Genomic DNA, 55,794 nt, shown 5'->3' with positions numbered 1-55,794 from the left:
AGGTTAAGCTTAGCCGCAATGTCGAGCAGCGCTTCGGCCTTTGCGGCGCGGCCGAGGATCGGCTCGGCCACCATGCCGGTGAACTTGCCGTCTTGCTCGATCAGGCGGTTGGCCCGGTTTTCCTGGAAACCCAGCATGGCGGCGACGCGGCTGGTGAAGACGTCGAAGCCGCCCGAGACCAGTGCCGTCCAGGCGCCGTTGGCGCGCATCGTCCGCACCAAAGCGCGGCCGCCGGCGGCGAGCGTCAGCCGGTTGGCGATGATGCGGTCGGCCACCGCGGTGTCGAGGCCTTTCAGCAAGGCGACGCGCTCGCGCAAGGCGGGCTCGAAGGCGATCTCGCCATTCATCGAGCGCGCGGTGATCGCCGCGACGTGGTCCTTGACGCCGATTTCGTCGGCAAGCTCGTCGATGCACTCCTGGTCGATCATCGTCGAATCCATGTCGGCGAGCAGGATCTTCTTGCGCCTGCCTTCGGCGGGCTGGACGATCACGTCGACCGGTTCCGAGGCCAGTGCGGCGCGCAGATTGGCGGTCATTTCGCCGATATCCGGCGTCCGCGGCAAAACGAGATCGCAGGCGACGTCTTCAGCCAGCCAATGAACGGCGCTTGCGCCGGCGGCCCGCAAGGCCATATTCGCAAGCGAGGCCGGCACGGCGCGGGCTTCTGGACGGGACACTAAAGTGGCAATCAGCGGCATCGAACATTCCGGCAGGCAGGCGGGCGAAGGCCGCGTCAAGAATGCGATCCTGATAGCCGGGCCGACAGCCAGCGGCAAGTCGGCGCTGGCGCTCGATCTCGCCGAACGCGGTGACGGCGTCATCGTCAACACCGATTCCATGCAGGGCTATTCGGTCCTCGATGTCCTGACGGCACGGCCGAGCGCCGCCGAAATGGCACGCGCACCCCACTTCCTTTACGGCCATGTTCATCCCTCCACGGCCTATTCCACCGGCGCCTGGTTGCGCGACGTGACGAAGCTAATCGACCACGGCGTCCTGTCGGGCCGCCCGGTCGTTTTCGTCGGCGGCACCGGGCTCTATTTCCGCGCGCTGGCCGAAGGCATCTCGGACATGCCGGACATTCCACCGTCCGTTCGCGAGCGATGGCGCTACGAACTCAAGGAACAGGGGGCCGAAAGGCTGCATCGCCTGCTGATGCATGAGGATTCGGCTGTAGCCATGCAGCTCAGGCCGACTGACGGCCAGCGTATCGTGCGGGCGCTCGAAGTGCTCGACGCTTCGGGGCGCTCGATCCTTGCATGGCAGGCGACGCGCGGCCGTCCGCTGATCGATCGCGACAGCGCGCGCTTTCTGGTCATCGAGCCGGACCGGGAGCAACTGATCCGGCGCATAGAAGCGCGTTTCGACCAGATGCTCGACAGGGGCGCTGCTGACGAAGTGCGGCAACTCATCGCGCTCGGCCTCGACCCGGACCTGCCGGCAATGAAAGCGATCGGGGTGCGCGAGCTGCAGGCTGCGATGGCCGGACAGTCGGGTTTTCCCGAAGCAATCGAACGCGCCAAGATCGCGACCCGGCAGTACGCCAAGCGTCAGTCGACCTGGTTCAGGCACCAGCTGGGCGCGGAGTGGCGCAGGCTGCAGCCGGGCGATGAGTTGCCTGTTCAGGAGTGACTAAAACCTTTTTCAATCAGGGCCTTAAAATCCTCGGCTCTAATTCCCGCCTAGGTTGTTCCAGTTAACGGTCCGTAAGGTCCGCCATGCCATAACCGAAGGGGTTGCAGTGCCGCGGGGAGTTGATGCGTTTCCACAAGGCGGAATCCGCATTTTTCGTCTTTATTTTCGTGATCCTGGCCGCGGGCCTGGTGACCTTCCATGCCTATGGCCAGTTGCAGGCCATCGCCACCGACCTCGACGCGACATCGCGCGTCGACAAAATCATCTATCTGAACAAGTTGCTGTTCGTCACCGGGGCGCTGCTGGCGACCGCGCTGTTCTTCGGCACCTTCTTCATCTACCCGCTGATCCGCGGCCAGGTGCGGGAAGAGGGCAAGCTCAGGGCCATGACGGTTTCGCTCAGCGCTCGTTCGCAGACGTTCGAGCAGGCGGCGCTCACCGACGGTCTGACCGGCATGCAGAACCGTCGCTATTTCGACGATGCGCTGCGCGAATATCTCCAGGAGTTTCGCCGCATCGACAGGCCGGTCGGCCTGATGATCCTTGATCTCGATCATTTCAAAGAGGTCAACGACACGCATGGCCATGACGTCGGCGACGAGGTGCTGAGGGCCGTCGCCACCTGCCTGAGGGGCATGACCCGCTATCACGACGTCGTGGCGCGGCTGGGCGGCGAGGAGTTTGCCGTGGTCACGCCCAACATGGATGTCGAGCTACTTGCCCGGTTCGCCGAGCGCATCCGCAAGGCGATCGCCGGCATGTCGATCCTGTCGGGGAATGTGCGGCTGAAGGTCACCACCAGCGTCGGCCTTGCCGTCTGGGATCACAAGGAGAGCGCGGAGGATTTCTACCGCCGCGCCGACCGCCAGCTCTATGAGGCGAAGAAGCAGGGCCGCAACCGCGTCTGCGCCTAAAATTCCGACATGAATTCATGAGACCGGTCGACTAACGCGCCTTTCTCGACTTCCGGTGCTCGCGGACTGAATGTCCGCTCCGCTCCGGCTTCTCGAAAGCCACGTTATTCGATCCGGCCTGATGAATTCCTGTTCGGAATTTGGCTGTGCTTGCTAGGTTGGCCGTCAATCATTCAGCTGGCGCATGCCGAAGGTTGAGGGCTTCAGGCCGTAGCGTGTGTCGAAGTCGTCGTCCGGCTGCGCGCGCGCCGCTCCGGCCGGCTTCTTGTAATCCGGGTCGCCGGCCTGGCGGGAGGAGTCCACTACCTCGGCGAAGGCCATAGCCTGCTGCGGTTTCGGCACGTTGCGAAGCCGCTCGACAATCATGGCCAGATCGACATCGTTGCCATCCACGGAGGGCTCGACCTGCTCGCCTTTCGCGGTGCCGGGGATGAATTCCTGCGCCAGCTTCTCGAACTTCAGACGCATGGTCGTCGCCACGCCTTCGCCGAAGGCGATGGCTTCGCGCTGCCCCATCGAGGACAGGAAGGCCAGTGTCGAGGCCGAGGAGTCGGCGATCGCCGAGCGGATGATCGCCTGGTCCTGCTCGTTGGCAAGCCGCATGGCGAAGAAGGTCGAGCACTGCGACAGGATGGTCGGGTCGAGCTCGCCCGGGCGCTGGGTAACGACGCCCAGATAGCAGCCATACTTGCGGCCTTCCTTGGCAATACGCGACAGCGCGTGCCTAGTCGGCGCGAAGCCGAGGCGCGGATCCGCCGGCATGTAGCGGTGCGCTTCTTCGCAGAGCAGCAGCAGCTTCAGCCGGCCCTCGCTCCACAGGGCCAGATCGAAGGCCAGGCGCGCCAGCACCGAGCAGACCGAGTTGACGACTTCCGAAGGCATGCCCGCCATCTCGAAGCAGGTTACCGGACGGCCATGGTTGGGGACGCGGAAGATGTTGCCGATGGTTTCGTGGATCGTGTCCTCGATCAGGCGCGAATTGAACATGAAGCGATAGCGCGGATCCGCAGCCGCCGATTCGATACGCGACTTCAGCGACTTCAGCGTCGGGCGGTCGTTCTTGCTTTCAAGCATGCCCATACGCTCGTCGATCTGCTTGATGAGATCGGCGATGCGATATGGCACTGGCGTGTCCGCCGTCAGCGCATCGCTGCCGCGCCTGACATAGGTGCCGGAACTCGGGTTGCGGTAGAGGTTCTTGGCGGCCGGGATCAGGTCGCGCAGGACATCCACTTCCTCGGGGACCGTCTCGCGGCCGCGAAACAGCACTTCAGCGAACTCTTCCAGCCTGAACATCCAGAACGGAAGGTCCAGCGTCTTGGAATCGACCTTGACGCAATATTCCGGCAGCGAGGCGGCGAACTCGTTATGCGGGTCGAGGATGAGCACGCGCAGGTCCGGCCGCGCCTCGATCGACTTGCGCAACAGCAGCGAGACCGCCGTGGATTTGCCGACGCCGGTGGTGCCGACGATGGCGAAATGGCGCGCCAGCGTGTCTTCGATGGCGATGTTGGCGTCGATCGATTCATCCTGCGACAGCGTGCCGATGGTGACCGAATGACGCCCGGCCAGATCGTACACCGCCTGCAAGTCGCGAGTGCGGATGCGATGGGCGATGGCGCCGATATGCGGATAGGCGGTGATGCCGCGGTCGAAGACCGGCTTGGCGCCCGGCTCGGCGCCGTCGCGTACTTCGCCGATCAGCTCGATGCTGACCTCGATCGGGTTCTGGCCTTCGTTGCTCCAGGCGCGATCCGATTTGCCGATCTCGTAGACAAGGCCGACCGTGCGCGTTTCGCCGAGATTGATGGAGATCATCTTGCCGACCGTCCACTGGCCGGTGACCGTGCCGTCCGCATCCTCGGCATAGGCGCTGATGGTGGCGCGTGCGCCGTCGCATTGCACTACATTGCCGAGAATGCGCTTGTCGGTCTGCAGGGCATTGCGGCGCTCCTGCGAGGTCGGTTCGCCAACGGAGGCTTCGCGTTCGACAAACATGGCTGATCTTGTCCCATTCCCCTCGAGCGTCGACCCTATCCAATCGGGGTTAAAGTCGGGTGAGGTCGAATGGTGTAGGCGGCGTTAAGTCGGCCGCGGCAATTCGATCGAATAGCCTCTTCTCAGCTTGCGGAATTCCGATATATTGGACGAATGGACGATATATCGAATGACATTACCGCCACGATCGGCAGGCGGATACACTCCGAAAGGACGGAGAGGGGCTGGTCGCTGGCTGAGCTTGCCGAGCGCTCGGACGTCTCGAAGGCAATGCTGAGCGCCATCGAACGCGGCACGGCCAGTCCGACCGCGGCGCTCTTGGTGCGCATCGCGGCGGCCTTTGGCATGACGCTGTCGACGCTGATCGCGCGAGCCGAGATGCAAGGCGGCGGCGTTTCGCGCAAGGACGAGCAGCCGGTCTGGCAGGATCCGGCAACCGGTTACATCAGGCGGCATCTGTCGCCAGCATCGCAGATGCCGCTCGAGCTGATCAGGGTCAGCCTGCCGGCAGGCGCCAAGGTCAGTCTTCCGGCGGCATCCTATGTGTTCATCAAGCAGCAGATATGGCTGATCGACGGAAGGCTGGACTTCACCGAGGGCGATGTGGTGCATAGGCTCGAGCCCGGCGACTGCCTTGCGCTGGGAGCGCCTTCGGACTGCGTCTTTCATGCTCCCGGGCCGGATGCGGCGGAGTATCTCGTGGCGCTGGTCAGGGGCTGATTGCGATGTCTCGCCGGCCAAAACGCTCGCACAATGGCGGGCCGCCGCTCGACGACTATGACGGCCCGCCCTGGGGCAAGGGCGATGCCTATATTTTCCTCGCCTGGCGAGCCGCCCACGACAAGGCCTGGAAGGCGCCAAGCCACGCCGTGATGCTGATGCGGCTGGAAAGGGCCGGGCGGCTCGGGCTGACCTATGAGGAATATACGCTCGAGATCCTGGAGCGCGGCCGCCATCTCAGCGAGGACGACGCCGAGCGTATCGCCGAAATCAGACGGGCGCGGCGGCGCAGGCCGACCAGCCATTTCGAATGACCTCCCCGATGCCTCATCACCTGGAGCGCACCACCATGAACTCCCTTGAAATCCGGGCGTTGAGCGACGACGCGGCAACTATCGAACTGCTGGCCGATCTTTTGATCGACACGGTCGGCGCCGGCGGATCGGTGAGCTTCATGCATCCATTGGCGGCGGAAGCAGCGCGGGACTTCTGGCGCAAGTCGCTTGCCGCGGCCGCGCGAGGCGAAAGGGCGGTGCTGGGCGCGTGGGATGGCGAGGTGCTTGCCGGCACGGTCACGCTGCTCTTCGACTTTCCGCCCAATCAACCGCACCGCGCCGAGATCGCCAAGCTGATGACCGGCCGGGACCGCCGCGGCAAAGGCGTCGCGGCCCGTCTGATGCGCGCAGCGGAGGAACTCGCCGTCGGGAAAGGGCGCACGCTGCTGGTGCTGGACACGGCAAGCGAAGAGGGCGCGGCCGGGCTTTATGAGAAACTTGGTTTCACCTTGACCGGCGAGATCCCGGACTTCGCGCTGAAGCCGCATGGCGGGCTGACCGGCACCCTCATCTACTGGAAGCGGATAGGAACAGCGGCTCTCTCGCTATCCTGACCCTGCCGTCACCCTGCAGTCTTGGCGATGTGCGACAGAAGCCAGCGGCGAAAATCCTGTTCGGCGCCGGATAGCCGCGACGATGACGGTCTTGTCAGGAAATGGCCCGATGGGCTCGAAAGCTCGAAATCCGAAAGCCTGACGAGAACATTGTCCCTGAGCGCGGTGTCGACCAGCGGCCGAGAGCCCAGCAGCGCTCCGGCACCGGCCTTCGCCGCTTCCATGGCGGCGACGAAACTGTCGAACCGATGTGAGCGCCTGGAATGACCGGCAAGCCCCGCGGCGGCAAACCATTCCGCCCACATCTCGCGCGCGCCGGCCACCTGGAGCAGCGGCAACGATGTCCAATCACCATTACGGGCGAGCGTCGGAGCCGCGACCGGGACAAGCCGCTCGACGGTCAGCCGGTCGGCATCGCGGCCGGGAAAGGATCCGTTGCCGAAGCGTATATCGAGCGCCGAGCCCGGCTGATCGTAGTCGGTCGGCCGATGGATGGTCACCAGATCGAGCTGGATCTGCGGCAGCGCCTTTGCCAGGTCGGGCAGGGCGGGGACCAGCACCAGAAGGGCAAATGAGATCGGAACCCGGACCGAGACGGTCTGCACCGCGCGCGGCTCGAACAGCTCGTTCGTGCTGTTGCCGATGGTCGCAAATGCCGACTGGATGTGCGGAAGATAGGCCGCGCCTTCCGGCGACAGCGCCACGCCGCGCGCCAGGCGCGTGAACAATCGCGTCCTAAGGCGCTCTTCCAGGAAACGGATGTGCTGGCTGACGGCGGCCTGCGTCAGGCCGAGTTCGGCGGCTGCGGCGGTAAAATTCGACAGGCGCGCGGCAGCCTCGAAACTGCGCAGCCAGTCCAGGGGAGGCATCGGATCGAAAGCTTTTCCAGCCATTACAATTTCAGCGTCATTGCCCGCAAAACGATAATTTGAATTATGCCTTCGGTGAAGCCAGCATGCAATCCATGCTCGCAGCGGCGGGTAGAAGATGGGAGCTTCCGGGACATGCTGATGACGGCAACGCTGGGCGACGAGGGACGAACGATCGAGCTTGGCTGGCAGGATGGAACGCGCAGCCGCTTCCACGCCATGTGGCTGCGCGACAATGCGCTGGATGACAAGACGCGCAGCGCCGGCAACGGCCAGCGGCTGATCACCATCCTCGACATTCCGGCCGAGACGCGGATCGGCGCGGCCTCGATCGAGGGCGGGGCGCTCGAAGTCACGTTCGTTCCCGAAGGCAAGACCGTCGGCTTTCCCGCCGGCTGGCTTCGCAGCCATGCTTACGATCGCCAGGAGGCTCGCGAGCCCGGCTGGACGGGAAGTGAAATACAGCGCTGGACGAAAGCCTCGATGCAGAGTTCGGTGCCGCGCGCGGCCTATGCCGAGGCCAGCCGTGACAGCAACATGCTGCGGCACTGGTTGGCCGCGGTGCGCAGCTACGGCTTTGCCGTCATGGACGGCCTGCCCGCCGAATCCGGCGCGCTGTGCAAGGTGGCCGACCTCTTCGGCTATATCCGAGAGACCAATTACGGGCGCTGGTTCGAGGTGCGCGCCGAGGTCAATCCCAACAATCTCGCTTACACCAATCTCGGCCTACAGGCTCATACCGACAATCCCTACCGCGATCCCGTGCCGACGCTGCAGATCCTCGCCTGCGTCGAGAACACGGTCGAAGGCGGCGAATCCAGCGTCGTCGACGGGTTTGCCGTGGCGGCAGCACTTCAGGCGGAAAACCCCGACGGTTTCCTGCTACTCTCTTCCTATCCGGCGCGCTTCGAATATGCCGGCTCGTCGGGCGTGCGGCTGCAGTCGAAGCGGCCGATGATCGAGCTCGGACCCGATGGCGAGCTCATCTGCATCCGCTTCAACAACCGTTCGCTGTCGCCGGTCGTCGATGTGCCGTTCGCCGAGATGGAGAAGTACTACGCGGCCTACCGCCGGTTCGCCGAACTGATCGAGGTTCCTGCCTTCGAGGTGACGTTCAAGCTCGAGGCGGGGCAGTCCTTCATCGTCGACAACACCCGCGTCATGCATGCGCGCAGGGCGTTTTCAGGCAGTGGCAAGCGCTGGCTGCAGGGCTGCTACGCCGACAAGGACGGCCTGCTGTCGACGCTGGCGGCGATCGAACACGATTTCAAGGAGGCGGCCGAATGAACCCGAACGAATTGAACGCGGGCAACATCGTCGAATTCATCGCCGATATCTTCGAGCGCCGGGGCGCCGAATCCTACCTCGGCGAGCCGGTCACTATGTCGGAACATATGCTGCAGGGCGCGTGGCTGGCCGAGCAGGACGGCGCGCCGGAGGAGCTTGTGGCAGCAGCGCTGCTGCACGATATCGGCCACTACACCAGCGAGTTCGGCACCTATTCTCCCGATGACGTCGAGGACAAGCATCATGACGAGGCTGGCGGCGAGGTGCTTGCGCCTTTCTTCCCACCGGTCATCGTCGAATGCGTCAGGCTGCATGTCTCGGCCAAGCGCTATCTCTGCGCCACCGACCCGACCTATTTCAGCAAGCTGTCGCCGGCCTCGGTCCACACGCTGTCGCTGCAAGGCGGACCGATGAGCGCTGAAGAGGTGGCGGAGTTCTGCCGCAATCCGTTTCACGAGGAAGCGGTGCGCGTGCGCATCTGGGACGAGGGCGGCAAAGTCGCCGACATGAAGACGCGCGCCTTCCGCGATTACGTGCCCTTGCTGGAGCGCGTGGTGAGGAAATTCGCCGCTGGAAAGGCTGCTTAGCCGGTGGCACGGCCGGGAGGGGAAAGCCAATGCGTTTCTGCTTCGACGGCCAACGCGCACTGGTGGCATATCAGCCGGATGGATGCAGCGAGTTCCAACCTGTGGGAGCGCGCCAGCACCTCGCGGCGGCCGTAGGCGGTACCTCATCCAGCAACGGCGCTAGGCCTGCGCCGTTGCCGGATTGCGGTTCGCAAACCGGTCTATCCCTTATGGTGCACCTCCTGCAGCCCATAGACCGGAGTGGGCAAGCCGACCTGCCTGGCTTTGAGCTGCAGTGACAGATATTGCGAGTAGTGGCGCGACTGGTGGAGGTTGCCGCCGTGGAACCAGAGCGCTTCCTGCTGCGTCGGCTTCCACATGTTGCGCTGCTCGCCTTCCCAGGGGCCCGGATCCTTGGTGGTGGCCGAGCCGAGACCCCAGACCTTGCCGACCTTGTCGGCCACTTCCTGTGAGATCAGGTCCGCGGCCCATCCATTCATCGAGCCGTAGCCGGTGGCATAGATCACCAGATCGGCCGGCAATTCGGTGCCGTCGACGAATTTCACGCCGGTTTCGGTCAGCTCCTGCACCGCAGCACCTGGGCCGCTTTTCAGCTTGATCGAGCCGTCGATGACTAGGTCGCAGGCGCCGACGTCGATGTAATAGCCGGAGCCGCGGCGCAGATACTTCATGAACAGACCTGAGCCGTCGTCGCCCCAGTCGAGCATGAAGCCGGCCTTTTCCAGGTCCTCGTAGAATTTCGCGTCGCGCTCCTTCATCTGCTCGTAAAGCGGGATCTGGAACTCGTGCAGGATACGGTAGGGGAGCGAAGCGAAGATCATGTCCGCCTTGCGCGTCGTCATGCCGTTCTCGACCGCCTGCTCCGAATAGAGGGCGCCGAGACCGATATCCATCAGCGTGTCCGACTTGACGATGTGCGTGGATGAGCGCTGCACCATGGTTACGTCGGCGCCGCCTTCCCAAAGCGCCGCGCAGATATCGTGAGCCGAGTTGTTGGAACCGATGACCACCACCTTCTTGCCACGGTACTTGTCCGGGCCGGGATGGGTCGAGGAGTGCTGCTGCTCGCCCTTGAAGATGTCCTGGCCTTTGTATTTCGGCCAGTTCGCCTTGCCCGACATGCCGGTCGCCAGCACCAGCTGCTTGGGCTTGAGCACGATCTCCTTGCCGTCGCGCTCGAGGACGACTGTCCACTCCTTGGCCTTCTCGTCATATTTGGCGGATTTCGCTGATGTGGAGGACCAGTAGTTCAGCTCCATCACCTTGGTGTACATCTCCAGCCAGTCGCCGATCTTGTCCTTCGGCGCGAAAACCGGCCAGTTCTTCGGAAAGTCGATATAGGGCAGGTGATCGTACCAGACCGGGTCGTGCAGGCAGAGCGACTTGTAGCGCCGGCGCCAGGAATCGCCCGGACGCTCGTTCTTCTCGACGATGATGGCAGGCACGCCGAGTTGTTTCAGCCGAGCACCAAGCGCGATGCCGCCCTGGCCGCCGCCGATGATGACGACATAGGGCTGCCGGGAATGGCCGAGCTCGGCCATTTCGTCGTCGCGCTCCTCGCGCCATGTTTTGCGGCCCTTGCCGTGGCCGTGCTTGGCGCCGAGCGGGCGGGTGAAGCCCGCCTTCTCCTCATGGCCTTTCAGCTCCGCCATCGTTGTCAGCAGGGTCCAGATCAGGTCGCCCTTGAACCGCACAAGGCCAAAGCCGCGCGCCACACCTGTCTCGAAGGTGATCCAGGCGGTGATGATGCCGCCGTCCTCGCTCGCTTCCTCGCCTTTGGCCACCGCCCAGCCGGTCGGCTTGGTGTCGGCCAGCGTCGCCTGCAGCAGGTCGCGGATCTGGTCGCGGCCTTCCATCGTCTTCAGGTTCCAGGTGAAGGTCACGAGGTCGCGCCAGTAGCAATCGGCCTGGAAGCAGTTGACGGCGCTGTCGATGTCGCCGGCTTCCAGCGCCTTGCCGAACCTGTCGAGCAGCGCCTGCGCCTTGGTGGTGGGTGTTCTCTCGAGCATCAGTTTCCTCCGGGTTTGGGATCGCTTCTTGGGTGAGCGCGCCGCCGGATTGGGCTTCCGGCATCCGTAAAGTATTTCGGTAAAACCTGCGAGGCGTCACGCCCTCCAATAGTTTGGCGCGTTTTCAATGGCTTGAGCCGGCAAGGGGCGCAAAGGCGTCATTTTTGCCGTTGACAGGCTGCCGTACCCGCCTCTAGTGTCCGCGACCATGAAAACGGCACTCATTCTCGTAGGAAAGCGCGTGGGCAAGGCGGTGTAACCGCCGGGCGAAAACCTCCCATGCGCATCACACAGGCTCCCTCGGGGGCCTTTTTTGTTGCCTGAAATCCAACTAAACGACCAGCAATCGCCAGACGGCGGACAAGTACGGGACCAGACCGATGAGCAACGGACAGAACGAGCGGCGCGAAATGACGGGTGCCGAAATGGTGGTGCAGGCGCTGAAGGACAATGGCGTCAAGCATGTCTTCGGCTATCCGGGCGGCGCGGTTCTCCCAATTTACGATGAGATTTTTCAACAAGACGATGTCGAGCACATTCTGGTCCGGCACGAGCAGGGCGCGGGCCACGCCGCGGAAGGCTATGCGCGCTCGACCGGCAAGGCCGGCGTCATGCTGGTGACCTCCGGCCCCGGCGCCACCAACGCGGTGACGCCGTTGCAGGACGCGCTGATGGATTCCATCCCGCTGGTCTGCCTCACCGGCCAGGTGCCGACATCGCTGATCGGCTCCGACGCCTTCCAGGAATGCGACACGGTCGGCATCACGAGGCCCTGCACCAAGCACAACTGGCTGGTGAAGGATGTCAATGAGCTCGCCGCCACCATCCATGAGGCGTTCCATGTCGCGACGACCGGCCGTCCCGGCCCGGTGGTGGTCGATATCCCAAAGGACGTGCAGTTCGCCAAGGGCGTCTACGTGCCGCCGCAGACGGCGCCGCGCACCAGCTACCAGCCCAAGGTCCAGGGCGACCTGGAGAAGGTCAAGGCTGCCGTCGAGCTGATGGCCGGCGCGAAGAAGCCGATCATCTATAGCGGCGGCGGCGTCATCAATTCCGGCCCGGAAGCCAGCCATCTGCTGCGCGAGCTGGTCGACCTCACCGGCTTTCCGATCACCTCGACGCTGATGGGTCTCGGCGCCTATCCGGCGTCGGGCAAGAACTGGCTCGGCATGCTCGGCATGCACGGCACCTACGAAGCCAACATGGCGATGCACGATTGCGACGTGATGATCTGCATCGGCGCGCGCTTCGACGATCGCATCACCGGCCGGCTGAATGCCTTTTCGCCGAACTCGAAGAAGATCCACATCGACATCGACCCGTCCTCGATCAACAAGAACGTCCACACCGATGTGCCGATCATCGGCGATGTCGGCCGCGTGCTGGAGGATCTGGTGCGGCTGTGGCGGGCGACCGCCAAGACCGACAAGAAAGCGCTCTATCCGTGGTGGGAGCAGATCGCGAAGTGGCGGGCGCGGGATTCGCTCGCCTACAGGATGAACAGCGACGTCATCATGCCGCAATACGCGATCCAGCGGCTCTACGAACTGACCAAGGACATGGACACCTACATCACCACCGAGGTCGGCCAGCACCAGATGTGGGCGGCGCAACACTACCACTTCGACAAGCCGAACCGCTGGATGACCTCAGGCGGACTTGGCACGATGGGCTACGGCCTGCCGGCCGCGCTCGGCGTGCAGATCGCGCATCCCGATGCGCTGGTCATCGACATCGCCGGTGACGCTTCCGTGCAAATGACGATGCAGGAGATGAGCTCGGCGGTGCAGTACGAGGCGCCGATCAAGATCTTCATCTTGAACAACCAGTATATGGGCATGGTGCGCCAATGGCAGCAGCTGCTGCACGGCAACCGGCTGTCGCATTCCTACACCGAGGCGATGCCAGACTTCGTCAAGCTGGCGGAAGCCTATGGCGGTCACGGCATCCGCTGCGACAAGCCGGACGAGCTCGACGACGCGATCAAGGAGATGATCTCGGTCAAGAAGCCGGTGCTGTTCGATTGCCGAGTGGCGACTTTGGCCAACTGCTTCCCGATGATCCCGTCCGGCAAGGCGCATAACGAGATGCTCCTGCCCGACGAGGCGACCGACGAAGCGGTGGCGAACGCCATCGACGCCAAGGGCAGGGAACTGGTTTAGCCAGCCGTCATGGCAGGGCTGTCGCGAGAAGCCGTGCGCAAACAGAGAATTAGCTCAAAAGTCTGAAATCGAGATTCACCTCATGAACGCACAGCACCTTCAACCGACCGGTTCCGCCTACTTCATCGCCAAGGAAACCGAGAAGCCGGAAACGCACACGCTTTCCGTGCTGGTCGATAACGAGCCGGGCGTGCTTGCCCGCGTTATCGGCCTGTTCTCGGGCCGTGGCTACAACATCGAAAGCCTTACCGTTTCCGAGACCGAGCATGAGAAGCATCTGTCGCGCATCACCATCGTGACGCGCGGCACGCCGCATGTGATGGAGCAGATAAAGCACCAGCTCGAGCGCATCGTGCCGGTGCACCGGGTCGTCGACCTGACCGTCCGCTCGCACGAGCTTGGGCAGGAGCGGCCGCTGGAACGCGAGCTCGCGCTGGTCAAGGTCGCCGGCACGGGCGATGCCCGTGTCGAGGCGCTTCGCCTTGCGGATGCTTTCCGCGCCTCGGTCATCGACGCCAACACCGAGCATTTCATCTTCGAGATCACCGGCAAGGGCTCAAAGCTCGACCAGTTCATCGCCATCATGAAGCCGCTTGGCCTGGTCGAGATCTGCCGCACCGGCGTGGCCGCGATGAATCGCGGTCCGCAGGGAATGTGATCGGGACGATCGGCACCGGCAGTTTTCAACTTTTGGCCCGGCGGTTGCCTGCTTCTGGCTTTTGCGCGTTTGCTAACAGGACAGTAAGCCTGACATATCTGGGAGGATACCATGTCGGTTGACGCATTCCTCGCCCTGTTGGTCTACGCCTTGGTGACTTCGATCACGCCGGGGCCGAACAACCTGATGCTGCTGGCTTCCGGCGTCAATTTCGGTATCGCCAGGACGGTTCCGCACATGCTCGGCATCAGCATCGGCTTTCTGGTCCTGCTGCTGGCCGTCGGCTTGGGTCTGGGCGCGGTGCTGACGGCCGTCCCGGCGCTGCATACGGCGCTGAAAATCGCGGGCGCCGCCTACCTGCTCTACCTCGCCTGGAAGATCGCCATGTCGCGCTCGATGAGCGATGGAAAAGGGGCGGAAGGGCAGCCAATGCGCTTCATCGATGCCGCGGCCTTCCAGTGGGTCAACCCCAAGGCGTGGGTGATGGCGATCACCGCCATGGCCGTCTACACCAATCCCGATCACCCGTTCGTCTCGGTGGCGCTGATCTCGATCGCTTTTACCATCGTCAACCTGCCCAGCGTGTCCATCTGGGCCGGCTTCGGCACGGCGCTGCGCGGCTTCCTGTCGGATCCGGTGCGGCTGAAATGGTTCAATATCGCCATGGGTGTGCTGCTCGCCGCGACGCTGTGGCCGATGCTCCGCTGAGCTCATTTTCGGACCGATGAGCGACCCGGTTGCGGCACGTTAGCCGGCTGCCCAGCGATTGTGCACTGCACATTAAATCTTCGTAATGCCGCGGTTTGGCCCTTTTCCGCCAAAGCCTTGTCCTATCTATTCGGCGAAATTCGCGGCACGGGCCGTGAAATGAGCTAGAATAGACCACCGGGATCGGCGTGTCGGTTAGAGGCTAGGTGTCGATGCGCGGAAAAATCGCCTTTGCAGTTGTAGCGGTCGCCTGTCTGGCGGGCGCCGGCCTCTACTTTTCGCCCACGACGTTGGCCAAGGTCCAGCAGCTGGTTTCGGGCAAACAAGCTGACGCGGCCAGCACGGACAAGACGGCGAGCGGCGACAAGACGGGCAACGCCTCGGATAATGCGAAAGGCGGCGGCGCGCGCTCCGCCTCGATCGTCTCCGCCACCGCAACGACCGCCGATTTCCCGATCCGTCGCTACGCCATCGGCTTCGTCTCTTCCCCGGCGGTGGTGAGCATCAATGCCCGGGTTTCCAGCCAGATCGTGTCGATCGCGGTCAAGGACGGGCAGATGGTCAAGGCGGGCGATGTCCTGCTTTCGCTCGACGATCGCGCGCTGAAGGCGCAACTGGCCAAGGATCAGGCGGCGCTGGCCAAAGACCAGGCGATGCTGGTGAGCGCCCAGGCCGATCTGCAGCGTGCCAAGGATCTTGTCGCCAAGCAGGCCGGCACGCAGCAGACCTACGACCAGGCGCTGGCGGCGCAAAAGTCCGCGGTCGCGACCATCGATGCCGACAAGGCCACGATCGATGCCGACACCGTGCAGTTGAGCTACGCGACCATCTTGGCGCCGATCTCGGGCCGGCTGGGCGCCGTCAACGTCTCCGTCGGCGATCTCGTCACCACCAGCAACGGCAACTCGAGCAGCACGACGCCGCTTGTCACCATCACGCAGATGGATCCGCTGCAGGTGAATTTCACTCTGCCGGAAAGTGACCTTGCCTTGCTGCACAAGGCGCTCGCCGACCCGCAGCAAGGAGGCGTGACGCTGACCAAGGACGGCGATCCGACGCCGATCGGCAAGGGTGCGCTCGACTTCGTCGATTCCAGCGTCGATACGGCCTCCGGCACCATCGCCACGCGGGCAAGCATACCGAACGCGGATCTTTCGCTGTGGCCAGGCCAGTATGTGAACGTCGTGCTCGACGCCGGCACGATGCCGCAGATGACCTCGGTTCCGACGGTTGCGGTGCAGCCCAGTCAGAAGGGGCCGTTCGTCTATGTCGTCAAGCCGGACAACACCGTCGAGATGCGTCCGGTACAGGTGGCGCTGACGGACGGCGCGAACAGCGCCATCAGCGGCGGCCTGAAGAGCGGCGAGAAGGTCGTCGTCGAGGGCCAGACCAGATTGAAGAACGGCGCGCCGGTGCATGAAGGCAACGCAGCCGGATCCGGTGACAAGGCATCGCCCAAGGTTGCGGAGGCCGACAAGGCCGGCGGGGCTGCCCAATGATCTCCGAATTCTGCATCCGCAAGCCTGTCGCCACCCTCCTGATGTCGTTCGCCCTCGTGCTGGGCGGAATCTTTGCCTACAAGTTCCTGCCGGTCGCGGCGCTGCCGAGCGCCGAGTTTCCGGTGGTCAACGTCTCGGCTCAGTTGCCCGGCGCTTCGCCGGAGACGATGGCGACTTCCGTGGCGACGCCGCTGATCAAGCAGTTCTCCACCATCGCCGGCATCGATTCGATCTCGACCACCAACTCGCTCGGCCAGACCTCGATCGCCATCCAGTTCGTGCTCAACCGAGACATCGACGCTGCGGCCGCGGACGTGCAGGCCGCGATCGCGCGCACGCAAAGATCGCTGCCGCCCGAGATGACCGCGCCACCGAGCTATCGCAAGGTCAATCCGGCCGACGCACCGATCCTTTTGATGTCGCTGGTCAGCGACACGGTTCCGCTCACCGATCTCGACGCCTTCGCCGAGAACGTTATCTCGCCGTCGCTGTCGACCATCGACGGCGTGGCGCAGGTCTCGATCTTCGGCCAGCAGAAATATGCGGTGCGCATCCAGATCGATCCGACTGCGCTCGCCGCGCGCGGCATCTCGATCGATCAGTTGCAGGCGGCGGTCGCCTCGGCCAACAGCAACACGCCGCTCGGCGTGCTGCAGAACGACAAGCAGCAGCTCACCATCACCGCCAACACCCTGCTCGACAATGCCGCCGGGTTCTCCAACCTGATCATCGCCACCAAGAACGGCCACCCGGTGCGGCTGGGCGAGGTGACCCGTGTCGTCGATTCGGTGCAGACCACGACGACCGCAAGTTGGTACGACGGTACCCGCGCGATCATCATGGCCGTGCAGCGCCAGCCCGACGCCAATACCGTCGACGTCGTCGACAAGGTCAAGGCGATGCTGCCTACCTTCCAGGACCAGATGCCGGCCGCCGCCCAGATCAAGCTGCTCAATGACCGCTCAACCTCGATCCGCCAGGCCGTCGACGACGTTCAGTTCACGCTGCTTTTGACGATCGCGCTAGTGGTGATGGTGATCTTCGTGTTCCTGCGCAGGGTAACGGCGACGATCATCCCGGCAGTGGCGGTGCCGATCTCGCTGATCGCCACGCTTGGGGCGATGTTCTTGTTCGGCTTCTCGATCGACAATATCTCGCTGATGGGCCTGACGCTCGCGGTCGGCCTCGTCGTCGACGACGCCATCGTCATGCTCGAAAACATCTTCCGCCATATGGAGGAGGACGGGCTGTCGGCCTTCGACGCATCGTTGAAGGGCGCGCGCGAGATCGGCTTCACCATCATCTCGATCTCGATCTCGCTTGTGGCGGTGTTCATCCCGGTGCTTCTGATGGGCGGCGTCATCGGCCGTATCTTCAACGAATTCGCGGTCGTTGTGACCGTCGCCATCCTGGCCTCCATGTTCGTATCGCTGACGCTGACGCCGATGCTGTGCTCGCGGCTGTTGTCGGTGACCAAGGCCGATCGCGAGGCGCATGGCGCGGGCCACAGGCACGACATCGTCACCCGCATTTATGACTGGCTGCTGAGCTTCTGCCTGCGTCACACCTTCCTGATCTTCCTGGTCTTCATCGCGACGGCCGCGGCGTCGGTGTGGGTGATCCAGGTCTCGCCGAAGGGCTTCTTCCCGCAGGAAGATATCGGCCAGATATCGGTGACCACCATTGCGCGCCAGGACATCTCATTCGACGCCATGGCAAAGCTGCAGGGGCAGGTGGCAAATGTGTTCTCGAGGTCGCCCTATGTCGACCACGTGGCCTGGTCGGCGGGCAGCGGCAACAACGCGCTCAACCAGGGCCAGCTCTTCGTCCAGCTCAAGGGCAAGGATCAGCGTCCCAACATCGAGAAGGTGCTTTCGGATCTGAGGCGCCAACTCGGCGGCGTGGCGGGCATCGAGACCTATATGCAGCCGGTTCAGAACCTGAGGCTGGGTTCGCGCTCGTCCGCCAGCGCCTACCAGCTTGTGGTTCAGGGGCTCGATACCGGGCAGACCGATATCTGGGCACAGAAGCTCAATGACGCGATGGCGGCGGACCACACGAATTTCATCGACGTCACCAGCGACCTGCAGAACAATGCCCTGCAGGCGAGCCTGGTGGTCGACCGCGACAAGGCCGCGCAGCTTGGCGTCGACACCAGCACTCTGCGGTCGGCCCTCTATGGCGGCTTCGGCACCGACCAGGTTTCGACCATCTTCGGTTCGGCCGACAGCTATGAGGTCATCACCGAGCTCGATCCGAAGATCGCGTGGTCGCCGGAGCGGATGCTGGCCATCCAGGTGAGGACGGCGAGCGGCAGCCTGGTGCCGCTCGGCGCCTTCGCGCATGTCGATCGCACGGCAGGCGCGCTGACCTTGAACCAGCTCGGCCAGCTGCCGGCGGTGACGATCTCCTACAATCTGCCGCAGGGTGTCTCGCTCGGCGACACGGTGACCCGCATCGAGCAGTTGAAAGAGCAGATCGGCATGCCGACGGCGATCTCGACGACCTTCGCCGGCACCGCCAAGACCTTCCAGGATTCGCTGGCCAACCAGGGCCTGTTGATCGGCGGCGCCATCCTGACGATCTACATCGTGCTCGGCATACTCTATGAGAGCTTCATCCACCCGCTCACCATCCTTACCGGCCTGCCGTCGGCGGTGCTGGGGGCAGTGGTGGCGCTGCGCTTCGCCGGCATGGATCTCTCGGTGATCGCGGTGATCGGCATCCTGATGCTGATCGGCATCGTCAAGAAGAACGGCATCATGATGGTCGACGTCGCGCTGGAACTCAGGCGACAAGGCATGTCGGCCAAGGAGTCCATCCACAAGGCCTGCCTGATGCGCTTCCGGCCGATCATGATGACGACGCTGGCGGCGTTGATGGGCACGTTCCCGATCGCGCTCGGCACCGGCGCCAGCGCCGAATTGCGCCAGCCGCTGGGCGTTGCCGTGGTCGGCGGCCTGCTCGCCTCGCAGGCGCTGACGCTGTTCGTCACGCCGGTGATCTATGTCTATTTCGAGAATTTCTCCGGCTGGCTGCTCAGCTTCTCGTCGAGGAAGAGCCGGCCCGCGTTGCACGCGGTCGAAAGCAGCGAGCAGGGTTCGCTGTTCGATGCCGAGGAAGAAGCTGAACCGAAAAAGATTGCGGCCGAATAGGCAACTGCTTCTGGCCTAAGGCGCGGCGCTTGCGAGGGCAGGCCGGCAATCGTAATCTTGCGCCATGTCGCACGATCACGACCACGACAACGAGCTCGACCCGTTCGCGGCGCGCGTGCGCGCGCTGGAGACGATCCTGACCCAAAAGGGCCTGATCGATCCAGCGGCCATCGACATCATCGTCGATACCTACGAGACGAAAATCGGTCCGCGCAATGGCGCACGTGTGGTGGCGAAGGCGTGGGGCGATCCAGCTTACGCCGACTGGCTGAAGCGCGATGCGACGGCGGCGATCGAATCGCTGTCCTATACCGGCCGCCAGGGCGAGCACATGCAGGCCGTGTTCAACACTGAGGAGACCCACAACCTCGTCGTCTGCACGCTCTGCTCCTGCTATCCGTGGTCGGTGCTCGGCCTGCCGCCGGTCTGGTACAAGGCGCCGCCTTACCGTTCGCGGGCGGTGATCGATCCGCGCGGCGTGCTGGAGGAATTCGGGCTGACGTTGCCGAGGACCAAGAAGATCCGCGTCTGGGATTCGACCGCGGAGCTTCGCTACCTTGTGGTGCCGATGCAGCCGAAGGGCACCGAAGGTTGGAGCGAGGAGCAGCTCGCAGGGCTGGTCAGCCGCGATGCGATGATCGGCACGGCATTGGCCAAGGAGCCAACATGAACGGGCCGCAGGATCTTGGCGGGCAGATGGGTTTCGGGCCGGTCGCGCCCGAGAAGGACGAGCCTTATTTCCATGCTGCATGGGAGAGGCGAGCGCTCGGGGTGACGCTCACCGCCGGCGGGATGGGGGCCTGGAATATCGACGAGAGCCGGCATGCGCGGGAATCGCTGCATCCTGCCGATTACTATTCGTCGAGCTACTACCAGATCTGGATCAAGGCGCTGGAAACGCTCCTGAAACGCCATGGCTTCGTCACCGAGCTGGACCTTGCCGCCGGCAAGGCGGTCGATGCCGCCGCGACGCCGAGACGGGTGCTGAAAGCGGCGGACGTGCCGGCCGTGCTCGCTAAGGGCGGTCTGTGCGACCGTCCCGTCGCCACCCCGGCGCGGTTTCGCGCGGGCGACCGCGTGCGGACGAAGAACTTCAACCCGACCGGGCATACGCGGCTGCCGCGCTACGCGCGCGGCAGGAACGGGAGGATCGAGGCCGTTCGCGGCGGCTTCGTCTTTCCGGACAGCAACGCGCATGGCAGGGGCGAGAACCCGCAATGGGTCTACACGGTGGTGTTCGACGGGGCCGAAATCTGGGGCGAGGGCGCGGATCCGACGCTCAGCGTCTCGATCGATGCCTGGGAGAGTTATCTTGAGCCGGCATGAAGGCGCATTGCCTGCAGGTTTCGATGAGCCGGTCTTCGCCGAGCCGTGGCAGGCCGAAGCCTTCGCCCTGACCGTGGCGCTGCACGACAAGGGCCTGTTCTCGTGGAGCGAATGGGCCGAGGCGTTGTCCGCCGAGGTGAAGAAGCCTGGCGTGGCAAGCGACGGCCACGATTATTATGAGCACTGGCTGACGGCGCTGGAAAAGCTTTTGTCCAGGAAGGGTGTCGCCCGCAGGGGCGAGGTCGATGAACTCGCCGCCGCCTGGGAACGCGCCGCGCATGCCACGCCGCACGGCAAGCCGATCCTGCTGGAGAACGATCCAGGGCCTGCAACGTAGCCTAAAGTCAAAACAGGCTTGTTCCCTTTACGTTCTTGTGTTCGCCTGATAGTTTAAGCCGTCGGAAGCGCTATGTTCGCCACCGGCGGCGGCCGATATGGTGGGGCTGTCTTGTCTTTCGCTTGCGAATCCGGTCTCTCGCGCTGATGGAATTCTCTCCCCAACAGGACGAGGCTTTGAAAGCGGTCGCCCGCTGGCTCAAGGAGGGCCGGCCGCAGGTCTTCCGCCTGTTCGGCTATGCCGGCACCGGCAAGACGACGCTGGCGCGCTATTTTGCCGAGCATGTCGACGGACAGGTGCAGTTCGCCGCCTTCACCGGCAAGGCGGCGCAGGTGCTGCGCTCGAAGGGCGCGGTCAACGCCCGTACCATCCATTCGCTGATCTACCGGCCAAAGGGCGAGGAATCGGTTGCCGACGAGGTCACCGGCAAGACCTCTATGTCGCCGACCTTTTCGCTCAACCGGCAAAGCCCGATCGCGCGCGCCAAGCTCGTCGTCATCGACGAGTGCTCGATGGTCGATGAGCAGCTTGGCCGCGACCTCCAGAGTTTCGGCACGCCGATCCTGGTGCTTGGCGATCCGGCGCAGTTGCCGCCGATCTCGGGCGGCGGCTTCTTCACCGAGCACGAGCCTGATGTGCTGCTCACCGAGATCCACCGGCAGGCGCGCGACAATCCGATCATCCGGCTGGCGCTCGATGTGCGTGAGGGCCGCGAGTTCATGCGCGGCGACTACGGCACGGCGCAGGTGATCGGCAGGGAAGACGTCAACCAGGAGCTGGTGCTCAAGGCCGACCAGGTGCTGGTCGGCACCAACCGCACGCGCCGGCGCTACAATCAAAGGCTGCGTGAACTGAAGGGGTTCAATGCCGATTTTCCGCAGGCCGGCGACAAGCTGGTCTGCCTGCGCAACGACCCGGCCAAGGGGCTGCTCAACGGTTCGCTGTGGAAGGTGATGACCTCGTCGCGCGAGACGGTGAAGCCCGGCATCAACCTTCTGGTCTCGCCGGAAGAGGACGACCCCGACCGCGGCGTCGCCAAGATCAAGCTGCTCAAGGCGGCGTTCGAGGATCCGGATGCCGAGATCCCCTGGCAGCAGAAGAAGCGTTTCGACGATTTCGACTATGGCTATGCGCTGACCGTGCACAAGGCGCAGGGCTCGCAGTGGAACGACGTGGTGCTGTTCGACGAGAGCTGGGCCTTCAAGGAGACCAGGCAGCGCTGGCTCTATACCGCCATTACCCGCGCGGCCGAACGGCTGACGGTGGTGCGCTAGGGTTGTTGGGATTCAGGTGAGGCCGGCCTCCAAATGGCGGTTTCCTGCGCTTCCGGTGCTCACGTACTTTAAGTACGCTCCACTCCGGTTCTCGGAAACCACCATTTTCGACTCGGCCTGACCTGAATCTCAACGACCCTAGTCCGTCGGCCTCGCGCCAAGCCACTGCCAGGCGGCTTCCTCATCGTCCACGCCAAAGCGTCTGAATTCGAAAGGCAGCGTTTTCGGAAAGATGCCGGCGACGATAGAAGTCCATCCCGGTTCTCCAATGACTGCGCAACGAACGACATGTTGCAGCGCGTCGGCGACGCCTTGGCGAAGCGTGTCTTTCGAAATATTGGCCCAGTCCACGCTTTCCTCGTCGGTCAGCCGCACCAGGACGTCGATCCTGGGATGGAGCGCGTAGGCGGCCTCGAGCAGGCCGAACAGGTTTTCCGCATCGGCCGGCGTGACATCGCCGACGACGTCGATGGCGAAAAGCGCGTCGCGATTGGTCTCGATGCGGCGGATCGCCGGCACGGCTTCGAGGAAATTCAGTGGCAAATCCTTACGTTAGCCTCCATCTATCCCCTGGAACACCCGAAACCCTCTATCTGTTCCCTGCAAAGGCGGTATAGATGCCCGCCGATCCACTGGACCCCCAGTTCATGCCCGCCAAGCTTTCGGTCAATCTCAACGCCGTCGCCATGCTGCGCAACCGCCGCGACCTGCCATGGCCGAGCGTCACCGGGCTTGGCCGCATCGCCCTTGCCGCCGGCGCGCACGGGCTGACGGTGCATCCCAGGCCTGACGAACGGCACACAAGGCATTCGGACCTGCCCGAGATCAGGGCGCTGATCGACGATGAGTTTCCCAAGGCGGAATTCAACATCGAGGGCTATCCGACCGAGGATTTCCTGGCGCTTGTCGAGGAGAACCAGCCCGAGCAGGTGACGCTGGTGCCGGACGACCCGGCGCAAGCGACATCGGACCATGGCTGGAACTTCGTCGCCCAGGCGGCGTTCCTGACACCGATCGTCAAGCGGTTGAAGAAGGACGGGTTCCGCGTCTCGCTGTTTTCCGACGCGGATCCTGGGGGTGTGAATGCGGCTCGCGATACCGGCGCCGATCGCATCGAGCTCTATACCGGCCCGTATGGCGGCTTCCATTCCGATTCCGCAAAGGCGGCGAAAGAACTGGAAAGACTGGGAAAAGCCGCTGACGCCGCATTCGCGGCCGGGCTTGGCGTCAATGCCGGCCACGACCTGACCGTCGACAACCTGCCGGCGCTGGCCAAACGCATCCCGGCATTGGCCGAAGTATCGATTGGACATGGGTTGACAGCGGATGCGCTGGAGTATGGCATGGCCGGCACGGTTGGGCGGTTCTTGAAGGCCTGCGGATGGTAGGGTGCCTTGCGTAGCTCCGGCTGTTTCGGCGGATCCCGCGCGTTGCGGCGACCTCGGAGCGTGGCGAATCTGATAAAATGGGGTTCATGGTGCTAGCCAACGCCAGCGAAACAGAATCCCTCGAACGCTCGAGCCATGCCGAGACCGAGCGGCAGCACAGCACCAAGGTGCTCATGCTTGGCGCGCTGGGCGTCGTCTACGGCGACATCGGCACGAGCCCGATCTACGCCTTCCGCGAGGCGCTGCATGCGTCGTCGAGTTCGGTCGCCCGCCACGATGTGCTCGGCGTGCTGTCGCTGATCGTCTGGGCGCTCACCATCATCGTCACGATCAAATATGTCGCCTTCGTGCTCAGGGCCGACAACAAAGGCGAAGGCGGCACGCTGTCGCTGATGGCGCTAGCGCGCAGCGCCTACCCTCCAGGCTCCAAACTCATCCTGGTGATCGGCCTTTGCGGCGCGGCATTGTTCTTCGGCGATTCGATCATCACGCCGGCGATCTCCGTGCTGTCGGCGGTTGAAGGCCTGAAGGTCGTCACACCGGCGCTCGATGCCTTTGTGGTTCCCATCACGCTGGTCATCCTGGCGGTGCTTTTCGCCGTGCAGCGCTTCGGCACGGGCAAGGTGGCGGCGGTGTTCGGACCGATTACGGCGATATGGTTCGTGGCGATCGGCGCCGCCGGCCTCTACCACATCGTCGACGATCCATCGGTTTTCCTGGCGATCAATCCGTATTACGCGATCTATTATCTGGCCACCACGCCAACCGGTGCCTTCGTCACCGTCGGCGCCGTTTTCCTGGCGGTCACCGGCGCCGAGGCGCTCTATGTCGACCTTGGTCATTTCGGTCGCAAGCCGATCGTGATGGCGTGGTTTGCAATCGTTTTCCCATGCCTGCTGCTGAATTATTTCGGGCAGGGCGCCTTCGTGCTCTCGCATGGCGGCAAGCCCACCAATCCGTTCTTCCAGATGCTGCCCGAATGGGCGCTGATGCCGATGGTCGGCTTGGCGACGGCAGCCACCGTCATCGCCAGCCAGGCGGTGATCTCAGGCGCCTTCTCGCTGACTAGGCAGGCTGTGCAGCTCAATCTTCTGCCCCGCATCGAGGTGCAGCACACATCCGAGATGCAGAGCGGCCAGATCTATATGCCGAGGGTCAATCTGCTGGTCGCGCTCGGCGTGATGCTTCTGGTCGTCGGTTTCGGCAGCTCGAGCGCGCTTGCCGCCGCCTACGGAATTTCCGTCACCGGCGAGATGCTGATGACGACGATCCTGTTGTTCGTCGTCATGCGCTGGCTCTGGAAATGGCAGCTGGCGCCGGCACTGGCGCTGGCGATGCTGTTCGGCGTCATCGATCTCGGCTTCTTCTCGGCCAATGTCGTCAAGATCGTCGAGGGCGGCTGGGTGTCGATCACCGTTGCTTGCTTGATGGGTCTGATCATGTGGACCTGGATCCGCGGCACCCGCTATCTGTTCGACAAGACCCGCCGCAACGAGATCCCGCTCGACTTCCTGGCGACGAATCTCCTGAAGAAGAAGCCGCAGCTCGTATCGGGCACGGCCGTGTTCCTGACCAGCGATCCGCTCAGCGCGCCGACCGCGCTCATGCACAGCCTGAAGCACTACAAGGTGCTGCACGAAAAGAACGTCATTCTCTCCGTGGTGACGGCGCCGCAGCCAGTGGTGCCCGACAGCGAGCGCGTCAAGATGGAGACGGTCAACGAGCTGTTCATGCGGGTGACGCTGACCTTCGGCTATATGGAGCAGCCCAACATTCCGCGGGCTTTGGCGATATGCCGCAAGCAGGGCTGGAAGTTCGACATCATGACGACGTCCTTCTTCCTGTCGCGGCGCTCGCTGAAGGCTTCGCCCAATTCCGGCATGCCGGTCTGGCAGGACCGGCTGTTCATCGGCCTGGCGCGCTCGGCGGCCGATGCGACGGAATATTTCCAGATCCCCACCGGACGCGTGGTAGAGATCGGCACACAGGTCGCCATCTGACGAACCCGATTTGCGCCGGATGAAGAGGCCGGCTGTTCCGTGCACGGAAAGCCGTGCGTCGGCGACATGGGAGCCCTCACGTTAGGGCACTTGATATTGCACTGCAGCAAGCGTAGAGCACCGCGCGTTTATCGGAGTGTCGTCCATGGCCCTTGCCAATGGCGCTGAGGCAGAACCCGTCGACCAATCGAGCCACCCGGAAATAAAGCAACACAGCACCAAGGTGCTGATGCTGGGCGCGCTGGGCGTCGTCTATGGCGATATCGGCACCAGTCCTATTTACGCGTTTCGCGAGGCCCTGCATGCCTCGTCCGGCGGGGATGTGGCCAATCGCGCCGACATCCTCGGCGTTTTGTCGCTGATCATCTGGTCGCTGACGATCACGGTTACCGTCAAATACATCATGTTCGTGCTGCGCGCCGACAACCGTGGCGAGGGCGGCGTGCTGTCGCTGATGGCGCTGGCGCGAGGCAGTTTTTCGACGCGCTCGGCGATCATCCTTGGCATCGGCATCATCGGCGCGTCGCTGTTTTTCGGCGATGCCGTCATCACGCCCGCGATCTCCGTGCTATCGGCGGTCGAAGGCATGAACGTCGTCACACCTGCCTTCCAGCCCTATGTCGTGCCGCTGACATTGGTCATTCTGGCCATGGTGTTTGCCGTGCAGAGGTTTGGCACCGGCGGTGTCGGCCTGGTGTTCGGCCCAGTGACGGCGGTCTGGTTTCTCGCCATCGGCCTGTCCGGGCTCAAGCACATCATCAATGACCCCGAAATCCTCTTGGCAATCAGCCCGCATTATATCGTCGCCTTCCTGATCAATTCGCCCGACGTGTCCTTTGTAACCATCGGTGCCGTCTTCCTGGCCGTCACCGGCGCCGAGGCACTCTATGCCGACCTCGGCCATTTCGGCCGCAAGCCGATCGTGCTGGCATGGCTGGCGATCGTGTTTCCCTGCCTGCTTTTGAACTATGCGGGGCAGGGCGCCTATGTGCTGGCCAAGGGCGGCACGGTCGGCCATCCCTTCTTCGAAATGAACGAGGGCTGGGCGCTCATCCCCATGGTGGTGCTGGCGACGGCAGCGACCGTGATCGCCAGCCAGGCTGTCATCTCCGGCGCCTATTCGCTGACCAGGCAGGCGGTGCAGCTCAACATGCTGCCTCGGCTCGAAATCCTGCATACGTCGGAAAGGCAGTCCGGGCAGGTTTACATGCCGCGCGTCAACATGCTGTTGGCGCTGGTGGTGATGCTGCTGGTGGTCGGCTTCGGCGAGTCCAGCAGGCTTGCTTCGGCCTATGGCATCTCGGTCACCGGCAATATGCTGGTGACGACGGCGCTGTTGTTCGTCATCATGACCCGGATCTGGAAATGGCCGCTGTGGCGCGCTGTGGCGCTGACGGTGCTGTTTGCCTTCATCGACATCGGCTTTTTTGCTTCCAACATCGTCAAGGTGTTCGAGGGCGGCTGGGCTTCGCTGGCGGTGGCCTTTGCTATCATCCTCGGCATGTGGACCTGGGTGCGCGGCAGCCGCTATCTGTTCGACAAGACCCGCCGCAACGAGATCCCGCTCGATTTCCTGGCGGCGAATCTCTTGAAGAAGAAACCGCAAGTGGTGTCGGGCACCGCCGTGTTCCTGACCAGCGATCCGCTGAGCGCGCCGACGGCGCTGATGCACAGCCTCAAGCACTACAAGGTGCTGCACGAAAAGAATGTCATTCTGTCGGTGGTGACGGCGCCGCAGCCGGTCGTGCCCGACAGCGAGCGCGTCAAGCTGGAGACGGTCAACGAGCTTTTCATGCGCGTGACGCTGACCTTCGGCTACATGGAGCAGCCGAACATTCCGCGGGCTTTGGCCATCTGCCGCAAGCAGGGCTGGAAGTTCGACATCATGACGACGTCGTTCTTCCTGTCGCGGCGTTCGCTCAAGGCTTCGCCCAATTCCGGTATGCCGATCTGGCAGGACAGGCTGTTCATCGGCCTGGCGAAAACGGCGTCGGACGCGACGGAGTATTTCCAGATCCCCACCGGCCGCGTGGTGGAGATTGGCACGCAGGTCGCGATCTGAAAGACTGCACTGCATAGGGCATTTCAGCGTTACGCAATCCCGGACGGAAAGTGTTGCAAGCTTTTCCCGGATTGCCCTGGACGGAGGCGGGCATGAGCGGCGAATTGGTGCTTGTCACCGGCGGGTCTGGCTTCCTCGGCGCTCACTGCATCCTGGCGTTGCTCCAAGGCGGCTATCGCGTGCGCACCACCGTCCGCTCCGCCAATCGCGAGGCCGATGTCCTTGCGATGTTGAAGGTTGGCGGCGTCGAGGCGGGCGATGCGCTTTCATTCGCCCATGCCGATCTGATGACCGACAAGGGATGGCCGGAAGCGGTGGCCGGATGCCGGTACGTGCTTCACGTCGCCTCGCCGTTCCCGCCCGGTGTCCCCAAACATGAGGACGATCTGATCGCTCCTGCACGGGAGGGTGCGCTGCGCGTGCTGCGGGCCGCGCGCGATGCCGGTGTCGAACGTGTCGTGCTCACCTCGTCCTTCGCCGCCATCGGCTATGGCCAGACGCCGGTTGCCGGCCATCCGTTCACGGAAGAGAACTGGACCAATCTGTCGCAGAAGGTAAGCGCCTACGTGAAGTCGAAGACGCTTGCCGAGCGGGCGGCTTGGAACTTCATCGCCAGCCAGGACGGCGCGCCGGAACTGGCGGTCGTCAATCCGGTCGGTATCTTCGGAACGGTCCTGGGGCCGGATCATTCGACGTCCACCGAAATCATCAGGCGCTTGATGGATGGCGAGATGCCGGGCCTGCCGCGCATGGTGTTCGGTGTGGTCGATGCGCGCGACGTCGCGGATCTGCATCTGCGCGCCATGACCAATCCCGCCGCCAAGGGCGAGCGGTTCCTGGCCATCAGCGGCGATTTCATGACGATGCTGGAGATCGCGCGGACGCTGAAAGAGCGGCTGGGCAATGCGGCGTCACGGGTTACGACCAGGGTGCTGCCGGACTGGCTGGTCCGGATCGTCGGGCTGTTCGACGGGCAGGCAGCCCAGATCGTGACGGAATTGGGCAAGCCGAGGAATGCGACGAGCGCCAAGGCGATGCACATCCTTGGCTGGACGCCACGATCGCGCGAGGATGCGCTGGTTGCCACAGGCGAGAGCCTGATCCGGCTTGGGCTGCTGAAAAAGTCGAGATAGCGCGCCCCGGACGAGATGCCCAAGGCGCGCTGATTTTAGCCGGCCAATGCGGCCTTGTTCGCCTCGAGGAACTGCTTCAGCGTCTTTGGCGTCCTGCCTGAAAGCGTCTCGATGGCGTCGGTCACCATGGCGATGCGGCCGGAGCGCGTGTTGGCGTCGAAGGACACGACGACCTCGGCGAAATCCTCGGGAACGCCTGATGCCTTCACTCCTTCCGTCAAAGCTTCGTCCGGAACCTGAACGACATCGAGCGGCTTGCCGGTGACCTCGCTCACCAGGGCGGCGATTTCGGCCGTGGTGTAGGCGTGCGGACCGGTCAAGGTGTAGGTCTTGCTCTCGTTTGAGGCGCCAGCGAGACCGGCGGCGATCGCCGCTGCCATGTCATCGCGTGCGCCGTGCGCAATGCGGCCTTCGCCGGCGGACGTATACCAGCGTCCCGAGGCGATCGCGTGCGGCAGCGCCAGGAACAGGTTCTCCTGGTACCAGCCGTTGCGGAAGATCGTGTAGGGGATGCCGCTCGCCTTGATTGCCTGCTCGGTGCTGTAGTGGTCATCGGCAAACAGCACCGGGGAGCCGGGCTCCGGATTGGGCATCGAGGTGTAGAGCAGATGGGAAATGCCGGCGTTTTTGGCTGCGGCGACGGCATTTTCGTGCTGCTTCAGGCGCCTGCCGCTTTTGAGATCGAGATCGCCGGTCGAAATGATCAGCACATTGTCGGCACCGTTGAATGCGGTTTCCAGCGAGGCCGAGTCGTTGAAGTCGGCGGACCTGACAATGACGCCGCGCAGCGCCAGATCGGCCACGCTTTCTGGATTGCGTGTGGTGGCGATGATCTTTGCCGGCGGTACTTTGTGCGTGTCCAGGAGATGGTTGATGACGCCGCGGCCGAGCTGGCCGGAGGCGCCGGTAACGAGGAGGGTTTCGGTCATGGGGGATCCTGACATTGCGCCGCAAAAGCGGTCGAGTGGTAGTCTCAGAAAGAGACCAGCACTAAAATAGGAATTGACCCGGTGCCGTAAAGAAGGCAGTTTTTCGGGAGGTAGGCACAGGCAGGGAACCAGCCATGGACGGCAAGGTCATCAATCTGAAATCGAAGATGGAGACCTACAAAGCGATAAGCGGCGGCGGCAACATTGCCAATTGTCCGGTTCGTGAAGTTATCCAGGGCGTCAGCGGCAAATGGAGATCGCTGCTGATGATGGCGCTGGCTGAGAGACCCTATCGCTTCGGCGAGTTGAGGCGCCTTGTGCCCGACATTTCGCAGCGTATGCTGACCCAGACGCTGTACGATCTCCAGCGCGATGGCTATGTGCATCGTGAGGTGTTCCCGACCAAACCACCGAGCGTCGAATACAGCCTGACCGATCTCGGGCGCTCGATGTTCGGCGCCTTTCATCAATTGATTCTATGGGCCGAACTCAACCATGATGCGGTGCGCGCGGCGCGCGCCGATTTTGATGCCGCCCAGGCGTAAGCCTCCGGACGGCGCCGCGACTTGATTTCACCCGGCGGCTGAAGGATTGTCCCGGCCGGTTCGGCTTGGGGGCATCGGCATTTCCTACGATATCGCAATTGCAGGCGCGGGTCCGGCGGGGCTCGCCATGGCGCTCTATCTCAAGCGTGCCGGGCACAGGGTCACCATCTTCGAGCGCTTCGAAGAGCCCAAGCCCGTCGGCTCCGGGCTGATCCTGCAGCCGACCGGGTTGACGGTTCTGGCCGATCTCGGCCTGCTCGACGACATGGTTGCGCTCGGCGCCCGCATCGATCGCCTGCATGGCGCCGATGCCTCGACCGGCCGCACCGTGCTCGAAGTCCGATACGACGCGCGGCGCGGCCGCCGCTTCGGGCTCGCGGTGCACCGGGCGGCATTGTTCGGCGTGCTCTTTCGCGCCGTCCGGCGCGAGGCGATCGCCATCGAGACCGGCGTCGAGATCGAAACCGTGGAGGCCGGCGAACGGGCGACGGTGATTTTTGGCGAGGGACGAAGGGCAGGACCGTTCGATCTGGTCATCGACGCCAGCGGTTCGCGCTCGAAGCTGCGGCAATGCGCGGGCAATGCAGGCGTACCACGACCGCTCGCCTATGGCGCGTTCTGGGCCTCGCTCGGCTGGCGCGAAGGTTTTGACGAGCACGCGCTCCTACAGCGCTACGACCGAGCCAGCGTGATGATCGGCGTGCTGCCGATCGGCCGGCCGGATGCCGGTGCCGGAAAGATGGCAGCCTTCTTCTGGAGCCTGAAGCCGGCCGATGCCGACGCGGTGCGCAGCCTTGGCCTTGATGCCTGGAAGGAGAAGGTGGTCCGCCTATGGCCGCGGAGCGAGGCATTCACCAGTCAGATCGACAGTTTCGAGCAGCTTTCGCTGGCACGCTATGGCCATCACACGATGAAGCTTCCGATGGGCCGCAGGCTGGCCGTCATTGGCGATGCCGCCCATTCGACCAGCCCGCAGCTCGGGCAAGGGGCCAACATGGCACTGCTCGACGCGGCGGCGCTCAGCCATGCACTGGCGCGGGCGGATAGTGTCGAGGCAGCGCTTGAAACCTATGCCAAGGCGCGTCGCTGGCATGTGCGTGTCTTCCAGGCGCTGTCGCTGTCGCTGACACCGTTCTACCAATCGGACTCCCTAACCTTGCCCTTCGTCCGCGACCGTATGGTGGCGGCGCTGGCGAGAATTCCGCCGGGGCCGCAATTCCTCGCCGCCATGGTCGCCGGAACGGTGGTCGACCCGTTCAAGCGGATCGGGCTTGCGGAGTTGCAATGGCCTGAAGTCGGATGATCTCGGACAGATAAGAGCTTTTTGCCCGAAGGAAGGCATGCAGCCGCCGGGGATAATCCGGGCTGACGGCTTCGTTCACCGAACGGCGTTCGCTCAAGGCCCCGCGCCAGGCCTGGACGAGCGGCTTGCCGTCCAGAATGCCGAAATCGCCGATGCGGTCGAAAATGTCGAAGTAGCGGAAGATCGGCCCGTAGACGGCGTCGACCAGCGAGAAGCGCTCGCCGGCGAACCACGGACCACTTCGCCTTGCCGACAGTTCGGCCTCAAGGCGCGCGAACATCTCGGACAGAGCTTGGCTTTCCTTGAAGAACGCAGCTTCATCAGCAGCGGAATAGAAGCGGCCGATGGCGTTGAGGATGGCCGAGCCGAATTCGATCCAGGCGCGATGCCTGGCCCGCTCCAGCGTATCGGCGGGGTGCAGCGGATTGGCCTCCGTCTCCTCGAGGAATTCGAGAATGACGGCGGATTCGAAAATGACCTCTTCACCACCATCGCGTCGAACGCGGAGCAACGGCACTTTGCCGAGCGGCGAGATCGCCTTGAACCAGTCGGGCTTGCTGGAAAGATCGACATCGACCCGCTCGAACGCCACGCCTTTCTCGGCAAGCGAGATCGCCGCGCGCTGGACGTAGGGGCAGAGGCGATGGCTGACGAGGGTGAGCTTTGCGAGGGTGAACTTGGCGGTCATCTCACTCTCCCCAGACATAATTGAGCGCGTCGTCCTCGACCCGAGTCGACAGGAACATCAGGCGCGAGCCCTTCGGCGCCGGGCCTTCGAGGCGCTCACCGTTTTCCATATTGAAGCGGGCGCCGTGCCACTGACAGACGAAGGTGCCGTCCTTGCAGTCCAGCGGTCCGCCGAAATGCAGGCAGACATTGGCCGCGGCACGGATGCGCTCGCCGCTGCGCCAGACATGGACCTCGCGCCCGAAGAAGGGTGCGACCAGGCTGCCGGTTTGCGGGATATCGGCGATCTTGCAGATTTCGTGTTTCATCGGGCTACTCCGTATAAATGCATTTGCATCTATATAGATGCGCTTGCATCGATCGTCAAGCTTGATGCAATTGCATCTATCGCTTAGACTGCCCTGATGACGAAAACATCACCCGAAGCCGTCACCGCCTGGGCGCGCCTGATGCGCGTGTCACGCCAACTGGTCGAAAGGACCGAGGATGCGCTGAAGGCAAACGGCCTGCCGTCGCTTGCCTGGTACGACGTGCTGCACGAGCTCGCCGAAGCGGGCGAGGGCGGCTTGCGTCCCTTCGAGCTGATCGATCGCGTTCTGCTCGCGCAGTACAGCGTCTCCCGGTTGTTGGCCCGCCTCGAGGCCGACGGCCTGATCGAGAAGCTGCCCGTCTCGGATGACGGCCGCGGCCAGACCGTGCGCATCACGCCAGGTGGCCGGGAGATGCGCCGCCGCATCTGGGCGATCTATGGAGCCTCGATCGCCGAACTGATGGGGGACAGGCTTTCAGCCCAGGAACTGAAGACATTGGCCGGCCTGCTTGGGCGGCTGCGCGCGCCGCCGGCCAACGATTAGCTGGCGAGCCTTTCGCTGTTCCGCCGGGTCATTTTTCGCCGCAGCCCCTTGCGCCGGAAACCGAAATACGCAATAAACCGAACCGTAACGTACGGTACGCCTCCGAGCGACCGGGAAAACAGGACAGAGCGTGCTGCAGGCTGGCGCCGACATCGACACAAGCGAAACGCTCACCGAGCGCCAGCAGGCCGTGCTGGATGCGGCACTTCGCCTGCTGGTGGAGGAGGGCGACAACCTGACCATGACAGCGGTGGCGCGGCGGGCAAGCTGCTCGAAGGAAACGCTCTACAAATGGTTCGGCGACCGCGACGGCCTGCTGACGGCGACAGTGCAGTGGCAGGCTTCCAAGGTGCGTGTTGCGCCGGTCGATCGCAAGGGGCTCGACCTTGCTTCGCTGACGGCGAGCCTTGAACGCTTTGCATCCGACTGGCTGAAAGTGATTTCCAGCGATACGTCGATCGCGCTCAACCGCGTCGCCGTCGGCCATGCCGGGTCCGGGAAGGACGATCTCGGCGCGGTCGTACTGCAGAATGGCCGCTTCGCCCTTGCCAGGCGCCTGAAGCCGGTGTTGGAAGCTGGCCGGCAGGCCGGGCTGCTCGATTTCGAGGACGCCGAAACGGCGTTCCGGACCTTTTTCGGCCTGGTCGGACGCGACGTGCAGATCCGTCTGCTGCTCGGCGACCGGGTGGAATTGACTGAGGCGACGATCGGCGGCGACGCCGTGCGCGCGACGCAACAGTTTCTCGCTCTTTTCGGAGCAAAAACCGGCCGCAGGGCCACTGATCTATAAACGGGAAGGAAGACAAAATGCGTGTCTATTACGATCGTGACGCCGATCTCAATCTGATCAAGGGCAAAAAGGTCGCCATCATCGGCTATGGCAGCCAGGGCCGGGCGCATGCGCTCAACCTCAAGGAATCCGGCGTCAAGGAGATCGCCATCGGTCTGAAAGCCGGCTCCGCCACCGCCAAGAAGGTCGAGGCCGACGGGCTCAAGGTGATGAGCGTGGCCGACGTCGCCAAATGGGCCGACCTGATGATGATGGCCACGCCCGACGAATTGCAGGCCGACATCTACAAAAACGAGATCGCGCCGAACATCCGCGACGGCGCCGCGATTGCTTTCGCGCACGGCCTCAACGTGCATTTCGGCCTGATCGAGCCGAAGGCTTCGGTCGACGTCGTCATGATCGCGCCGAAGGGCCCGGGCCACACGGTGCGCGGCGAATACCAGAAGGGCGGCGGCGTGCCGTGCCTGGTCGCCGTCAACCACGACGCCTCGGGCAACGCGCTCGACCTCGCTCTGTCCTATGCCTGCGGTGTCGGCGGCGGCCGTTCCGGCATCATCGAGACCAATTTCCGCGAGGAATGCGAGACCGATCTGTTCGGCGAGCAGGTTGTGCTGTGCGGCGGCCTGGTCGAACTGATCCGCGCCGGCTTCGAGACGCTGGTGGAAGCCGGCTACGCGCCGGAAATGGCCTATTTCGAGTGCCTGCACGAAGTGAAGCTGATCGTCGACCTGATCTATGAAGGCGGCATCGCCAACATGAACTACTCGATCTCGAACACCGCCGAATGGGGCGAATACGTCTCGGGTCCGCGCATCATCACGGCGGAGACCAAGGCCGAGATGAAGCGCATCCTGAAGGACATCCAGACCGGCAAGTTCACCTCGGAATGGATGCAGGAATATCGCGCCGGCCTGTCGCGCTTCAAAGGCATCCGCCGCAACAACGACAGCCACCAGATCGAGGAGGTTGGTTCCAAGCTGCGTGCCATGATGCCGTGGATCGCCAAGAACAAGCTGGTCGACAAGGCGAAGAACTAATTCGTAATTTCTTAGTTGCTTGGAGAAGCCGGTGGAGCGATCCGCCGGCTTTTTCTCGCCCGGCTGTTTCATTTCGATACGATTATGCTGGCACACAATTCGCTTCGCATGGCCCAGAACAGTGATGGGGAGACTGGCGATGGAAACCACGGATAATGGCGCTGCATTTGTTGGCGAACGCCGGATGGAGCGGCGCAGGCGTGTGCTCAGGGGCGCAACCTTGCGGTTTAACGGCGGCTTCGGAGTGGTCGAAGGATTGATGCGCAACGAGTCCGAACACGGCGCACAACTGAGCTTCGGCGATGCGACCGGCGTGCCGCACGGTTTCGAGCTGGTGGTCAATGGGGCTGCGCGTGCCGCGCTTGTACGCTGGCGCTCGGTGAGACTGGTCGGCGTTCAATTCGTCGCTTGAGAAGGCGCGATCCGCCCTTCAGCCATAATGCCAATGGGGTTTAGGCTCGGTGCCGGTGAATTCGACGCCGATGCGATCGTCGCGGCGCCAACGCACCAGGGCCTTGTAGCCGATGCCGTCGATCGGCACGTAGAGAAGGAAATCGTCCGGCACACGTGCATCGATCGGCACTTTCAACTCCGCGCCGTTCGCATGCATGTTGCGCACGGTGCATTTCACCTCGGAATTGGTGATGCCGGTCAGGATCGTCGCGCCCTTCAGCACGCGTTGCCGGTGTTGGATCCTGAGTTCGTTTTCGGCCATTGCGGGGTACGTCCTGGCGGATCTTCGCCGCGAATCGGCATGTGGAGCACCGGCATGGATGAATAGGCGCCGTTGATAAATTTAGGGTTATCGCGGTCGCGGGCATCGGGTCGCGACAAAATAAAACGGCGCCGCGAAGAAGGGCGCCGTTTCCCTGTCTGTGTTGGCGGGCAGCTCAGCTATAAGGCGACCAGCACTGCTTGCGGGGCCCATAGTTGGGCTGGAAAGTATTATCCCAGGCGCGATACGACCGGTAGCGGTCGTAGCACCACTGGACATGTGCGCTGGACAGCCGCTCGGTCCGGTAGATGCGTCGCGGCTGAACGTAGCGCGGATAGGGATCGTAATAGTAAGGGTCATAGGAGTTGCGGTAGGCCAGGCTGCCCAAGCCTAGGCCTAGGCCTAGCCCGAGGAGCGCGGCATCGCCGTCCCGGAAGTGCCGGCGGTGATGATGCCGCCAGCGCCAGTCGCCGTCGCCATCCCACCTGCCGCCGTCCCAGTTGCGGGAGAAGTGACGGTCGCCACCACGCCACCTGAAGTCGCCGCCGCGGTGACGCCAACGCCAGTCCTGGAAGCCGCCGTTGTTGTTGCCGCCAGCCCAACTGTCGCGAACCGGAATGATCTTCGGCGCCGTGGCATTCGTCGCGACGCCAAGATCGGGTTGCAGGATCGGGCCGGCAACCGACGGCGCCGTCACGCCGGTGACGAGACCCAGGGCCAAAAGCCCGGATCCAAGGGAAGAAAACAACCGTTTCATTTCACTCTCCAAGGAGTAAAGGCCCCACGCCCAGAGCACCCGGGAAATGGCCTATTGTTGGAACTTTCCGTCTGAACGGGGGATGAACGGAAAGGTTCCATCAACCATGACGAGCATCGAGCCCGGCTCTTGTTTTCGCCGTCGCTTGCGGGCAAAGGTCACGGCCATGTCGCTGCGCCTCGCCACCTTCAATGTCGAGAACCTGATGAACAGGTTCGATTTCTCGGGTTATCGCAACCAGCTCAATGAAGACCGCACGCTGGCGCTGTTCGATATCCAGAGCGAGGCTGAATACCGGATCCTCGAGCAGGCCCGCACGATCGCCCAGTCCGACGACACGCGCCAGTTGACGGCACTCGCCATCGCGGCCACCCGCGCGGATATCATCTGCATGCAGGAGGTCGACAATATCGAGGCGCTGAAGGCGTTCGAATATGGCTATCTGTTCAAGATGGTCGGGCAGGGCTACCGGCAGAAATACACCACCGCCGGCAACGATACGCGCGGCATCGATGTCGCCCTGATGATGCGCAACGAGACCGCGCAAGGGCAGCCGATCGAATTCGTGCGCATGACCAGCCATGCCTATGTCACCTTCGAACAATTCGGCCTGTTTACGCCAGAGCTCGCCGCGCTCGGCTATCTTCCCAGTGAGCGTATTTTTCGCCGCGACTGCCTCGAGATCGACCTGAAGGTCGGCAACGCGCCGCTGACGCTCTATCTCGTGCATTTCAAATCGATGGGCTCGCCGCGCAACGGGCTGGACGGCCGTCAGGCGACGATGGCGCTGCGTATTGCCGAGGCGCAGGCGGTGCGCCGCATCATCGAGGAACGCTTCGGCAAGGACCACGCCGCCGACAAGCGCTGGGCGATCTGCGGTGACCTGAACGATTACCGGCAACGCGTAAAGATCGACGGCGACGCCATCGACGGCTACCGGTTCGAGGTTGTCGACGAAGCCCGGTCCTCGATCAATACCCTGACCGCCGGTGGGTTTTGCGAGAACGTCGTCGAACGGCGGCCGGAGATCGACCGCTGGAGTTTCTACCACACACGCGGCCCGGAGGAGCGACATCTCTGCCAGCTCGACTATATCCTGCTGTCGAAGGCGTTGGCCGCGAAGAACGCCACCGCGGTTCCCGACATTATTCGCAGCGGCCAGCCCTGGCGCACCATCTTTCCGCCCGGACAAGAGGTCGAGCGTTTCCCGCGCGCCGGCTGGGACAGGCCGAAGGCGTCGGACCATTGCCCCGTGGCGATCACACTGGATATGGCGTGACCCGATGAGTTTCGATCTGCCACGCAACGTCATCCTGCCGGTCGACGCGATCGACGTCCGCCTGGATCCCGGCCCGCACCCGTTCGCGGTGCGCAATGCAGAGGCGATCGCCGAGAACTGGCGGCAGGAGATCGCGGCCAATCCGGCGCTGTTCGACGGCACCGTGGTGCTGCTTTCCGAGCTTGCTTATCGAGACAATCGCCTCGTCGGCCGCTGCCATGCGGTGAAGTATTCGACCTTCCTGCTGTGGCGTAACCGGCGTGAGAATTCCGGCGCCGAGCATGCCTATGCGCATGCCATGCTGGTTGCCGGCGACAATGCGCTGGTGGCGATCCGCATGGGTTTGCATACGGTCAATGCCGGCCGCGTCTATTTTGCCGCCGGCTCGTTCGAGCCGATCGACTTCCGCGACGGCCTTGTCGATGTCGACTTCAACATGATCCGCGAGGTGGGGGAAGAGACCGGGCTCGACCTGTCGCAGGCTGAACGTGGGCAGCGCTATCATGCGCTATCGACGGCGAGCGGCACCGTGATCGTCCGACATTATCGGGTGGCCGAACCGGCCGACGAGCTGGCGCGCCGCATTAGCGCCTTCGTCGCCACCGAGGCGGAGCCGGAGATCGAGGGGCCGGTCATCATCCGCAATGCCGTCGATCTGCCGGACGGGTTGATGCCGCACATGAAGCCGCTGATCGAGTGGCATTTCGCCAACGGCAACTAATGCATGTCGCCCAGAAGTGTGCAGCGGTTCTGGGACAACGACATGCATAAAAACAAAGACTTAAAGCGCGTCGCCTGAATCCGTTTCAGCGCGACGCGCTTTTAGAACGGCCCTGGCTCTGTTGCCTTCTATTCGTGCCGCAATGCGTCGATCGGATCGAGACGTGCGCCGCGCAGCGCCGGGAAGAAGCCGAATACCATGCCGATCAGCGCCGAAAAGCCGACGGCGAGCAGGATGACGGCTGGGCTTGGCGCGAACGGTATCGTCAGCGCCATCGACGCGAGGCCGGCCAGCGAAAGCCCGATCAGGATGCCGATGATGCCGCCTAAGAGCGACAGAACCGTCGCCTCGACCAGGAACTGGATGAGGATATGTTTTTCATGCGCGCCGATGGCCAGCCTGATGCCGATCTCGCGCGTGCGCTCGGTGACCGAGACCAGCATGATGTTCATGATGCCGATGCCGCCGACCAGGAGGCTGACGCCGGCCACCGCACCCAGCATGCCGGTCATGGTGGTGGTGGCGCTGGTCATCGCATCGGCGATCTGGGTCATGTCGCGGATGGCGAAATCGGCATCGCGGTCAGGCGTGATGCGGCGCGTGTCGCGCAAAATGTCCTCGACGCGCGGCTGCAGCTCGGTGGTCGGCGTGCGGTCGTCGGCGGCGATGTAGATGTTGTCGATGTCGCGGTTGCCGGCGATGCGCCGCTGATAGGCGTGCAATGGCATCAGGACGACATTGTCCTGGTCCTGGCCGAAGCCGGTATAGCCCTTGGGCTCGAGCAGGCCGATGATCTTGCACGAGGTGCGGTTGACGCGGATGATCTCGCCCTGCGGATCGCCGGCGCCAAAGAATTGCTGGCGCACCGTTTCGCCGATCAGGCAGACACCGGTGCCGGCCCGCGTTTCGGAATCGCTGAACGGCCGTCCGGAAACCAGCTTCCAGTCGCGGGCGTCGAGATAGGCGCTGTCGGTGCCGGTCACGCCCGAGGTCAGGCTTTCGGTGCCGAAGATGACGCGGACCTGTTTTTGCGAGGCGGGCGAAATCGCGCGCGCGCCGCTCAGATGCGCGACCAGCGCGACGACGTCCTTTTCGGCCAGCGGCCGGACCGCCTGGTCGAGACCTCCTGGGCCGCCGGGTCCAGCCGGGCGGCCGGCGCGAACGACCAGCAGGTTGCTGCCGAGCTTCGAAATATCGGCCTTCACCTTCTCCGTCGTGCCGGAACCGATAGTCAGCATGGCGATGACGGCCGCGACGCCGATGACGATGCCAAGCAGCGTCAGGAACGAGCGCAGCACGTTGCGGCGGATCGAGCGCAGCGAAAGGCGGACGGTCTCCCAGATCATGCCGCCTCCGCCTTCATCGTGTCGGAAGCGACATGGCCGTCGAGGAAACGGATGGTGCGGCCGGCATAGCCGGCGACATCGGCCTCATGCGTGACCATGACGATGGAGAGCCCGAGCCCGGCGTTGAGCCTGGTCAGCAACTCCATGATCTCGTGCGTGCGCGCCGTATCGAGATTGCCGGTCGGTTCGTCGGCGACTAGCAGCGTCGGCCTGGTGACAATGGCGCGGGCGATCGCCACGCGTTGCTGCTGGCCGCCCGAAAGCTCGGCCGGCGTGTGGTGCTCGCGCCCGACAAGACCGACCTCGGCCAGCGCCTGCATGGCGAGATCGCGGCGCTCGCGCGCGGCAACGCCGCGATAGATCAGCGGCAGCTCGACATTTTCCGCCGCCGTGGTGCGCGGCAGGAGATTATAGCCCTGGAAGACGAAGCCGACATAGAGGTTGCGCAGCAAGGCACGGCGGTTGCGGTCGAGCCGGCCTGCGTCGATGCCCATGAAGGAGTAGGTTCCGACGGTCGGTGTGTCGAGGCAGCCGATGATGTTCATGGCGGTCGACTTGCCCGAGCCGGACGGGCCCATGATGGCGACGAATTCGCCGCGCCGGATGGCGAGATCGACGCCGGCCAGCGCATGCACGCGGGCCTCGCCCTGGCCATAGCTTTTCCAGACCTTGTCGAAAGTGATGAGCAGGGGTGCCGACACCGGTCAGCTCCGCTGCTGCGCGCCGGTGATGACTTGCGCGCCCTCGTCGAGGCCGGACGTGATCTCGGTCAACTCGCCGTCGGTCGAACCGATCTTGACGTTGACCGGATGCGGCCGGCCGTTCTCCAGCACATAAAGCGTGCGCGAGCCGTCGGTCGGCGCCTTCGTCGCTTCGCGCTGCCGGTTGGGGCGGCCCATGCGCCCGGTGAAAAGGTCGCGCAGGCTCCAGCCGCGGTCCGCCCGTTGCATCGGGCGATAGCGGAAGGCTGCCGAGGGAACGGTAAGCACGCCCTTGGCCTGCCGGGTGACGACGGAAACCGTCGCCGTCATTCCGGGCCTGAGCAGAAGCTCGCCATTGTCGACTTCGAGACGCGCATTGTAGGTGACGACGCCGTCGGTGGTGACCGAGGCGTAGGAAATGTCGCGGATCTCCGCGTCGAACGGACGGTCCGGGAAGGCGTCGACGGTGAAGCGGGCGTGCTGGCCGGGCTTCACCGCGCCGATATCGGCCTCGTCGACCGCGGCTTGCAATTCCATGTTCCTCAGGTCGGCGGCGATGACGAAGAGCACGGGCGCCTGCAGCGAGGACGCGACCGTCTGGCCGGGATCGACCGAGCGCGTGAGCACGATGCCGTCGATGGGCGCATAGATGGTGCTCTTGGCAAGGTCGGTCTGCTGCGCCTTGAGGTCGGCCTGGGCGATGGCCAGGTTGGCCTCGGCGCTGTCCAGCGCCGCCTTCGAACGATCGCGCGTCGCGGTCGCCGCTTCGAGCGACTGGTCCGTCGCCATGCCGCGCTTGGTGAGGGCCGCGGCGCGCACCACGGCGTTCTCGTTTTCCTGCAAGGTCACCTTGGCGGTCTCGACGGCTGCCGCCGCCGCTTTGGCGGAGGCTTCGGCACGTTCGATCTGGACTTCCAGCTTGGCGGTATCGAGCGTCGCCAGCACGTCGCCCTTTTTGACCTGCTGGTTTTCATTGGCCGCGACCGAGCGGACGATGCCGGAGAGCTCGCTGGAAATGTCGACCTGGGTCAGCGGCTGCAGCGTGCCGGTGGCCGATACCTCGACGGTGAGGTCGGTGGTCGCCGCGGGCACGGTGGTATACGCGAGCTTCGGCGGAGCGGCGGCATACCATTGGTAGACGCCGATGCCTGCCGCGACAATCGCTATCGCCAGCAGACCGTAGAGCCAGAAGCGGCGACGCTTGCGGCTTACGCCCTTACGGTCGAGCCCGAGCGCGGCCTCTATGGAAGTATCGGATTCCGCGTTTGGCGGATTGACAAGCTGGTCCACGCCGGACCCCTATGTTGAAAAATTGATGTCCCTATCCGTGCACAAATCAGGCCTTAAGGTTCGAATTTCAAATTAAATTTCCCTCATGTTGGATTGAGGCAGAAATTCGAGGCGGAGCGAAAGGTTTTCTCCATGGCGCGCAATTACTTGCTTTACGATGTGTTTACCACCGAAAGGCTGGCCGGAAACCCGCTTGCGGTGGTGCTCGACAGCGATGGGCTCGACACTGCCGGCATGCAGGCGGTCGCGCGCGAATTCAATCTTTCCGAGACGGTGTTCGTGCTGCCGGCCGACAATCCAAAGCACCGCAACCGTATCCGCATCTTCACGCCCGATTATGAAATGCCTTTCGCGGGGCATCCGACGGTCGGTTCGGCGATCGCGCTGGCCGAACTCGCCGGCGAGGCGACCGGCATCTTCGTGCTGGAGGAGAATATCGGACCGGTGCGTTGCGCGGTGAGCAAGCATGACGGCTCGACCTTCGCTGAGTTCGATCTGGCGAAACTGCCGGAGCCGTTGGAGCTCAAGGCCGATCCCGAGGCGATCGGCGCGGCGCTCGGCCTTGCCCCGCACGAGATCGGCTTCGAGAATCACCGCGTCGCCTTCTGGTCGGCCGGCGTGCCTTATGTGACTGTTCCCGTTGCCGGGCTGGAGGAGGCGAACAAGATCAGGCTCGACAACCAGGCGTGGTCGGAATTGGCACCCCGCAAGAGCGAATGGGCCATGGCCAGCCCGTACGTCTATTGCCGTGAGACGGTGCATCACGACAGCGCTTTTCATGTGCGCATGATCGTGCCCGGCAATCCGTCCTACGAAGACCCCGCAACCGGCTCGGCCGCGGCGGCCTTCGCCGGCGCCATCATGCATTTCGACGCCCCGACCGACGGCACCTCACAGCTCTGGATCGAGCAGGGGCTGGAAATGGGCAGGCCGTCGCGCATCCGGCTCGAGCTCAACGTCGAGGCCGGAAAACTGGTCTCCGCGCGCATCGGCGGCCACGCCATCAAGGTGGCGGAAGGCAGGCTTTTTGTTTGACGCCTGCGGCAATTCGGCGATTTGTCGGGAAATGATCCGGCAGGGCTGGACATCCCCGAAACCGGCGGCTATATGCCCGCCGACGCTGGGTTTTCCCGGCGGTGTGGGTGTGTAGCTCAGTTGGTAGAGCAGCTGACTCTTAATCAGCGGGTCCACAGTTCGATCCTGTGCACACCCACCAAAATCTTCTCATAAAAACAACGAGTAGACTGCAACGGCGCCTAGGGTGCCGGCTTGCCGAGGTTCGCCTTGAACTTGACCTTCATCGTGATCTGGCCGCTCACCGTGAGCTGCGATCCGCCGTAACCGCCGATGTTGCGATCCCTGGCGTTGAGATTGGTGCTCATCCCGGCGATCTCGCATGTATCGGCGACGGTCTCGAGCACCATGGCGCAACTGCCCGCCGCGACCTTGTAGAAGGAGCGAAGCGCGACCTGCTGCTGCGTGGCAGCGTCGTCGTCATCCTTGACCGGAAAGGTCATCGAGATCGAGGATTGGATCCTGGCCGACCCGTCTTCACCCGGACGAAGAGGGCGAACATATTGGTCCTGGGACAAGGCCGGCGAAGCCGCTGCAACAACAATTGCAGCGGATATTAGATAATTCAAATACATCGATCGATCTCCCGTGAGACATCTACGTCTCATGGAATAATCAAGATGACGTTATTTCGATGTTTCAATAGTGCTGAAATTTCGACCGATTTTTATTTTTCCGACACACCTGCCTCGGCGAAGCTCGCCATCCTCGCGTGGCATTCAAGCGCCGAGCGGACGATGTTGACGGCAAGGCAGGCGCCGGAGCCTTCGCCGAGCCGCATGCCGAGATCGAGCAGCGGTGGCAGGCCGAGCGCTTCGAGCAGTCGGCGATGGCCGGCCTCGGCGGAGACATGGGCGGCGATGGTGTGGGCGAGGCCGGTCGGATGCAATCTTGCCAGCGGCGCGACGGCGGCGGTGCAGACGAAGCCGTCGAGCAGCACCGGCACGTTGTTTTTGCGCGCGGCGAGCGTGGCGCCGAGGATCGCTGCAAGCTCACGCCCGCCAAGGGCAGCCGCGATCTTCAAAGGGTCGGAGAGCGAATCGGCGTGACGCTTGAGGCCTGCCTCGATGGCGGTGATCTTGCGGATCAGGCCTGCGTCGTCGACGCCGGTGCCGCGTCCGGTCCATTTTTCAGCGCCGCCGCCGAAGAGGGCGGTCGAGATCGCCGCTGCCGGCGTGGTGTTGCCGATGCCCATCTCGCCGAAGCAGACGAGGTCGAGATCGTCGGTCACGGCATCGTAGCCGGCCGAGACGGCGGCGAGGAACGCTTTCTCGTCCATAGCCGGCGCTATCGTGAAATCGCCGGTCGGGTGATCGAGATCGAGCGGGATGACGTCGAGCCTGGCGCCTGCAATGCGTGCGAGCTGGTTGATGGCAGCACCCCCGCCGGCGAAATTCGCCACCATCTGGACAGTGACTTCCGACGGATAGGCCGACACGCCCTGCGCGGTGACGCCGTGGTTGCCGGCGAACACGAAGACTTTCACGGCATCGAGCTTCGGCATGTCGCGGTCCTGCCAGCGCGCCAGCCAGGCGGCAATGGTTTCCAGCCGGCCGAGACTGCCCGGCGGCTTGGTCAGCGTTTCCTGGCGGCGAGCGACGGCGCTTGCCGCGGTGTCGCTGCCGGCAGGCAGATCGAGGCAGGCTGCGCGAAGATCTTCGAGCGAATTGAAGGAAGTTGATTGGGTGGACATGGGGGCAAGGTCTCCAAAAAGAATCAAGAAAGGCAAACGGAAGCGGTAAGCAGCACCGCGATCTCGCCAAGCTGCTGCAGCGCGCCGATCGTGTCGCCGGTCTGGCCGCCGATCTGGCTGAGGCAAAGCGCGCGGAACGCGGCAAACAGCAGGCCGAGCAGGATCAGCGCCGCGATGGCGCCGCCGAGACCGAGCGCCAGTAGCGCCACTGCGCCGAGGGCCACACCGACGATGGCGGTCTCGGCCGCGACGGCGCCGGCGCCCGCCGACAGTCCGTCGCTGCGGGCAGGGGGCAGAAGGTGCATGAAGCTGCCGAACAGGCCACGCGAAGCGGCATGCGCGGCGAGCAACGCCAGAAAGACGTGGCCGGGGCCGGCCAGCTCCGAAAGCGCACTCCAGCGGATGAGCAGCGAGACGCCGAGCGCCGCGGCGCCATAGGCGCCGATGCGGCTGTCGCGCATGATCTCCAGTTTCCTGTCGCGTGTCCTGCCGCCGCCGAAGCCGTCGGCGATGTCGGAAAGCCCATCCTCGTGCAGGCAGCCGGTGACCAGCATCGTCGCGGCAAGCGCGAGTGCCGAGGCCGGTCCGATGGCGAGGCCGAAGACCGTAGCGATGGCATAGACGAGCGCGCCGATGATCGCCACCGCGAGACCGGCAAAGGGCGCCGCCCAGATCGCGTCGGCAAGGCTGCGGCCGCCGAAATCGATCGAGGGAAGCCTCAGCCTGGTGAAGAAGACGAGGCTGAGGCCGATATCGTCGAGCACTTGCCGGGGTGCGGAAGGCCCGCTCATGCGCCCCTCGCAATGGCATGGAAGAAGGTACCGCTGACATGGCCGCGCCGGTAGCCGGAAGCGCCGAGCGGATTGCCCTGGCCGTCGGCAAGGTCGGCCAGCGGCTCGTCATTGCCGGCAGCCAGCATCTGCGCATAGTGGAATTCGTGGCCGCGGATCAACGTGCCCTCGGGGCCCAGCGGGCAGGAGGCGCGCAGCCGCGCCTCGCGATAGCCGAGGTTCATCTTGCGCTTGGCGAAGCTGGTCGAATGTCCGAGCAGGCCGAGCATCTTGTGGCTTTGCCCGTCCGCATCCTCCAGCACTTCGCCGAGCACCATGAAGCCGCCGCACTCGCCATGTACCGGCTTCGTCGTCGCGAAGCGCGCCATTCCTGCCTGGAAGTTCGTCGCGGCCGCCAGCTTGCCGGCATGCAGTTCGGGATAGCCGCCGGGCAGCCAGCAGACCTCGCAGTCCTGCGAAGGAGCGTCGTCGGCAAGCGGCGAGAAAGGCACGATCTCGGCGCCGGCCTTGCGCCAATGCGTGGCGACATGCGGATAGAGGAAGGTGAAGGCGGCATCCTCCGCCAGCGCGATGCGCTGCCCGGGCGGCTGCAATGCATCGCCGAAGTTGCCGGCCGACGGTTCCAGCGGCCTCGCCAGCGTCAGGATGGCGTCGATGTCGAGCGACTTCTCGACCATGTCGGCCAGCCGGTCGAGATGCGCCATCAGGTTCTCGTATTCGCCGGCCTGGACGAGGCCGAGATGCCGCTCCGGCAGGTTGAGCGTCGGATCGCGCAGGATGGCGCCAACCACCGGCAGGCCGATCGCCTCGATCGCATCGCCCGACAGCCGCCGGTGACGTTCGCTGCCGAGGCGGTTGAGCACGACGCCGGCCATGCGCACGGCCGGATCGTAAGTGGCAAAACCTTTGGCGACGGCGGCGGCCGTGGTCGATTGCCCGGAAACGTCGAGCACCAGCAGCACCGGCAGGCCGTAGAGCCGGGCAAGATCGGCGGCCGAGCCTGAACGGCCCTCGGGAGCGGGAATGCCGTCGAACAGGCCCATCGCGCTTTCCAGGATGATGTATTCGGCATCATCCGTTGCCTGCGTTGCCAGCGCGTTGAGCAGGGAAGGCGACATCGCCCAACTGTCCAGATTGACGCCGGAGAGGCCCGTGGCGGCGGTGTGGAAGCCCGGGTCGATATAGTCCGGCCCGGATTTCGCGCCTCGCACCTTCAGTCCACGCCGGGCGAGCGCGCGCAACAGGCCGATGGTGACGCTGGTCTTGCCCGAGCCCGAGCGCGGCGCGCCGATGATGATCGCGCGCGCCGTCATGTCTGACCCGCCAGTGCCGCGCGCATGGCGACAATGCCGCCGACGACGATCAGCGCCGGCGAGGCAAGCCCGGCGGCGGTGGCCTCGTCGGCGATGGTCGCCAGCGTCGCGACGACAATGCGCTCCTGCGGCGTGGTCGCGGCGACGATCACCGCCGCGGGAGTCGACGGTGCGAGACCGCCCTTGAGCAGGGCGGCTGCGATAATCGGTAGGTTAGCCATGCCCATATAGACGACAACCGGCTGGCCGGTGCGGGCGATCGCTGCCCAGTCGATGTCGTCAGCGGTGCCGGCGGCGTGGCCGGTGGCGAGGACAATGGCCTTGTTGATGCCGCGCATGGTGGCGGGAATGCCGGTGGCGGCAAGCGCGCTGAGACCGGAGGTGAGACCGGAGAGCACCCGGAATGGGATGTTTTCGCCTGCGAGCGCCAAAGCCTCTTCGCCGCCGCGGCCGAAAATATAGGGGTCACCGCCCTTGAGGCGCACGACACGACGGCCTTCACGCGCCAGCCGCACCAGCAGGGCGTTGATGTCATCCTGCTTCATCGAAGGCTGGCCGCCGCGTTTTCCGGCGTAGAAAAGCTCTGCGCCTTCGGCGACCGCCACGACATCGGGCGAGACCAGCGCGTCATAGACCAGCGCGTCGCATTGCCCGAGTGCGGCCAGCACCTCCAGCGTCAGGCAGCCGGGATCGCCGGGGCCGGCGCCGGCCAGCCAGACATGGCCGGGCTCAAGCTCTCGCGGCTTGAAGTTCAGCCGCGCCAGCGCCTGCTCGACCGTTGCCCGTCCGCTTCTGTTGGCGCTGCCGTTCACAATCCGTCCCGTCCGCGAAAACGCCGCTGGTAGTGGGCGTCGTACAATGAGCTTTCGCCGAAATCCTGCGCTGCAAGCGCGCTGCCGACGAAGATGATCGCCGTGCGTTCCATCGGGTTTTCCGCCAGTAGCGCTTCGATCGTACCAAGCGTGCCGGTCAGGATGCGCTCGTCCGGCCAGGAAGCGCGGAAGACGACCGCGACCGGGCATTCGGCTCCGTAGAACGGCGTCAGATCCGCGACGACGCGATCGATGGCATGGATGGCGAGGTGGATGGCAAGCGTGGCGCCGGTGCGGCCGAAGCCGGCGAGCGTCTCGCCCGGCGGCATTTTCGAGGCGCGGCCGGAAACACGCGTCAGCACCAGGCTTTGCGCGAGTTCGGGAATGGTGAGCTCACGGCGAAGCGCTGCCGCTGCCGCCGCGAAGGAGGGCACGCCGGGCGTGAGCGTGTAAGGGATGCCGTGTTTTTCCAGCCGCCTGATCTGCTCGGCCACCGCGCTCCACACCGAGAGGTCGCCGGAATGCAGGCGGGAGACGTCGTGGCCAGCTTTGTGGGCAGCGACATACTCAGCCTCGATCTCGTCGAGCGACATCGGCGCGGTGTCGATCAGTCTGGTGCCGGGCGCGCAATGTTCCAGCAGCTCCGGGGCGACGATCGAACCGGCATAAAGACACACCGGGCAGGATGCCAGCAGGCGGCTGCCACGCAAGGTGATGAGGTCGGCCGCGCCCGGTCCGGCGCCGATGAAGTGGACGGTCAAGCGGCATCTCCGCCAAGTGCGATGGCGCAGGTGACAGGACCGAGCGCTGTGCGCGGTCCGAGCAGTTTTGCACCTTTACCCGCCGCTGCCAGGGCTGAGGCCTCCGAAACCGACGGCGTGCCGGCGTGGGCCTGCGACACTTCGGATTGGCTGATCGTGCTGGACGAGACGGCTTGCAGAGCAGCGTCGGAGATGACGAGCACGGGGAGGTCGAGGTCGCGACCGGCAAGGAAGATTGCCTGTTCGTCGCGCTTGATTTCGCCGGTTGCCAGAGCCGAAAGCGCCGTCATCGCCAGACCATGCGCTTCGAGCGCGGTTTCTATCGCCGCGAGCACGTCTTCAACGCCAACGCCTTTTCGGCTGCCGATGCCCGCGACCATCATGGCTTCACCCAGCTCCACTGCGTCACCGGCATCGCCGGTCGCCAGGCCTGCATGGACCCGACCGGTGCGGCGCGCGAGAGGGCGATGCGGGTGAGATCGCCGCCGCGCCTGACGTGCTGGTCGAGCAGCAGCGCCTCCATCTCCAGTGTCACCGCGTTGGCGACCAGCCGGCCGCCGGCACGCAGCGCCTTGACGGCTTTCTCCAGCACGCCGGCATCGCTGCCGCCGCCGCCGATGAAAATAGCGTCGGGTGTTTCCAGCTTGCCGAATGCCTTGGGCGCCGCGCCTTCGACCACGACAAGGCCGGGCACGCCGCAATGCGCGGCATTGCGGGCGATGCGGGCGGCGCGTTCGCCGTCGGCCTCGATGGCGATGGCGCGCAGCGAGGAATGCGCCAGCATCCACTCGATGCCGATCGAGCCGGAACCGGCGCCGATGTCCCACAGCAACTCGCCGCGCCTCGGCGCCAGCGCGGACAGCGTGATGGCGCGGATCTCGCGTTTGGTGATCTGGCCGTCATGCTCGAACAGATGGTCGGCAAGGCCAACCGTCAAAGGCAGGACGCGCGCATCGGGCGTCGATTCAATTTCGAGCGCCAGCACGTTGAGCGGGTTGATGTTTTTGAGGTCAAAGGCATCGGCGCGAACGGTGCGACGCGTTTCGCCCGGACCGCCCAGCGCCTCAAGGATCGTCAATCGCGAAGGGCCGAAGCCGAGTTCATCCAGCAGTTTGGCGATGGCTGCCAGTGCGTCGCCGTCCGATGTGAGCGCCAGGATGCGCGTGCCGGGGTGCAGCAAGGGCCGGATCAGGTCGATCGAATGGCCGTGCAGCGAAATGGTCTCCACGTCGTGCGCCCAGCCGAGGCGGGAGGCGGCAAGCGACAGCGAGGAGGGCGCCGGCAGGACAAGCATTTGCTCCGGTTTGACTTTGCGTGCCAGCGTCACGCCGACGCCATGGAAGAATGGGTCGCCGGAAGCTAGCACGCATATTTTTTTGCCTTTGAGCGCCAGCACGTCACGCATTTCGGCATCGAACGGCGTCGGCCAAGGGCGGGCTTCGCCTTTCAATAGTGACACGATGAGGGCGAGGTGCCGCTTGCCGCCGAAGACGACTTCAGCCTGCGCAATGCGCTGCTTGGCCTCGTCGCCGAGACCCGCTACACCGTCCTCGCCGATGCCGACGATGGTGAGCCACCTTGAGGTGGATTTGACGGCGAGCGGATCCTTAGCAGGCATGATGACCCACCGTATCCTGATCCTCGGCGGAACGACCGAAGCCCGGCAGCTGGCGGGAAAGCTCGCCCATCGCAAGGATTTCTCGGTCACGCTGTCGTTGGCCGGGCGAACCGAAAGTCCCATGGCGCAAGGCGTGCCCGTGCGTACCGGCGGCTTCGGCGGCGCGGACGGGTTGGCCGCCTATCTTCGCGGGGAGCATGTCGACCTGCTGATCGACGCCACGCACCCATACGCGGCGCGCATTTCGGCCAACGCTGCCAAAGCGGCCAGGCAAGCCGATGTGCCAATCCTTGCGCTGAGGCGTCCCGGCTGGGAGCCTGTCGCGGGCGATCGCTGGACGCTGGTGGACAGTGTCGCGGAAGCGGTTGAAGCACTTGGCACGGCGCCACGCCGCGTCTTCCTGGCGATCGGCCGGCAGGAGGCGGGCGCCTTCGAAGCTGCTCCGCAGCACCGCTATCTGATCCGCAGCGTCGATCCGGTCGATCCGGCGCTCGCGGTGCCGGATGCGCAGTACCTCCTGGCGCGCGGGCCGTTTGCCGAAGCGGATGAACGGGCGCTGCTCGAAAAATACAGGATCGACGCGGTCGTTTCCAAGAACAGCGGCGGCGCTGCTACCCACGGCAAGATCGTCGCGGCGCGCGCGCTCGGCATCGAGGTGGTCATGATCCGCCGCCCAACCTTGCCGGACGTTCCCTCGGCTGAAACCGTCGATGCACTGGCCGGGGTGGTCGATCATCTTTTCGACCCCGTTGCCGAGCGCGGCGTATAGACCAGCGCCGGCCTTTCGCCGCGCTTGATGATCCGGGTCTCGGGCGAGCCGATGATGATGCAGGTCGCCATATCGGCCTTTGCCGCATCGGCATCCGCCAGCAGAACCACCTCGATGCGCTCGTCCGGCCGGCCGGCGGCGCGGCCGAAGATCACCGGCGTGGTGCCGGGCAGGATCGCCTTCAGGCATTCGAAGGCGCGGCCAAGCTGCCAGGGGCGCGCCTTGCTGATCGGGTTATAAAGCGCGATGACGAAGCCGGCGCCGGCCGCCGCTAGCAGGCGCAGCTCGACCAGTTCCCAGGGCTTCAGATTGTCGGAGAGCGAGATGGCGCAGAAATCATGGCCGAGCGGCGCGCCGATGCGGGCGGCGACCGCAAGCATGGCGGTGACGCCGGGAACGACCGAGACGTCAATGGCTCGCCACTCGGGCGGCCCGACTTCGATCGCTTCGCAGACGGCCGCAGCCATGGCGAAGACGCCGGGATCGCCGCCGGAAACGACAGCGACGTTGTGGCCTTCGGCTGCCTTGGCCAGCGCTTCGTTGGAACGGGCAAGCTCCTCGCGATTGTCGGAAGCAATGCGGGTCTGATCAGGCCGCAGCTCAAGCCGGTCGAGATAGGGCTTGTAGCCATAGAAAAAGGAAGCCTCGGCCACGGCATGGCTTGCCTGCGGCGTGACCTGATCGGCATTGCCGGGGCCAAGGCCGATGACTGTGAGGCGGCCGCTCATGGCTTTGCCCCGGGGGCTCCGGGCCTGGCCGACCAGCCTGCGACCAGCACGATGGCGAAATAGGGGGCCTTGTCGTCGGGCTTTTCGGCAAGCCGCATCGAGACGCTGCCCGGCATGGTGCCGCGCTCGACATAGACCGCCTTTGCCAGCTTGCCGGTCGCTTCCAGCGCACGGCGGATTTTTGGCAGGTTGCGGCCGACCTTCATGATCACGGCGGCATCGGTGTCGGCGAGGCGCCGCGTCAGCTCGAATTCGCTCATCGTGCCGGGCAGCACGGTGAGCACGTCGTCGCCCTGGACGATCGGCAGGCCGGTCGCCGACCAGCAGCCTGACATGGCGGTGATGCCGGGAATGACCTCGGTCGGGAAGCGATGCGCGAGGCGCACATGCAGGTGCATGTAGGAGCCGTAGAAGAGCGGATCGCCTTCCGACAGGACTGCCACCATCCTGCCGGCGCAGAGATGCTCGGCGACCTGTTCGGAGGACCGCTCGTAGAAGTCGGTGATCTGCGAGCGATAGTCGTCGTGATCCCGCTCGATCTCGGTCGTCACCGGATAGAGCAGCGGCAGCTCGATCATGTCCGGCCGGAAGCGCGCCTCGACGATGGCGCGCGCATTGCTGTTGTTGCCGCGCTTGGCGAAATAAGCGACGACGTCGGCCTCTGCCAGCGCGCGCGCCGCCTTCAGCGTCAGGAGTTCGGGATCCCCGGGACCAGTGCCGACGCCGACGAGCCTGCCTTTAGGAAGAGCGTTCACAGGCCCGGCCTCGCTAATGCGTTGAGCGCGGCGGCGGTCATGGCGCTGCCGCCCAGCCTGCCGCGCACGATGGCGTAGGGCACGCCGTAGGAATTTTCGGCCAGCGCATCCTTGGATTCGGCGGCACCGACGAAGCCGACCGGCATGCCGATGATCGCGGCCGGTTTCGGCGCGCCGTCGCGCAGTTTTTCCAGCAGATAGAAGAGAGCGGTCGGCGCATTGCCGATGGCAAGGACCGATCCGGCTATCCGTTCGCCCCAGAGGTCGATGGCCGCGGCCGAGCGGGTGTTGCCGATTTCCCTGGCGATTTCGTGCGTGCGCGGGTCGCGCAGCGTGCAGATCACCTCGTTGCCGGCCGGCAGGCGGGCGCGCGTGACGCCGTGAGCGACCATCTCGGCATCGCAGAAGATCGGCGCGCCGGCGGCAAGGGCCGCGCGGGCAGCGTCGACGAAGCCGTTCGAGAACACGAAATGGCTGGCGGCCTCGACCTGGCCGCAGGCATGGATCATGCGGATCGCAACATCGGCTTCCGCCTCGGAAAAGCGCGACAGGTCCGCTTCGGCGCGGATGATGGCGAAAGAGCGCTCATAGATCGCCGTGCCGTCGTGAATGTAATCGTAGGCCGCCATACTCAGTTCCGTCGATAGAGTTCAGCGATGGCGGCCGCGCCGAGCCTTGCCAGGCAGGCAGCCGCGGTTTCGCCTTGGTGCCGTTCGCGGCGGACCGCCGCCGCGATGCCGGCGACCCCGCGCGCGGCGTCATAGCCCGGCCTGTATCTGGCAGGAAGGGCCTTTGCCGTTCCGTCCACGACAAGTCCGGCTCCGTTTTCGTCGCCGACCAATGTCAGCGTCGCTGCACCCGGATGCGCGCAGCCCTTGGCGCAGCCGGAAATGTGGAGGGTCAGCGAGGCGTCGAGGAGGTCGGAGCTTTGTTTTGCAATGGTTTCGGCGATGGCGCGGGTGGCGATGCGACCGGAGGCGCAGGCCGGCGTGCCGGGACAGGCGGCGATGCGGGTCCGCGGGTCGATGGGGGCGGTGACGAAGCCGAGGGCGGCGGCGGTGTCGAGGAGCATGGAGCAGACGGACGGTGAAAGACTGAGGAAGAGCAGGGCGCGGCTTGGCGCGAGGCGGATTTCGGTGGCGCCGAGGTGCGAAGCCCGTGTGGCAAGGTCGATGAGATTTTGCGCCGGCATGCTGCCGAAGGGCAGGCCGATGCCGAGGGCGTGGCTTTTGCTGAGTTTGAACGCGCCAATAGGACTTCTCGGAGGCCGGCGTTCCTGCGCCCCCCTCTCTGTCCTGCCGGACATCTCCCCCGCAAGGGGGGAGATTGCCTTGTCACCACGGCTTTCGCCAATCTCCAACGCTGAAGGTGAAGAGCCGGCGCGGGAACTGCCGATCTCCCCCCTTGAGGGGGAGATGTCCGGCAGGACAGAGAGGGGGGTGACGGAGTGCCAACTTGCGAGTGAATTAAGCTGTCTCTCCGACAAATCGTGAGTATGCGCCTCGCGGCCTTTTTCAGCAACCATCCTCAGCGCCGCCACAGCGATGTCGCGTGCGGCATCCGCATCGACCGTCGCGAGCTGCTTCGCAGTTCGCGCCCTGCCGGCAACCGACACGCTCCACTGGACGCCCGCATCGGCCCGCACCGCCCTAAGCCGCACGTCGGCCGTCACCGCGTCCATGCTCAGCTGCCCGCCGCCATCGACAACCACCGACACCTTCGGTCCCAGCCGTGCCATCAGCCCAACCTCGTCGACCGCCGCCCTGATCCGCTCCGCCAACGGGCGCGGATCGGCAATCTCCTGCGGATCGATGCCCGCCAGCGGCCCGGTCTCGACCGGCACGCCGCTCCGCACCGCGATGCCAAGCGCATCCACCTCACCTGCCAGCAGCCTCGCGCTTTCCGCCGTCAGGCCGCGGATCTGAAGGCTGCCGCGCGCGGTCACTTCCATGATGCCATTGCCGTGGCGCAAGGCGGATTCGGCGAGTCCGATCAGCGACTTGGGCAAAAGTCCTCCAGCGACGGGATTGAGCCGGACGAGAAGCCCGTCACCGGTCTGCATCGGCGCGCTGAGGGCAGGGCAGGCGCCGCGCCGCGAAAAGGCGTTCATGGCGCCACTCCGCTTGCCTGGGCCTCGGCAATCAAGGCCGCGAGATCGTCGTCGATGGAATTCCTGAGCGGGTGCCAGAGGCCACGCCGCCGTGCCACCAGGAAGCGCTCGGCGATGACCTTTGCTGCCGCCGGGTTTTCGCGCAGGATAAAGGCGCGAACGTTCGCGTCGCCAAGATAGGCGTCGTGCACCGCTTCGATCAGCGCGCCCGATATGGCGTGCGTGGTCTCGGCGAAGCCGACAAGGCGGTCTACCGTCTCGGCGAATTCCGAGGCGCCGCGCGGGCCGTGACGCATCTGGCCGGCAATGAAGCGTGGATTGACGGCACGGGCGCGCACCACGCGGGAAACGGCCTCGCCGACCGAGCGTGGCTTCGGTTTCTTCGGATCGGTCGTGTCGAGCACGATAACGTCGGCGTTCCTGCCGAGCGCGGCGAGTGCTGCCGAAAATCCGCCGATGAAGGCGACGTCGGCCGAGCCTTCGAGGATGTCGCGGCCCGGGTCGTCGCCGGTGTGGACGAGGAGATCAGCTTCGGCGATGCGGCCCTCGAAAGCGCCGGGAGCCGAAATGGCTTCGCCGTCTGCGCCACCATAAGCGTGCGAGGTGGCATCGAGATAGGCGCGGCCGATTTCCTCGCGCACGCCCCATTCGCCGCGCGACAGCAAATCCTCGATACCGGCGCCATAGGTGCCGGGCGAGGTGCCGAAAATGCGCGGGCTGACCTTGCCCCGGGCGCGGGTCGTGGCGGCGAGCGGGTTTTCGGAATCGTCCTCGTCACGGCAGGCGACCGCATTGGCCGCCGCATCGATCAGCGCGATCTGGGTCGGGAACATGTCGCGGAACAGGCCGGAGATGCGCCAGGTGACGTCGATGCGCGGGCGGCCGAGCGCTGCCGGCGGCAGCACCTCTATGCCGGTGACGCGGCCGGTAGCGGCGTCCCATTGCGGCCGGCAGCCCATCAGTGCCAGGCCTTGGGCGATCTCCTCACCGCCGGTGCGCAAAGAGGCCGAGCCCCAGAGGTCGATGACCAGCGAGCGCGGCCAGTCGCCGTGGCTCTGCATGTAACTGCGCACCACTTCTTCCGCTGCCGCCTGGCCGAGCTCATAGGCGGTCGGCGTCGGCATGGTGCGCGGATCGGAGGTGAAGAGGTTGCGCCCGGTGGGTAGCACGTCGGAGCGGCCGCGCGCTGGCGCGCCGGCCGGGCCTGCCTTGATGTGGCGGCCGTCGAGCGCGGCGAGCAGCGCTGTCCGTTCCGCCTCGGCGCTTTGCTTGCGCAGCGGATCGGCTTCGTCTTCCGGCGCGCGGCCATAGACATGAAGCCCGTCCTTGACGGCGAAATCCTTGAGGTCGCAGAGCCAGGCGTCGATGCGGCGCAGCGCTTCGTCGGGTGCGTCGGTGCCGGCAACGCCGGCTTCGGTCGCCAGGCCGGACTTCTGCGCGGTCTCGACAATGAGCCTGGCCAGCCGATCGCGGCGGCGGCGATCAAGGCCGTCGGCCTGAGCGTATTCGTCGACCAGCCTTTCGAGCCGCTGCTGCGTCTCGTCGAGGCCGGCGGCGCCGGTCAGCGGCGGCGGCAGATGGCCGAGCGTGACGGCGGCGATGCGGCGCTTGGCTTGTGCGGCCTCGCCGGGGTTGGAGACGATGAAGGGATAGATGACCGGCAGCGCGCCGGTGACGATCTCGGGGAAGCAGGTGTCGGAAAGCGCGACCGTCTTGCCCGGCAGCCATTCCAGCGTGCCGTGGGCGCCGACATGGACGATGGCGTGAACGCCGAGCGATTTCTGCAGCCAGAGCCCGAAGGCGATC

56 protein-coding genes and 1 tRNA gene (2 of these 57 running past the window's edge) are annotated in these 55,794 nt (G+C 64.5%); 31 read left to right on the top strand and 26 right to left on the bottom strand.

The genetic code is table 11. The annotated features are described in order from the left end of the window. On the bottom strand, positions 1-698 hold the 5' portion of the coding sequence (serB, locus tag YU3_RS0126605) for a phosphoserine phosphatase SerB (protein WP_027169061.1). Its footprint begins 190 nt before the window's first position; 698 of the gene's 888 nt are visible here — the first part of the coding sequence; it begins with the start codon at positions 696-698; its stop codon lies off the left edge, out of view. Here serB and miaA point away from each other — a divergent pair. Both miaA and YU3_RS0126595 read left to right on the top strand, forming a co-directional pair. Next, positions 688-1,632, top strand: coding sequence for a tRNA (adenosine(37)-N6)-dimethylallyltransferase MiaA (gene miaA / locus YU3_RS0126600; protein WP_027169060.1), 945 nt, complete (start codon positions 688-690; stop codon positions 1,630-1,632). The two genes, serB and miaA, sit on opposite strands and share 11 nt — an antisense overlap. 125 nt (positions 1,633-1,757) lie before the next feature. Continuing rightward, a complete protein-coding gene (locus YU3_RS0126595) occupies positions 1,758-2,549 on the top strand; it encodes a GGDEF domain-containing protein (protein ID WP_027169059.1) in 792 nt (263 codons plus the stop codon). A gap of 165 nt (positions 2,550-2,714) precedes the next feature. Here YU3_RS0126595 and YU3_RS0126590 read toward each other — a convergent pair whose 3' ends face one another. Continuing rightward, complete coding sequence (locus YU3_RS0126590; protein ID WP_027169058.1) at positions 2,715-4,547, bottom strand: ATP-binding protein; 1,833 nt, start codon at positions 4,545-4,547, stop codon at positions 2,715-2,717. Between the two features lie 153 nt (positions 4,548-4,700). On the opposite strand from YU3_RS0126590, the gene YU3_RS0126585 reads away from it, so the two are divergent. The 3 genes from YU3_RS0126585 to YU3_RS0126575 are packed head-to-tail and all read left to right on the top strand — an operon-like array spanning position 4,701 to position 6,156. Continuing rightward, complete coding sequence (locus YU3_RS0126585; RefSeq protein ID WP_027169057.1) at positions 4,701-5,267, top strand: XRE family transcriptional regulator; 567 nt, start codon at positions 4,701-4,703, stop codon at positions 5,265-5,267. 5 nt (positions 5,268-5,272) lie between these two features. Further along, on the top strand, positions 5,273-5,581 hold the full coding sequence (locus YU3_RS0126580) for a hypothetical protein (protein WP_027169056.1): 309 nt from the start codon (positions 5,273-5,275) through the stop codon (positions 5,579-5,581). A gap of 35 nt (positions 5,582-5,616) precedes the next feature. Further along, positions 5,617-6,156, top strand: a complete 540-nt coding sequence (locus YU3_RS0126575) for a GNAT family N-acetyltransferase (RefSeq protein ID WP_027169055.1) — start codon at positions 5,617-5,619, stop codon at positions 6,154-6,156. An 8-nt stretch (positions 6,157-6,164) separates the two neighbouring features. Here the strand turns inward: YU3_RS0126575 and YU3_RS0126570 are convergent, their stop codons facing one another. Beyond that, positions 6,165-7,049: a LysR family transcriptional regulator gene (locus YU3_RS0126570; RefSeq protein WP_027169054.1), complete on the bottom strand. Its 885-nt coding sequence runs from the start codon at positions 7,047-7,049 to the stop codon at positions 6,165-6,167. Between the two features lie 117 nt (positions 7,050-7,166). On the opposite strand from YU3_RS0126570, the gene YU3_RS0126565 reads away from it, so the two are divergent. Both YU3_RS0126565 and YU3_RS0126560 read left to right on the top strand, forming a co-directional pair. Next, the gene (locus YU3_RS0126565) at positions 7,167-8,312 is read left to right on the top strand and encodes a gamma-butyrobetaine dioxygenase (RefSeq protein WP_245273670.1); all 1,146 of its coding nucleotides are present in this window, start codon (positions 7,167-7,169) and stop codon (positions 8,310-8,312) included. Further along, entirely contained in the window at positions 8,309-8,899 is a 591-nt protein-coding gene (locus tag YU3_RS0126560; RefSeq protein ID WP_027169052.1) for an HD domain-containing protein, read from the top strand. Before YU3_RS0126565 ends, YU3_RS0126560 begins: the two co-directional genes overlap by 4 nt. Before the next feature lie 200 nt (positions 8,900-9,099). On the opposite strand, the gene YU3_RS0126555 is transcribed toward YU3_RS0126560, so the two are convergent. Then, positions 9,100-10,908, bottom strand: a complete 1,809-nt coding sequence (locus YU3_RS0126555; RefSeq protein WP_027169051.1) for an NAD(P)/FAD-dependent oxidoreductase — start codon at positions 10,906-10,908, stop codon at positions 9,100-9,102. 380 nt (positions 10,909-11,288) lie between these two features. Here YU3_RS0126555 and YU3_RS0126550 point away from each other — a divergent pair, with 380 nt between their 5' ends. The 9 genes from YU3_RS0126550 to YU3_RS0126510 all read left to right on the top strand — a co-directional run bounded on the left by YU3_RS0126550 (position 11,289) and on the right by YU3_RS0126510 (position 22,027). Continuing rightward, a complete protein-coding gene (locus YU3_RS0126550) occupies positions 11,289-13,070 on the top strand; it encodes an acetolactate synthase 3 large subunit (RefSeq protein WP_084508345.1) in 1,782 nt (593 codons plus the stop codon). An 82-nt stretch (positions 13,071-13,152) separates the two neighbouring features. Beyond that, positions 13,153-13,728, top strand: coding sequence for an acetolactate synthase small subunit (gene ilvN, locus YU3_RS0126545; RefSeq protein WP_027169049.1), 576 nt, complete (start codon positions 13,153-13,155; stop codon positions 13,726-13,728). A 111-nt stretch (positions 13,729-13,839) separates the two neighbouring features. Continuing rightward, positions 13,840-14,436 (top strand): LysE family translocator, encoded by a 597-nt coding sequence (locus YU3_RS0126540; protein WP_027169048.1) that lies wholly within the window; start codon positions 13,840-13,842, stop codon positions 14,434-14,436. A gap of 212 nt (positions 14,437-14,648) precedes the next feature. Further along, on the top strand, positions 14,649-15,935 hold the full coding sequence (locus tag YU3_RS0126535) for an efflux RND transporter periplasmic adaptor subunit (protein WP_027169047.1): 1,287 nt from the start codon (positions 14,649-14,651) through the stop codon (positions 15,933-15,935). After that, entirely contained in the window at positions 15,932-19,090 is a 3,159-nt protein-coding gene (locus YU3_RS0126530; RefSeq protein WP_027169046.1) for an efflux RND transporter permease subunit, read from the top strand. The genes YU3_RS0126535 and YU3_RS0126530 overlap by 4 nt, the downstream gene beginning before the upstream one ends. Positions 19,091-19,154: 64 nt before the next feature. After that, positions 19,155-19,760: a nitrile hydratase subunit alpha gene (nthA, locus tag YU3_RS0126525; RefSeq protein ID WP_027169045.1), complete on the top strand. Its 606-nt coding sequence runs from the start codon at positions 19,155-19,157 to the stop codon at positions 19,758-19,760. Continuing rightward, on the top strand, positions 19,757-20,416 hold the full coding sequence (gene nthB / locus YU3_RS0126520; protein WP_027169044.1) for a nitrile hydratase subunit beta: 660 nt from the start codon (positions 19,757-19,759) through the stop codon (positions 20,414-20,416). Before nthA ends, nthB begins: the two co-directional genes overlap by 4 nt. Then, on the top strand, positions 20,403-20,753 hold the full coding sequence (locus YU3_RS0126515) for a nitrile hydratase accessory protein (RefSeq protein WP_027169043.1): 351 nt from the start codon (positions 20,403-20,405) through the stop codon (positions 20,751-20,753). The genes nthB and YU3_RS0126515 overlap by 14 nt, the downstream gene beginning before the upstream one ends. Before the next feature lie 146 nt (positions 20,754-20,899). Continuing rightward, positions 20,900-22,027 (top strand): ATP-dependent RecD-like DNA helicase, encoded by a 1,128-nt coding sequence (locus tag YU3_RS0126510; RefSeq protein ID WP_027169042.1) that lies wholly within the window; start codon positions 20,900-20,902, stop codon positions 22,025-22,027. A 138-nt stretch (positions 22,028-22,165) separates the two neighbouring features. On the opposite strand, the gene YU3_RS0126505 is transcribed toward YU3_RS0126510, so the two are convergent. Next, the gene (locus YU3_RS0126505; RefSeq protein ID WP_348631195.1) at positions 22,166-22,570 is read right to left on the bottom strand and encodes an STAS/SEC14 domain-containing protein; all 405 of its coding nucleotides are present in this window, start codon (positions 22,568-22,570) and stop codon (positions 22,166-22,168) included. 104 nt (positions 22,571-22,674) lie between these two features. Between YU3_RS0126505 and YU3_RS0126500 the strand changes: the two genes are divergently transcribed. From YU3_RS0126500 to YU3_RS0126485, 4 genes are all read left to right on the top strand, one after another. Continuing rightward, positions 22,675-23,415: a pyridoxine 5'-phosphate synthase gene (locus tag YU3_RS0126500; RefSeq protein ID WP_027169040.1), complete on the top strand. Its 741-nt coding sequence runs from the start codon at positions 22,675-22,677 to the stop codon at positions 23,413-23,415. Between the two features lie 86 nt (positions 23,416-23,501). Continuing rightward, positions 23,502-25,415: a potassium transporter Kup gene (locus YU3_RS0126495; protein WP_027169039.1), complete on the top strand. Its 1,914-nt coding sequence runs from the start codon at positions 23,502-23,504 to the stop codon at positions 25,413-25,415. A 145-nt stretch (positions 25,416-25,560) separates the two neighbouring features. Next, complete coding sequence (locus tag YU3_RS0126490) at positions 25,561-27,477, top strand: potassium transporter Kup (protein ID WP_027169038.1); 1,917 nt, start codon at positions 25,561-25,563, stop codon at positions 27,475-27,477. A gap of 92 nt (positions 27,478-27,569) precedes the next feature. Beyond that, on the top strand, positions 27,570-28,610 hold the full coding sequence (locus YU3_RS0126485; protein ID WP_027169037.1) for an aldehyde reductase: 1,041 nt from the start codon (positions 27,570-27,572) through the stop codon (positions 28,608-28,610). Between the two features lie 35 nt (positions 28,611-28,645). On the opposite strand, the gene YU3_RS0126480 is transcribed toward YU3_RS0126485, so the two are convergent. Then, positions 28,646-29,539 (bottom strand): SDR family oxidoreductase, encoded by an 894-nt coding sequence (locus YU3_RS0126480; RefSeq protein ID WP_027169036.1) that lies wholly within the window; start codon positions 29,537-29,539, stop codon positions 28,646-28,648. 134 nt (positions 29,540-29,673) lie between these two features. Here YU3_RS0126480 and YU3_RS0126475 point away from each other — a divergent pair, with 134 nt between their 5' ends. Both YU3_RS0126475 and YU3_RS0126470 read left to right on the top strand, forming a co-directional pair. Continuing rightward, the gene (locus YU3_RS0126475) at positions 29,674-30,084 is read left to right on the top strand and encodes a helix-turn-helix domain-containing protein (RefSeq protein WP_027169035.1); all 411 of its coding nucleotides are present in this window, start codon (positions 29,674-29,676) and stop codon (positions 30,082-30,084) included. A gap of 46 nt (positions 30,085-30,130) precedes the next feature. Further along, positions 30,131-31,387, top strand: coding sequence for an NAD(P)/FAD-dependent oxidoreductase (locus YU3_RS0126470; protein WP_027169034.1), 1,257 nt, complete (start codon positions 30,131-30,133; stop codon positions 31,385-31,387). Here the strand turns inward: YU3_RS0126470 and YU3_RS0126465 are convergent. Further along, entirely contained in the window at positions 31,341-32,075 is a 735-nt protein-coding gene (locus YU3_RS0126465; protein WP_027169033.1) for a glutathione S-transferase family protein, read from the bottom strand. The two genes, YU3_RS0126470 and YU3_RS0126465, sit on opposite strands and share 47 nt — an antisense overlap. A gap of 1 nt (position 32,076) precedes the next feature. Then, the gene (locus YU3_RS0126460; protein WP_027169032.1) at positions 32,077-32,382 is read right to left on the bottom strand and encodes a Rieske (2Fe-2S) protein; all 306 of its coding nucleotides are present in this window, start codon (positions 32,380-32,382) and stop codon (positions 32,077-32,079) included. 96 nt (positions 32,383-32,478) lie between these two features. Between YU3_RS0126460 and YU3_RS0126455 the strand changes: the two genes are divergently transcribed. From YU3_RS0126455 to YU3_RS0126440, 4 genes are all read left to right on the top strand, one after another. Beyond that, positions 32,479-32,928 carry a MarR family winged helix-turn-helix transcriptional regulator gene (locus YU3_RS0126455; RefSeq protein ID WP_027169031.1) on the top strand — a complete coding sequence of 150 codons (450 nt, stop codon included), beginning with the start codon at positions 32,479-32,481 and terminating at the stop codon, positions 32,926-32,928. 130 nt (positions 32,929-33,058) lie between these two features. Further along, positions 33,059-33,718 carry a TetR/AcrR family transcriptional regulator gene (locus tag YU3_RS0126450; protein WP_027169030.1) on the top strand — a complete coding sequence of 220 codons (660 nt, stop codon included), beginning with the start codon at positions 33,059-33,061 and terminating at the stop codon, positions 33,716-33,718. Positions 33,719-33,735: 17 nt separating this feature from the next. Beyond that, positions 33,736-34,755, top strand: coding sequence for a ketol-acid reductoisomerase (ilvC, locus tag YU3_RS0126445; RefSeq protein WP_027169029.1), 1,020 nt, complete (start codon positions 33,736-33,738; stop codon positions 34,753-34,755). Between the two features lie 139 nt (positions 34,756-34,894). Further along, a complete protein-coding gene (locus YU3_RS0126440) occupies positions 34,895-35,167 on the top strand; it encodes a hypothetical protein (protein ID WP_027169028.1) in 273 nt (90 codons plus the stop codon). A gap of 18 nt (positions 35,168-35,185) precedes the next feature. Here YU3_RS0126440 and YU3_RS0126435 read toward each other — a convergent pair whose 3' ends face one another. Continuing rightward, the gene (locus YU3_RS0126435; RefSeq protein WP_027169027.1) at positions 35,186-35,470 is read right to left on the bottom strand and encodes a PilZ domain-containing protein; all 285 of its coding nucleotides are present in this window, start codon (positions 35,468-35,470) and stop codon (positions 35,186-35,188) included. Positions 35,471-35,645: 175 nt separating this feature from the next. Continuing rightward, positions 35,646-36,227, bottom strand: coding sequence for a BA14K family protein (locus YU3_RS0126430; protein WP_027169026.1), 582 nt, complete (start codon positions 36,225-36,227; stop codon positions 35,646-35,648). Positions 36,228-36,393: 166 nt separating this feature from the next. Here YU3_RS0126430 and YU3_RS0126425 point away from each other — a divergent pair, with 166 nt between their 5' ends. Continuing rightward, the gene (locus YU3_RS0126425; RefSeq protein WP_027169025.1) at positions 36,394-37,506 is read left to right on the top strand and encodes an endonuclease/exonuclease/phosphatase family protein; all 1,113 of its coding nucleotides are present in this window, start codon (positions 36,394-36,396) and stop codon (positions 37,504-37,506) included. 4 nt (positions 37,507-37,510) lie between these two features. Next, the gene (locus YU3_RS0126420; protein ID WP_027169024.1) at positions 37,511-38,227 is read left to right on the top strand and encodes a hypothetical protein; all 717 of its coding nucleotides are present in this window, start codon (positions 37,511-37,513) and stop codon (positions 38,225-38,227) included. Between the two features lie 128 nt (positions 38,228-38,355). Here YU3_RS0126420 and YU3_RS0126415 read toward each other — a convergent pair whose 3' ends face one another. From YU3_RS0126415 to YU3_RS0126405, 3 genes are read right to left on the bottom strand one after another with little or no spacing between them, the layout of a single operon-like run. Next, complete coding sequence (locus tag YU3_RS0126415; RefSeq protein ID WP_027169023.1) at positions 38,356-39,573, bottom strand: ABC transporter permease; 1,218 nt, start codon at positions 39,571-39,573, stop codon at positions 38,356-38,358. Next, complete coding sequence (locus YU3_RS0126410; protein WP_027169022.1) at positions 39,570-40,274, bottom strand: ABC transporter ATP-binding protein; 705 nt, start codon at positions 40,272-40,274, stop codon at positions 39,570-39,572. Before YU3_RS0126410 ends, YU3_RS0126415 begins: the two co-directional genes overlap by 4 nt. Before the next feature lie 3 nt (positions 40,275-40,277). Beyond that, positions 40,278-41,564, bottom strand: coding sequence for an efflux RND transporter periplasmic adaptor subunit (locus YU3_RS0126405; RefSeq protein WP_027169021.1), 1,287 nt, complete (start codon positions 41,562-41,564; stop codon positions 40,278-40,280). Positions 41,565-41,696: 132 nt separating this feature from the next. On the opposite strand from YU3_RS0126405, the gene YU3_RS0126400 reads away from it, so the two are divergent. Together YU3_RS0126400 and YU3_RS0126395 are read left to right on the top strand one after the other, a co-directional pair. Beyond that, on the top strand, positions 41,697-42,599 hold the full coding sequence (locus YU3_RS0126400; RefSeq protein ID WP_036259644.1) for a PhzF family phenazine biosynthesis protein: 903 nt from the start codon (positions 41,697-41,699) through the stop codon (positions 42,597-42,599). 105 nt (positions 42,600-42,704) lie between these two features. Then, positions 42,705-42,780 (top strand) — tRNA-Lys (locus YU3_RS0126395). A 40-nt stretch (positions 42,781-42,820) separates the two neighbouring features. Here YU3_RS0126395 and YU3_RS0126390 read toward each other — a convergent pair. The 8 genes from YU3_RS0126390 to YU3_RS0126355 all read right to left on the bottom strand — a co-directional run bounded on the left by YU3_RS0126390 (position 42,821) and on the right by YU3_RS0126355 (position 49,626). Further along, positions 42,821-43,081, bottom strand: coding sequence for a hypothetical protein (locus YU3_RS0126390; protein ID WP_051334098.1), 261 nt, complete (start codon positions 43,079-43,081; stop codon positions 42,821-42,823). Between the two features lie 224 nt (positions 43,082-43,305). Next, positions 43,306-44,331 carry a nicotinate-nucleotide--dimethylbenzimidazole phosphoribosyltransferase gene (gene cobT, locus YU3_RS0126385; protein ID WP_027169018.1) on the bottom strand — a complete coding sequence of 342 codons (1,026 nt, stop codon included), beginning with the start codon at positions 44,329-44,331 and terminating at the stop codon, positions 43,306-43,308. A gap of 23 nt (positions 44,332-44,354) precedes the next feature. Beyond that, positions 44,355-45,122, bottom strand: a complete 768-nt coding sequence (locus tag YU3_RS0126380; protein ID WP_027169017.1) for an adenosylcobinamide-GDP ribazoletransferase — start codon at positions 45,120-45,122, stop codon at positions 44,355-44,357. After that, the gene (locus YU3_RS0126375) at positions 45,119-46,435 is read right to left on the bottom strand and encodes a cobyrinate a,c-diamide synthase (RefSeq protein WP_027169016.1); all 1,317 of its coding nucleotides are present in this window, start codon (positions 46,433-46,435) and stop codon (positions 45,119-45,121) included. The genes YU3_RS0126380 and YU3_RS0126375 overlap by 4 nt, the downstream gene beginning before the upstream one ends. Then, on the bottom strand, positions 46,432-47,247 hold the full coding sequence (gene cobA, locus YU3_RS0126370) for a uroporphyrinogen-III C-methyltransferase (protein ID WP_027169015.1): 816 nt from the start codon (positions 47,245-47,247) through the stop codon (positions 46,432-46,434). Before cobA ends, YU3_RS0126375 begins: the two co-directional genes overlap by 4 nt. After that, positions 47,244-48,008 (bottom strand): precorrin-4 C(11)-methyltransferase, encoded by a 765-nt coding sequence (cobM, locus tag YU3_RS0126365; protein WP_027169014.1) that lies wholly within the window; start codon positions 48,006-48,008, stop codon positions 47,244-47,246. The genes cobA and cobM overlap by 4 nt, the downstream gene beginning before the upstream one ends. Next, positions 48,005-48,391 (bottom strand): cobalamin biosynthesis protein, encoded by a 387-nt coding sequence (locus YU3_RS0126360; protein ID WP_027169013.1) that lies wholly within the window; start codon positions 48,389-48,391, stop codon positions 48,005-48,007. Before YU3_RS0126360 ends, cobM begins: the two co-directional genes overlap by 4 nt. After that, positions 48,388-49,626, bottom strand: a complete 1,239-nt coding sequence (locus YU3_RS0126355; protein ID WP_027169012.1) for a bifunctional cobalt-precorrin-7 (C(5))-methyltransferase/cobalt-precorrin-6B (C(15))-methyltransferase — start codon at positions 49,624-49,626, stop codon at positions 48,388-48,390. The genes YU3_RS0126360 and YU3_RS0126355 overlap by 4 nt, the downstream gene beginning before the upstream one ends. A 1-nt stretch (position 49,627) precedes the next feature. Here YU3_RS0126355 and YU3_RS0126350 point away from each other — a divergent pair, with 1 nt between their 5' ends. Continuing rightward, positions 49,628-50,395 (top strand): cobalt-precorrin-6A reductase, encoded by a 768-nt coding sequence (locus tag YU3_RS0126350; protein WP_027169011.1) that lies wholly within the window; start codon positions 49,628-49,630, stop codon positions 50,393-50,395. On the opposite strand, the gene YU3_RS0126345 is transcribed toward YU3_RS0126350, so the two are convergent. The 5 genes in view from YU3_RS0126345 to cobN are tightly spaced (at most 2 nt apart) and all read right to left on the bottom strand, a layout consistent with a single transcriptional unit that may run on beyond the window. After that, positions 50,359-51,123, bottom strand: coding sequence for a precorrin-3B C(17)-methyltransferase (locus YU3_RS0126345; RefSeq protein WP_027169010.1), 765 nt, complete (start codon positions 51,121-51,123; stop codon positions 50,359-50,361). The two genes, YU3_RS0126350 and YU3_RS0126345, sit on opposite strands and share 37 nt — an antisense overlap. Further along, positions 51,120-51,878, bottom strand: a complete 759-nt coding sequence (locus YU3_RS0126340) for a precorrin-2 C(20)-methyltransferase (RefSeq protein WP_027169009.1) — start codon at positions 51,876-51,878, stop codon at positions 51,120-51,122. The genes YU3_RS0126345 and YU3_RS0126340 overlap by 4 nt, the downstream gene beginning before the upstream one ends. Next, a complete protein-coding gene (locus YU3_RS0126335; protein ID WP_027169008.1) occupies positions 51,875-52,507 on the bottom strand; it encodes a precorrin-8X methylmutase in 633 nt (210 codons plus the stop codon). The genes YU3_RS0126340 and YU3_RS0126335 overlap by 4 nt, the downstream gene beginning before the upstream one ends. Before the next feature lie 2 nt (positions 52,508-52,509). Continuing rightward, the gene (cobG, locus tag YU3_RS0126330; RefSeq protein ID WP_027169007.1) at positions 52,510-53,988 is read right to left on the bottom strand and encodes a precorrin-3B synthase; all 1,479 of its coding nucleotides are present in this window, start codon (positions 53,986-53,988) and stop codon (positions 52,510-52,512) included. Beyond that, positions 53,985-55,794, bottom strand: partial view of a cobaltochelatase subunit CobN gene (gene cobN, locus YU3_RS0126325; RefSeq protein WP_027169006.1) — the 3' portion only. The gene runs 1,643 nt beyond the window's last position; only the last 1,810 of its 3,453 coding nucleotides appear in the window; its start codon lies off the right edge, out of view — the gene reads right to left on this strand; the stop codon is at positions 53,985-53,987. The genes cobG and cobN overlap by 4 nt, the downstream gene beginning before the upstream one ends.

The organism is Mesorhizobium sp. WSM3224, from assembly GCF_000427725.1.
Lineage (GTDB): Bacteria > Pseudomonadota > Alphaproteobacteria > Rhizobiales > Rhizobiaceae > Mesorhizobium.
This window is presented reverse-complemented; position numbering and strand designations above follow the sequence as displayed.

Coding starts and splice junctions, on each gene's coding strand:
- YU3_RS0126595 (WP_027169059.1), top strand. CDS start 1,758: ATGCGTTTCCACAAGGCGGAATCCGCATTTTTCGTCTTTATTTTCGTG.
- YU3_RS0126590 (WP_027169058.1), bottom strand. CDS start 4,547: ATGTTTGTCGAACGCGAAGCCTCCGTTGGCGAACCGACCTCGCAGGAG.
- YU3_RS0126585 (WP_027169057.1), top strand. CDS start 4,701: ATGGACGATATATCGAATGACATTACCGCCACGATCGGCAGGCGGATA.
- YU3_RS0126580 (WP_027169056.1), top strand. CDS start 5,273: ATGTCTCGCCGGCCAAAACGCTCGCACAATGGCGGGCCGCCGCTCGAC.
- YU3_RS0126575 (WP_027169055.1), top strand. CDS start 5,617: ATGAACTCCCTTGAAATCCGGGCGTTGAGCGACGACGCGGCAACTATC.
- YU3_RS0126570 (WP_027169054.1), bottom strand. CDS start 7,049: ATGGCTGGAAAAGCTTTCGATCCGATGCCTCCCCTGGACTGGCTGCGC.
- YU3_RS0126565 (WP_245273670.1), top strand. CDS start 7,167: ATGACGGCAACGCTGGGCGACGAGGGACGAACGATCGAGCTTGGCTGG.
- YU3_RS0126560 (WP_027169052.1), top strand. CDS start 8,309: ATGAACCCGAACGAATTGAACGCGGGCAACATCGTCGAATTCATCGCC.
- YU3_RS0126555 (WP_027169051.1), bottom strand. CDS start 10,908: ATGCTCGAGAGAACACCCACCACCAAGGCGCAGGCGCTGCTCGACAGG.
- YU3_RS0126550 (WP_084508345.1), top strand. CDS start 11,289: ATGAGCAACGGACAGAACGAGCGGCGCGAAATGACGGGTGCCGAAATG.
- ilvN (WP_027169049.1), top strand. CDS start 13,153: ATGAACGCACAGCACCTTCAACCGACCGGTTCCGCCTACTTCATCGCC.
- YU3_RS0126540 (WP_027169048.1), top strand. CDS start 13,840: ATGTCGGTTGACGCATTCCTCGCCCTGTTGGTCTACGCCTTGGTGACT.
- YU3_RS0126535 (WP_027169047.1), top strand. CDS start 14,649: ATGCGCGGAAAAATCGCCTTTGCAGTTGTAGCGGTCGCCTGTCTGGCG.
- YU3_RS0126530 (WP_027169046.1), top strand. CDS start 15,932: ATGATCTCCGAATTCTGCATCCGCAAGCCTGTCGCCACCCTCCTGATG.
- nthA (WP_027169045.1), top strand. CDS start 19,155: ATGTCGCACGATCACGACCACGACAACGAGCTCGACCCGTTCGCGGCG.
- nthB (WP_027169044.1), top strand. CDS start 19,757: ATGAACGGGCCGCAGGATCTTGGCGGGCAGATGGGTTTCGGGCCGGTC.
- YU3_RS0126510 (WP_027169042.1), top strand. CDS start 20,900: ATGGAATTCTCTCCCCAACAGGACGAGGCTTTGAAAGCGGTCGCCCGC.
- YU3_RS0126500 (WP_027169040.1), top strand. CDS start 22,675: ATGCCCGCCAAGCTTTCGGTCAATCTCAACGCCGTCGCCATGCTGCGC.
- YU3_RS0126495 (WP_027169039.1), top strand. CDS start 23,502: ATGGTGCTAGCCAACGCCAGCGAAACAGAATCCCTCGAACGCTCGAGC.
- YU3_RS0126490 (WP_027169038.1), top strand. CDS start 25,561: ATGGCCCTTGCCAATGGCGCTGAGGCAGAACCCGTCGACCAATCGAGC.
- YU3_RS0126485 (WP_027169037.1), top strand. CDS start 27,570: ATGAGCGGCGAATTGGTGCTTGTCACCGGCGGGTCTGGCTTCCTCGGC.
- YU3_RS0126480 (WP_027169036.1), bottom strand. CDS start 29,539: ATGACCGAAACCCTCCTCGTTACCGGCGCCTCCGGCCAGCTCGGCCGC.
- YU3_RS0126475 (WP_027169035.1), top strand. CDS start 29,674: ATGGACGGCAAGGTCATCAATCTGAAATCGAAGATGGAGACCTACAAA.
- YU3_RS0126465 (WP_027169033.1), bottom strand. CDS start 32,075: ATGACCGCCAAGTTCACCCTCGCAAAGCTCACCCTCGTCAGCCATCGC.
- YU3_RS0126460 (WP_027169032.1), bottom strand. CDS start 32,382: ATGAAACACGAAATCTGCAAGATCGCCGATATCCCGCAAACCGGCAGC.
- YU3_RS0126455 (WP_027169031.1), top strand. CDS start 32,479: ATGACGAAAACATCACCCGAAGCCGTCACCGCCTGGGCGCGCCTGATG.
- ilvC (WP_027169029.1), top strand. CDS start 33,736: ATGCGTGTCTATTACGATCGTGACGCCGATCTCAATCTGATCAAGGGC.
- YU3_RS0126440 (WP_027169028.1), top strand. CDS start 34,895: ATGGAAACCACGGATAATGGCGCTGCATTTGTTGGCGAACGCCGGATG.
- YU3_RS0126435 (WP_027169027.1), bottom strand. CDS start 35,470: ATGGCCGAAAACGAACTCAGGATCCAACACCGGCAACGCGTGCTGAAG.
- YU3_RS0126430 (WP_027169026.1), bottom strand. CDS start 36,227: ATGAAACGGTTGTTTTCTTCCCTTGGATCCGGGCTTTTGGCCCTGGGT.
- YU3_RS0126425 (WP_027169025.1), top strand. CDS start 36,394: ATGTCGCTGCGCCTCGCCACCTTCAATGTCGAGAACCTGATGAACAGG.
- YU3_RS0126420 (WP_027169024.1), top strand. CDS start 37,511: ATGAGTTTCGATCTGCCACGCAACGTCATCCTGCCGGTCGACGCGATC.
- YU3_RS0126415 (WP_027169023.1), bottom strand. CDS start 39,573: ATGATCTGGGAGACCGTCCGCCTTTCGCTGCGCTCGATCCGCCGCAAC.
- YU3_RS0126400 (WP_036259644.1), top strand. CDS start 41,697: ATGGCGCGCAATTACTTGCTTTACGATGTGTTTACCACCGAAAGGCTG.
- YU3_RS0126390 (WP_051334098.1), bottom strand. CDS start 43,081: ATGACCTTTCCGGTCAAGGATGACGACGACGCTGCCACGCAGCAGCAG.
- cobT (WP_027169018.1), bottom strand. CDS start 44,331: ATGTCCACCCAATCAACTTCCTTCAATTCGCTCGAAGATCTTCGCGCA.
- YU3_RS0126380 (WP_027169017.1), bottom strand. CDS start 45,122: ATGAGCGGGCCTTCCGCACCCCGGCAAGTGCTCGACGATATCGGCCTC.
- YU3_RS0126375 (WP_027169016.1), bottom strand. CDS start 46,435: ATGACGGCGCGCGCGATCATCATCGGCGCGCCGCGCTCGGGCTCGGGC.
- YU3_RS0126360 (WP_027169013.1), bottom strand. CDS start 48,391: ATGATGGTCGCGGGCATCGGCAGCCGAAAAGGCGTTGGCGTTGAAGAC.
- YU3_RS0126355 (WP_027169012.1), bottom strand. CDS start 49,626: ATGCCTGCTAAGGATCCGCTCGCCGTCAAATCCACCTCAAGGTGGCTC.
- YU3_RS0126350 (WP_027169011.1), top strand. CDS start 49,628: ATGACCCACCGTATCCTGATCCTCGGCGGAACGACCGAAGCCCGGCAG.
- YU3_RS0126345 (WP_027169010.1), bottom strand. CDS start 51,123: ATGAGCGGCCGCCTCACAGTCATCGGCCTTGGCCCCGGCAATGCCGAT.
- YU3_RS0126335 (WP_027169008.1), bottom strand. CDS start 52,507: ATGGCGGCCTACGATTACATTCACGACGGCACGGCGATCTATGAGCGC.
- cobG (WP_027169007.1), bottom strand. CDS start 53,988: ATGAACGCCTTTTCGCGGCGCGGCGCCTGCCCTGCCCTCAGCGCGCCG.